Source organism: Algoriphagus antarcticus, assembly GCF_002150685.1.
GTDB lineage: Bacteria > Bacteroidota > Bacteroidia > Cytophagales > Cyclobacteriaceae > Algoriphagus > Algoriphagus antarcticus.
Window position 1 is genome coordinate 1 of sequence record NZ_MSSW01000072.1, and the last position, 54191, is coordinate 54191.

General features: G+C 39.9%; 44 protein-coding genes. 20 read left to right on the forward strand and 24 right to left on the reverse strand.

Annotation, left to right across the window (positions count from 1 at the left end; all coding sequences use genetic code 11):
• A partial coding sequence (locus tag BVH04_RS20800) for a DUF6807 domain-containing protein (RefSeq protein ID WP_317045515.1) occupies positions 1-1173 on the forward strand: 1173 nt, incomplete at its 5' end.
• Between the two features lie 78 nt (positions 1174-1251).
• On the opposite strand, the gene BVH04_RS20805 is transcribed toward BVH04_RS20800, so the two are convergent.
• Positions 1252-2130, reverse strand: a complete 879-nt coding sequence (locus BVH04_RS20805) for an aldose 1-epimerase family protein (protein WP_086543390.1) — start codon at positions 2128-2130, stop codon at positions 1252-1254.
• A 74-nt stretch (positions 2131-2204) separates the two neighbouring features.
• Complete coding sequence (locus BVH04_RS20810) at positions 2205-3461, reverse strand: DUF3472 domain-containing protein (protein WP_086543391.1); 1257 nt, start codon at positions 3459-3461, stop codon at positions 2205-2207.
• A gap of 198 nt (positions 3462-3659) precedes the next feature.
• Here BVH04_RS20810 and BVH04_RS20815 point away from each other — a divergent pair, with 198 nt between their 5' ends.
• The 3 genes from BVH04_RS20815 to BVH04_RS20825 all read left to right on the forward strand — a co-directional run bounded on the left by BVH04_RS20815 (position 3660) and on the right by BVH04_RS20825 (position 6643).
• The gene (locus tag BVH04_RS20815) at positions 3660-4679 is read left to right on the forward strand and encodes an aldo/keto reductase (protein ID WP_086543392.1); all 1020 of its coding nucleotides are present in this window, start codon (positions 3660-3662) and stop codon (positions 4677-4679) included.
• Between the two features lie 690 nt (positions 4680-5369).
• Positions 5370-6236, forward strand: a complete 867-nt coding sequence (locus BVH04_RS20820; RefSeq protein ID WP_086543393.1) for a hypothetical protein — start codon at positions 5370-5372, stop codon at positions 6234-6236.
• 5 nt (positions 6237-6241) lie between these two features.
• Positions 6242-6643, forward strand: coding sequence for a hypothetical protein (locus BVH04_RS20825; protein WP_086543394.1), 402 nt, complete (start codon positions 6242-6244; stop codon positions 6641-6643).
• A 352-nt stretch (positions 6644-6995) separates the two neighbouring features.
• Here the strand turns inward: BVH04_RS20825 and BVH04_RS20830 are convergent, their stop codons facing one another.
• The 7 genes from BVH04_RS20830 to BVH04_RS20860 form a co-directional block, all read right to left on the reverse strand.
• Positions 6996-9698: a DUF7133 domain-containing protein gene (locus BVH04_RS20830; RefSeq protein WP_240511002.1), complete on the reverse strand. Its 2703-nt coding sequence runs from the start codon at positions 9696-9698 to the stop codon at positions 6996-6998.
• Positions 9699-10527: 829 nt separating this feature from the next.
• Complete coding sequence (locus BVH04_RS20835) at positions 10528-11367, reverse strand: glycosyltransferase family A protein (RefSeq protein WP_086543395.1); 840 nt, start codon at positions 11365-11367, stop codon at positions 10528-10530.
• A gap of 27 nt (positions 11368-11394) precedes the next feature.
• Entirely contained in the window at positions 11395-12327 is a 933-nt protein-coding gene (locus tag BVH04_RS20840) for a glycosyltransferase family 2 protein (protein WP_086543396.1), read from the reverse strand.
• A 4-nt stretch (positions 12328-12331) separates the two neighbouring features.
• Entirely contained in the window at positions 12332-13276 is a 945-nt protein-coding gene (locus BVH04_RS20845) for a glycosyltransferase (protein ID WP_086543397.1), read from the reverse strand.
• Complete coding sequence (locus tag BVH04_RS20850) at positions 13273-15090, reverse strand: ABC transporter ATP-binding protein (RefSeq protein WP_086543398.1); 1818 nt, start codon at positions 15088-15090, stop codon at positions 13273-13275. Before BVH04_RS20850 ends, BVH04_RS20845 begins: the two co-directional genes overlap by 4 nt.
• A 7-nt stretch (positions 15091-15097) precedes the next feature.
• Entirely contained in the window at positions 15098-16084 is a 987-nt protein-coding gene (locus BVH04_RS20855) for a glycosyltransferase family 2 protein (RefSeq protein WP_240511003.1), read from the reverse strand.
• A 584-nt stretch (positions 16085-16668) separates the two neighbouring features.
• On the reverse strand, positions 16669-17184 hold the full coding sequence (locus BVH04_RS20860; protein WP_086543400.1) for a DinB family protein: 516 nt from the start codon (positions 17182-17184) through the stop codon (positions 16669-16671).
• A gap of 224 nt (positions 17185-17408) precedes the next feature.
• Between BVH04_RS20860 and BVH04_RS20865 the strand changes: the two genes are divergently transcribed.
• From BVH04_RS20865 to BVH04_RS20885, 5 genes are all read left to right on the forward strand, one after another.
• Positions 17409-17687 (forward strand): hypothetical protein, encoded by a 279-nt coding sequence (locus BVH04_RS20865; protein ID WP_086543427.1) that lies wholly within the window; start codon positions 17409-17411, stop codon positions 17685-17687.
• Positions 17688-18355: 668 nt separating this feature from the next.
• A complete protein-coding gene (locus BVH04_RS20870; protein ID WP_086543401.1) occupies positions 18356-20017 on the forward strand; it encodes an FAD-dependent oxidoreductase in 1662 nt (553 codons plus the stop codon).
• Positions 20018-20314: 297 nt separating this feature from the next.
• Positions 20315-20764: a GNAT family N-acetyltransferase gene (locus BVH04_RS20875; RefSeq protein WP_086543402.1), complete on the forward strand. Its 450-nt coding sequence runs from the start codon at positions 20315-20317 to the stop codon at positions 20762-20764.
• A gap of 327 nt (positions 20765-21091) precedes the next feature.
• Positions 21092-22171, forward strand: coding sequence for a hypothetical protein (locus tag BVH04_RS20880; RefSeq protein WP_086543403.1), 1080 nt, complete (start codon positions 21092-21094; stop codon positions 22169-22171).
• A gap of 468 nt (positions 22172-22639) precedes the next feature.
• Complete coding sequence (locus BVH04_RS20885; protein WP_086543404.1) at positions 22640-23122, forward strand: PAS domain-containing protein; 483 nt, start codon at positions 22640-22642, stop codon at positions 23120-23122.
• A 1742-nt stretch (positions 23123-24864) separates the two neighbouring features.
• Here the strand turns inward: BVH04_RS20885 and BVH04_RS20895 are convergent.
• Genes BVH04_RS20895 through BVH04_RS20910 form a run of 4 tightly spaced genes read right to left on the reverse strand, consistent with a single transcriptional unit; the run spans position 24865 to position 26386 of the window.
• Positions 24865-25047 carry a hypothetical protein gene (locus BVH04_RS20895; protein WP_086543405.1) on the reverse strand — a complete coding sequence of 61 codons (183 nt, stop codon included), beginning with the start codon at positions 25045-25047 and terminating at the stop codon, positions 24865-24867.
• A 24-nt stretch (positions 25048-25071) separates the two neighbouring features.
• On the reverse strand, positions 25072-25326 hold the full coding sequence (locus BVH04_RS20900; protein WP_086543406.1) for a hypothetical protein: 255 nt from the start codon (positions 25324-25326) through the stop codon (positions 25072-25074).
• Positions 25327-25347: 21 nt separating this feature from the next.
• On the reverse strand, positions 25348-25779 hold the full coding sequence (locus tag BVH04_RS20905; RefSeq protein ID WP_086543407.1) for a hypothetical protein: 432 nt from the start codon (positions 25777-25779) through the stop codon (positions 25348-25350).
• Entirely contained in the window at positions 25766-26386 is a 621-nt protein-coding gene (locus BVH04_RS20910) for a hypothetical protein (protein WP_086543408.1), read from the reverse strand. The genes BVH04_RS20905 and BVH04_RS20910 overlap by 14 nt, the downstream gene beginning before the upstream one ends.
• Before the next feature lie 102 nt (positions 26387-26488).
• On the opposite strand from BVH04_RS20910, the gene BVH04_RS20915 reads away from it, so the two are divergent.
• The 4 genes from BVH04_RS20915 (at position 26489) to BVH04_RS20930 (ending at position 29685) form a co-directional block, all read left to right on the forward strand.
• Positions 26489-26695: a helix-turn-helix domain-containing protein gene (locus BVH04_RS20915; protein WP_086543409.1), complete on the forward strand. Its 207-nt coding sequence runs from the start codon at positions 26489-26491 to the stop codon at positions 26693-26695.
• Entirely contained in the window at positions 26685-27152 is a 468-nt protein-coding gene (locus BVH04_RS20920; RefSeq protein ID WP_086543429.1) for a very short patch repair endonuclease, read from the forward strand. Before BVH04_RS20915 ends, BVH04_RS20920 begins: the two co-directional genes overlap by 11 nt.
• 72 nt (positions 27153-27224) lie before the next feature.
• A complete protein-coding gene (dcm, locus tag BVH04_RS20925; RefSeq protein WP_317045516.1) occupies positions 27225-28493 on the forward strand; it encodes a DNA (cytosine-5-)-methyltransferase in 1269 nt (422 codons plus the stop codon).
• Positions 28459-29685, forward strand: a complete 1227-nt coding sequence (locus BVH04_RS20930) for a type II restriction endonuclease (protein WP_169714476.1) — start codon at positions 28459-28461, stop codon at positions 29683-29685. The genes dcm and BVH04_RS20930 overlap by 35 nt, the downstream gene beginning before the upstream one ends.
• A gap of 2 nt (positions 29686-29687) precedes the next feature.
• On the opposite strand, the gene BVH04_RS20935 is transcribed toward BVH04_RS20930, so the two are convergent.
• The 6 genes from BVH04_RS20935 to BVH04_RS20950 all read right to left on the reverse strand — a co-directional run bounded on the left by BVH04_RS20935 (position 29688) and on the right by BVH04_RS20950 (position 35333).
• Positions 29688-30224, reverse strand: coding sequence for a KilA-N domain-containing protein (locus BVH04_RS20935; RefSeq protein WP_205635895.1), 537 nt, complete (start codon positions 30222-30224; stop codon positions 29688-29690).
• A 541-nt stretch (positions 30225-30765) separates the two neighbouring features.
• The gene (locus BVH04_RS26795; RefSeq protein WP_240511004.1) at positions 30766-30951 is read right to left on the reverse strand and encodes a hypothetical protein; all 186 of its coding nucleotides are present in this window, start codon (positions 30949-30951) and stop codon (positions 30766-30768) included.
• Complete coding sequence (locus BVH04_RS26800) at positions 30939-31436, reverse strand: KilA-N domain-containing protein (protein WP_240511005.1); 498 nt, start codon at positions 31434-31436, stop codon at positions 30939-30941. The genes BVH04_RS26795 and BVH04_RS26800 overlap by 13 nt, the downstream gene beginning before the upstream one ends.
• A gap of 384 nt (positions 31437-31820) precedes the next feature.
• A complete protein-coding gene (locus BVH04_RS25230) occupies positions 31821-32036 on the reverse strand; it encodes a hypothetical protein (protein WP_140160631.1) in 216 nt (71 codons plus the stop codon).
• A gap of 3 nt (positions 32037-32039) precedes the next feature.
• Entirely contained in the window at positions 32040-32762 is a 723-nt protein-coding gene (locus tag BVH04_RS20945; protein ID WP_262481379.1) for a KilA-N domain-containing protein, read from the reverse strand.
• Positions 32763-34994: 2232 nt separating this feature from the next.
• Positions 34995-35333: a hypothetical protein gene (locus BVH04_RS20950; RefSeq protein WP_086543412.1), complete on the reverse strand. Its 339-nt coding sequence runs from the start codon at positions 35331-35333 to the stop codon at positions 34995-34997.
• A gap of 758 nt (positions 35334-36091) precedes the next feature.
• On the opposite strand from BVH04_RS20950, the gene BVH04_RS20955 reads away from it, so the two are divergent.
• The 4 genes from BVH04_RS20955 to BVH04_RS20970 all read left to right on the forward strand — a co-directional run bounded on the left by BVH04_RS20955 (position 36092) and on the right by BVH04_RS20970 (position 42800).
• The gene (locus BVH04_RS20955; RefSeq protein WP_086543413.1) at positions 36092-36847 is read left to right on the forward strand and encodes a hypothetical protein; all 756 of its coding nucleotides are present in this window, start codon (positions 36092-36094) and stop codon (positions 36845-36847) included.
• Positions 36848-37238: 391 nt separating this feature from the next.
• Positions 37239-40547, forward strand: coding sequence for an amidohydrolase family protein (locus BVH04_RS20960; protein ID WP_086543414.1), 3309 nt, complete (start codon positions 37239-37241; stop codon positions 40545-40547).
• Positions 40548-40549: 2 nt separating this feature from the next.
• On the forward strand, positions 40550-40873 hold the full coding sequence (locus BVH04_RS20965; protein WP_086543415.1) for a hypothetical protein: 324 nt from the start codon (positions 40550-40552) through the stop codon (positions 40871-40873).
• Between the two features lie 823 nt (positions 40874-41696).
• Positions 41697-42800 carry a glycoside hydrolase family 130 protein gene (locus BVH04_RS20970; RefSeq protein ID WP_086543416.1) on the forward strand — a complete coding sequence of 368 codons (1104 nt, stop codon included), beginning with the start codon at positions 41697-41699 and terminating at the stop codon, positions 42798-42800.
• Between the two features lie 596 nt (positions 42801-43396).
• Here the strand turns inward: BVH04_RS20970 and BVH04_RS20975 are convergent.
• Positions 43397-43708, reverse strand: a complete 312-nt coding sequence (locus BVH04_RS20975; protein ID WP_086543417.1) for an HPF/RaiA family ribosome-associated protein — start codon at positions 43706-43708, stop codon at positions 43397-43399.
• A 107-nt stretch (positions 43709-43815) separates the two neighbouring features.
• Here BVH04_RS20975 and BVH04_RS20980 point away from each other — a divergent pair, with 107 nt between their 5' ends.
• From BVH04_RS20980 to BVH04_RS20990, 3 genes are all read left to right on the forward strand, one after another.
• Complete coding sequence (locus BVH04_RS20980) at positions 43816-44994, forward strand: baeRF7 domain-containing protein (protein ID WP_086543418.1); 1179 nt, start codon at positions 43816-43818, stop codon at positions 44992-44994.
• Positions 44995-45171: 177 nt separating this feature from the next.
• Positions 45172-45798 (forward strand): hypothetical protein, encoded by a 627-nt coding sequence (locus tag BVH04_RS20985; protein ID WP_140160632.1) that lies wholly within the window; start codon positions 45172-45174, stop codon positions 45796-45798.
• A gap of 720 nt (positions 45799-46518) precedes the next feature.
• Positions 46519-47607, forward strand: a complete 1089-nt coding sequence (locus BVH04_RS20990; RefSeq protein ID WP_086543420.1) for an alkaline phosphatase family protein — start codon at positions 46519-46521, stop codon at positions 47605-47607.
• 187 nt (positions 47608-47794) lie between these two features.
• Here BVH04_RS20990 and BVH04_RS21000 read toward each other — a convergent pair whose 3' ends face one another.
• The 4 genes from BVH04_RS21000 to BVH04_RS21020 all read right to left on the reverse strand — a co-directional run bounded on the left by BVH04_RS21000 (position 47795) and on the right by BVH04_RS21020 (position 54056).
• Complete coding sequence (locus tag BVH04_RS21000) at positions 47795-48403, reverse strand: SHOCT domain-containing protein (RefSeq protein ID WP_116116400.1); 609 nt, start codon at positions 48401-48403, stop codon at positions 47795-47797.
• A 1051-nt stretch (positions 48404-49454) separates the two neighbouring features.
• A complete protein-coding gene (locus BVH04_RS21010) occupies positions 49455-52268 on the reverse strand; it encodes a hypothetical protein (RefSeq protein WP_147303430.1) in 2814 nt (937 codons plus the stop codon).
• Between the two features lie 523 nt (positions 52269-52791).
• A complete protein-coding gene (locus tag BVH04_RS21015) occupies positions 52792-53475 on the reverse strand; it encodes a haloacid dehalogenase type II (protein ID WP_086543432.1) in 684 nt (227 codons plus the stop codon).
• A gap of 266 nt (positions 53476-53741) precedes the next feature.
• Entirely contained in the window at positions 53742-54056 is a 315-nt protein-coding gene (locus BVH04_RS21020) for a YtxH domain-containing protein (RefSeq protein WP_086543424.1), read from the reverse strand.
• Positions 54057-54191 lie beyond the last annotated feature (135 nt).

The window sequence follows — 54191 nt, forward strand, 5'->3', positions numbered from 1 at the left end:
CTGCCGGCAGAAAAGCGTACATATAGAATATTTAAATTACTATCATCTTATTACCTAACTACTAACCTTAAATTCAGAAATTTTCCAATGACAAATCATAAACAAAAACTCTTTAAATACACAGCGGTAGTTGCTTTATCAGCAATGAGCTTTGCTTGTGGAGGTACAGAAAAAAATACTGAAACTGACCAAGAATCCGAGGACATGAAAGATAGAATAGAACTGGTTCGCGATGATGCCGCGAAGAAAGTGGATGTGATCATAGACGGTAAGTTTTTCACTTCCTATATCTATCCAGATTCTCTAGAGAAGCCAGTTCTATATCCAATCAATACTGCAAATGAAACGGCAATTACAAGAGGTTGGCCGGTAACGCCTAGACCAGGAGAGCGGGTTGATCATCCGCATCATTTGGGACTTTGGTTCAACTATGGTGATGTAAATGGTCTTGATTTTTGGAACAATTCATCCGCGATCGAAGACAAAACAAACTACGGTCACATCGTGCACAAATCCATCAAGTCAATAAAAAGTGGAAATGAGGAAGGTGTATTGGAAGTGAGTTTGGATTGGATGAATAGCACAGGGGAAGTTCTTTTGACGGAGAATACTACGTTTATTTTCCGAGGAAAAGACGATCAAAGAACCATAGATAGAATTGCGACGCTTACAGCTCCAAATGGTGAAGTGAAGCTGACTGACAATAAGGAAGGAATGCTTGGTCTTCGCACGGCGAGACAGTTGGAGCACCCATCCGACAAACCTGAGATCTTCACAGATGCTTCAGGAAAAGCTACTGATGTGCCGACGATGAATAATGAAGGAATCACAGGAATGTACAAGAGCAGTGAAGGTGTTGAGGGCAATGATGTTTGGGGTACCAGAGGATCTTGGGTTAGTCTGAGCGGAAAGATCAACAATGAGGATATCTCCGTAGCTATCCTTGATTTTCCGTCGAATCCCGGCTATCCAACTTACTGGCATGCACGTGGCTATGGATTATTTGCCGCCAACCCATTGGGTCAAAAAGCACTTAGTAATGGCAAGGATGAACTTAACTTCAAACTGGCAAAAGGTGAATCGGCTACTTTCAAGTATAGAATCATTATTTATTCCAATGAAAGTATCATGGACGGGCAGGTCAATCGGGATTATATCGAATGGGCTAAATAGGGAAATTTGTATAAAGTGAAAAGAGGCTGTCTCATGATTAGGGACAGCCTCTTTTCTACTTTAGACATAAGTACTCTATTATTTTAAAATGGTGATAGAATATTTTTTTGCCTCACTTTCCTTAGCTTCTAGTTTCAGAATTCCATCTTTCTCCTCGAAGTGATGATTGGAATCAGAACTATCTCCAATGCCCAGCCAAGGCTCAATACAAACGAAAGGAGCTCCCGGTTTTGCCCAAATACCAAGATAGTCGAAATCCTCAAAATTGACTGAAAGTATCGCGCCTCGATCTTTATGTTTAAAAGTCACTTCTCGTGATTTAAGTTGCTTGAAAATCAGCGCATCATTGTCGAACAAATGGGTGTGAAGCGGAAGAATAGCGGTGTTGTCTAGCATTAATCTTTGATTCAATCCTATCAGCCCAGTATCCTCCACTATCCAGGTGGAATCAGTTTCTTTCTGCGCGAATTCTAGTAAATAGTCTTCATAAACCTCACCATCTCGCAAAGGACAATTGAACGCTGGATGTCCTCCAAGTGAATAGAGCATGGTTTCTTCACTCAAATTGGAAACATGGTGCTCTATCGTTAGAGTTTTGCCAACAAGGGTGAAAATCATATCCAATTGGAATTTGAAAGGATAGTTTTTTAAAGACTCTTCGTCCCAAGTCAATCGAAAGGTAAGAGAAGTATCTGTTTGCTCAATGAGCCGTGGCTTGTGGGAATTACGAACCAATCCATGTTTTGGCATTTCATACTTGTTGCCATTTATGAGAGAGTAGCCATTTTTTAGAGCTCCAATTATAGGAAATAGAACTGGAGCCTGACTATTCCAAACAGCTGGATCTCCCTGCCAAATATATTCAAGACCTGTGGATTTAGACTTAATGGAGCTAAGCTCCATTCCTATTGGATTGATTTCAACTGTAAGTTCGGCTGATTGAAGTGTTAAATTCATTGTTAAATAAGATGTGGGTAAAACTGAAATTGTGAAAGGTGACCGAGATTTACTTAGTTGAAAACATAGAGTGATTAGGGTAATTTATCGAAGTTCACATTCGGAGAGACTCCATTTGATTTACGCTGATGCATGCTATTCAGCTCAATAATTCCATTGAAAAAACCACCATTCCTCAGGTAGAATTGCCCAGCTTCTTCTCCGCCTTCAAAGTCTTTTCTGTAGCCTCGTTTTGCAATGTCATCTCCAGTAAATTTCGCTTTGGTCAGTTCATGCCAGTTGCCACTAGCATCAGCTGCCCATTGATTGCCATAGTTGGCGGAGCGTTCCATATAACCTGATTCTGGAACGAAGTTTTCCAAAAAGGAATGAGGTCTTTTATACCAGGTATTTGTCTTTGGTCTTAGAAAACTTGCGATCAGTGTCCATTCTCCTACTTCCGGATCCAAGAAATAGGCAGTATAAATGGTATTTCCCTTTCCGTCTGGGGCCACAGAATTGAGAAAGCTGTAGGTCGAGCCAGCTTTCCATGGATATTTAAGAAAGCTTTGGCCACCCGAACCTTCGTTACCAAATTCTCCTGTGTACACATCCTCACCCTTTTTGAGCACTAAAATTTTTTCCGCATCAGGAATTTCTCCTGGATTGTCTGTTTTAAAAGGACTCCAAACAGAGAAAAGTATTCTTCTTTCAGTGTCCGAATTCACTTGGATGCCAAAATATCCTTCTCCAAAACCATTAGCCATAAAGTAGGAGCCTATAGGATCAGATCCTTCGGGAACTGTCACTTCATTATAGAACCACTTGAAGTTTTTATCCTCTGGCAGGGTATAACTTAAGTGAACTGATGGCCCTCTTCGTCCCCAATAATAGCGATTATCGATATTGTCTTTGACAAAATCTAGCACCAATTCGCCTTCAGAATTAATTTGAATATTTTTGATTTTGGCAAAGTCATCACCAAACTTCTCAACCCCACTCAATTTGATCTCATTGTAGCCTTTTATTAGCTTCAGATCACCCACAGCTACGATTCCTGATTTCCCCGCTGAAAGGTTTACGATACGATTTTGGCCATTTACCTCGATGCTGATTGTGCTGTTGCTTTCTTGTGAAAAAATATATAGCTCCAGAAGTATGCTTGCATCTGAAACAGATTTTATAAAAACTGAAAATTCTGAATCCGCATTTTCCCAAGTCGTAATTCCATCCGTATCAATTTTCTCTTTCCTCGATCCCTGAGTTTGAAAAGCATTTCCACCAAGAGGTATTACAAGTGAGCTATTTAAAACCTCAGTCTCCAGCGTATTGGAAAAAGTAACTTGAGAGATAAGTCAGCAGAAAAGGAGAGCAAGTCTAAAATTCATTTTTGGTATTTTAGCATAAAGGTAAGGAGCTAAAAGTAAAAATGTTTCTATTGAGATCGATCTAAAGGCCTTTTGTAAAATAATGCTGGCTTCGCACAACTGTTTTTAAATAGCCTTAGTTTTACTCTCAAATCAATAACCATTAGTAAACCTATTTTAATTATGAAGTACAATCCTATTGGTAAGACTGGCTTGATGGTCTCCGAACTATGCTTTGGTACTATGACTTTTGGCGGGCAGGAAGAAGATATGTGGGCTAAAATCGGCAAACTTCAGCAAAAAGAAGTGAATGAAATGCTAGGTGCTGTGATAGAATCAGGAATCAATTTTATTGATACGGCAAATGTTTATTCCTTTGGACAATCTGAACAGTTGCTTGGCCAAGGACTATTGGATTTGTCTGTGCCTCGAGATGAAGTGGTGATCGCGACCAAGCTTTTGGCGAAGATGAAGGACAAGCCAAACAGCGCCGGACTTTCCAGATACAATGTTTTCAATTCTGTGGAAGCCAGTTTGAAAAGACTTCAAATGGATTATGTGGATATTTTATACGTTCATGGAGTTGATCCTTTGACATCCCTGGAAGAGATAGTCCGCTCGCTAAATGATATCGTGGAATCTGGCAAAGTCAGGTACATCGCTATTTGTAATTGGCCAGCATGGATGGTGGCCAAAGCTCAGGCAATTGCACACTACAGGGGATGGCACAATTTCATTGGTTTGCAATATTATTATTCCGCAGTGAGCCGAGATATTGAGCATGAGTTGGTGCCTATGGCTGAAGATCACGATTTGGCGATTTTCCCTTGGAGTCCGCTTGCAGGAGGCTTTTTGACAGGAAAATTTACCAGAGAAGGAGAGGACGCCGATTCCAGAAGAGCCAAATTTGATTTCCCGCCTATTGATAAGGAAAAAGCTTACGACTTAGTGGATGTGATGGGGAACTTGGCAAAAAATCATGATGCGAGTATTGCGCAGGTTGCTTTGGCTTGGGTACGTCAGCAGAAAGGAATTACCAGTACAATTATTGGTGCGAAAACCCTTGAGCAACTGAACCTTAATATCGAGTCCACTCAACTCCTTTTGACGGAAGTTGATTTGAGCAAAATAGATGCGGTAAGTCCACTTCCTATGCTATACCCAGGTTGGATGGTGGAAAGACAGGGGAATTACAGAAAGTAGGGAAGATAGCCTTTTATCCAGTCCTGACATTTTCATTCGAGATACGGGACTGGATTTTTTTCAAAGTATATCAACCACGGTGGGCAGGGCGTTTTACGCAGAGTGCGCAATTGTTTAGGTTTAAGGGTCTGAAAGCCTTTGCATGTTTTTTGACTTTCAGGTAAAAATACAGCCCGATTTTATCTCCGTTTTTGAAGAACCAATTCATAAATGTTTTTTATGTATGTACGCTTTTCTGCCAGTAAGCGAATTCTCTTTGGTCAATGGGTTGGAAGACCGATGACCTAAGACCGGAGTAATCCAGAATTCAAGGTGTCTTTGAATTTTTGATCCTATAAATTTTCTACTGGCAAGATTTCGGATAACCATAATGTTTTTCATGAGTGTTCGCTTTGTTGCACGTTCCGGAAAAAAGCAAAATCTTGATTCTAAATCGGATCAAATTCCCCCTTTCTCAAAGGGGGTAAGAGCCTGTCCCGAATATCGGGAGGGATTTTAGGAAGCAAATCAGTATTAAATTTGGTGACGTGCTGGACTGCGGATACTCATTATGATTTTTTTGTGGTAGCTGAGAATTGTTCTTAGGCACATTTTTAATTCTTATTTGTATCTTATTAAGCCTAAAGGCACTATCAGTTTTTAAATGGATTACAAAGTGAATCTAAATGACCATTTTTATTAAGGTTTCAAATGAAAAAATACAAGCCTAAAAAGACATTAATTGTAACTCTCTTAGCACTTCCAATAGTGTTTTGTAGTTGTGTCAATCTGAAAACAGTTGGTGATTTTTCTTCTGCATCCACGGAGAGCGTCAAGAATTTTGAGCGGATTGATTACTCATTTGTAAAACACTGTCTAGACAGATGCACTGATGAAGCGATACGAAATTATGAGATCAATCGTACTCAGGATTGTTCCTGTGCCCTTTATCAGGAAGCAGACAGCGTCACTCAGGTAATCTACAATTCTATTGAAGGGTATTTTGAAGGGCTAAACAATCTTTCGAATAATGAGCTAACCAACTACCGCAGCGATGCTGTGGTGAGTGCGTTAAGTGCGGACGAATTAGGGCCGCTGAAGATTGAGGAGCGAACAGTAAATGCATTTTCCAGCCTTTCCAATACGTTGCTGAGAGCTTCCACTGACTTTTACAGACGAAAGAAAATAACCTCCTACATCGAGCAGGCAAACGAACCTATTCAAGTTCTATTAGAAAAGTTTAGGGTGATTATTGGTACAAATCTGAAAGGTGAATTGAGGTTTAAACGAGAACGCCTTTATAACCTCTATGTGGATATAAAGATGAATGGTACTTTGATTTCGGAGTATGAAAAAGTCAAAGCAGCTGCAGACTATTATCAAGCCTTGGAAGCAATACAGCGCAAGGAAATTGAATTGGAGGTTTTATCGAAGAGTTTAGATGAGATTGCAAAGGGGCATCAGGTATTGTATGACAATCGCAAAAAACTTTCAGTAAAAGATCTCACGGGCTTCCTGCTGAGTTACTCCAACAATGTGAACGAGCTGATCTCTGAGTTCAACAAACTTAATGACTAAAAACTATGGCAAATCTGACTTCAGACCAAGCAAATCAATTGTCTGACAACTTTTACAATTTGGCAATAGCATTAGCAGACTTTAGGGTTGCAAACTGGGATAGACTTACACCAGAACAAAGAAAAGATCTCAGTGATACACAATACGCCGTTATTAAATGTGGTGAGGATATTTTGGCGTATTCGACTACTTTAGTAATGGACGAAGTAGCGGATTCTTTGGGGAAAATTAATACCATTACAAAAGATATTAAGGGTACAATAAAGACCTTAAAAGATATCCAAAAAGGGTTAAATGTTGCCGCTGGAATTTTAGTTCTTGGGGTTGCGATCCTCAATCGGGATACGATGGGAATTGGTAATTCTATAAAGGATGTATTTACAACCTGGAAAGCGCCAGTCGACTGAATTCCACCTCCTGATTTATTCCTTCTAGATTTCTGAATTTATCGGGAAATGCTGGTTTCATTTAGTCTTTGGGTTACATATCAAGAATCCATGGAAAATGAGTTAATGAGCTAGATGACAGCAACCGACTTAAGGCTTCGACTTTTTGTCCTAAGGATGGCATCTTCTCAGCCTGACAGAAAACTCTACATTAATATCTCTGAAAAAAAGCTCAATATGTAACCCACGGAATTCTGAGATAATTGCCTTCTCAGCGAAAACCTTTGTGTCCCTCTGTGGTAAAATATGTTACAAAAAAAACGATGAGCTATCAACCCATCGTCTTTTTTCGAACTAGGTCAAGTAGATAAACTTACCTTGCATAAAGCGTCAACTGCTTCATAGCCCAAGGTTCATCGCCTTTTTCAGTGCCTTCAATTCTTAGGAATCTTGCATTTTCACCAGATTTCCACTGAATAGTATTCATTCCTTTCTCGCCTGATCCACTGGCAACTTCTTTCCAGCTTTTTCCATCTGTAGAAAGTGACACTTTGTATTTTTCAGGAAACTCTTTTTCACCAGAGTTAAACTGTATTTCTGATAAGTTTCTTTCTTTCGGAAGCTCTACTTGGAACCACATTCCAGGCGCTTGGGCAGTTTCTGTTTTCCATCCTTTGAAGCTAAAAGCATACGAAGGATCCTTCGTAGACCCTACGCCCTGCAAAGCCGTACTGCTGGCAGTGATTTTCCAATTATCCTGAATGGTAATCGCTTTAGGAATTTCAGAGATAAGTTCGTCAAAATCATAGGTACTTTCTTTGCTTGTCGTTTCCTTTCTTAGTTCAGCCACGAATTCAGGACTTACGAAGCTTCCTGAATTTCCAAACTCATTACGTATATAAGATACAACCGATGCAATCCACTCATCGTCATTGCTGTCCATTGCTATCATTACTCCTTCGTATTCTTTCCCGTCTATAGCCCCTGTCATACCATGCAGAAGTGTTTTTACTGCATATTCCGGATGACCCATCAGTCGTGGAGAACCTGAGAATGCAGGGGCAATCAGCTCGCCTCCGCCAACGGGAGTGCCCAAACCTTTTTCACCATGACAAGTAGAACAGTAGCTATCAAAAATGCTTTTTCCTTTGGTAAACAAGGCTAATTCCTGTGGAGCAAACTGGGTAGCTGCAAGTTCTTTCGCTTTTGCCATGCGCTCCAAAAGCTGCGTTCCAACCACTTGAGTTCCCTCTGCTTTGTTTTCTTTTAGCGTGGATTTAATCAACTCTTCCACTTGGTCAATATGTAGCACATAAGCACTGAGTAAAGCTTGTAGCGCAACATCTTTAGAGGAATCATTGAGCATTTCTCTGTACTCTTTTGCCAAGCTTTTCTCACCATACTTGTACAAACTTTCGCTTGCTCTCAATGCTTGAATCCGCATCTGAGGACTGGAATCTTTCATCAACTTTCTGACCATAGAAAGATTCAGAGAATTCAATCCTTCCAAAGTCCAAAGCGCATGTATTCTAGCCAGTTCATTTTCCGACGTGTTTACCAGCTTTTCCAACTCTTTCACCACAGATTTATCCTGATTTAAGATAATGAGTTGCTGAGCCTGATCACGCCACCAGCCATTTGGATTGCTTAGATGACGGACGAGCTCCGCAGAAGTCTCCTCATACATTCTTGGTTTCTCGGTATTTCTTTCCATTCCCTCATAGGTCAATCTCCAGATTCGGCCATTGCCTGCGATATCATCCATTTGATATTGTTGGATTTTGGTACGCAGGTAGCTGCCGTCCTGAGTCCAATTTCCCTGCTGAATAATCCCGCGATACATATCCACGATATACATGGTGCCATCGGGTGCCGTTGCGATATCCACCGGCCGGAAAAGCGGATCCGTAGATTGGATAAATTCAGACTGGGCTTCTCTATACGGATTTTGGATGTATGAAAGTCCTTCGGATTTTTCTACGCTGACTTGGCGGACGATTCGACCAACAGGCTCTCCGTAGAAGTATTGATTTTGGAGTTCTTTGGGAAGTCTATCTCCTCGGAAAACATCATTTCCAGCAGAACCAGTGACATTGTTCAGAGAATTGTCAGGTTTGCTCTCTCGCATTCCAGGTTGGAAGTCAGCTAGCTTTACTAAGCTAAAAGGCTCTCTGAATCCTTCTTTGAGCTGTTCTTTTACACCAAAATTGCCATAAACTAACGGGAACTGAAAGTTTTGCGGTATGCCACCAGCACCGTCCTGAAACCATGTCTGTCCATAATTGTCTTGAGTCACACCCCACTGACCGTACGGGTTTCCGGTTGGTTCTTGGATCACGCCGTCAGGCGTCCAGCGGATTCTTCGGGAATTGTAGGTGCTGTACATCCAGTTGTCCATGGTCCAAGTCAGGAAACTTGTCTGATGCTCCACGTTGCCAGACCTTCCCAGTCCCGAGGCAAAGAGCTCTTTCTTGTCAGCTTTCCCGTCATTATCTGTATCAGTGTATTTATAGACATTGTCCTCATTTGATTCCATGGATAAAATGGTGTTTTTTCCAAAGGGAACCACATAACGAGGAAATACCAGGCTATCCAAAAAAATCACACTCGTTTCATACACGCCATCGTTGTCGGTGTCTTCCCACCTTGAAATCCTGGAAGTAGGCATCAACTCTCCATTGGCATCGATGTCCTGCATGTAAGTTCTTAGTTCCAGGACGTACATTCGCCCATTTCCGTCAAACTGGATGGCTGCAGGTTCTCTGATCTGAGGTTCGGAAAGAATCGGTTCTAGCTTATAGCCTGGCTGCAGGACAAAAGATTTCAATTGCTCATTGGCAGAGACAGGAACCACTGGCGGATGAGGAGTAAGATCTATACCTTTCCAAACAGGAGATTCCATGTCTGCATCTTCGGGAATACTGATGGCAGGGTAGGGCGCTTCCATCCGTTTTGGATCCAAGGAATCTGAAGGTGATACATCAAAGGGAGACTTTTCAGGCGTGCAACTGGAAAAAATAGCCAGTGAAACAGTATAGAAAAGAAGAAGTTTTTGGGAAATACGCATCTGCTGCATTAGGAGAAAATTAATAGGTTTATCGAGATTACCTTCTATTTGTAGAAGGATTTACAAATTATAGTATTCTTTGCGGAATGGGGTTACCGAAAAAATAATAGTGTGGAGATGGTCATGGGAATAGTAGTTTAAGAATGGCGTGATGCATGGAGGTTAAAAATTTAAATGTATTCTGTTTGTGAGAATAGGGAATTCTGCCACCAGCCAAATTTAATTTCCTAATCACCTCGGCATACTTCGACTAGCTCAGCACAACTGCTCGATGTCCGGAACAAATTATGACTAGTGTGACAGGGAGAAAGAAAACTCCGGTGACCGAGCTTGCCGAGGTCAATTGGAAGTAATACACCTCCTGGAACGAAAAGAATAATCATAAATCTGTATGTAAGCTTTTCTGCCAGTGAGTGAATTCTCTTTGGTCAATGGGTTGGAAGACCGATGACCGAAGATCGGAGTAAACCAGAATTCAATGTGCCTATGGATTTTCGATTCTATAGATTTTCTACTGGCAAGATTCCGTATAATCACATTATAAAAAAGCAGTAAAGCTTTCAGTTCCCAAAGTGCTCTTCAATAATTGGATTGAGAATTTAGGCAACCTGAAAGTCTTTGTTATTTGGTTTTTTTTAAGAATACAGATTAGGAATTGGATATGAAAAATCCTTCAAAGCATGGAACACGATAGATAGGTAATGGATCCAATTTCGAATCTCTGAAATCGTGTAGAAAAAAATTGATCTTAAATTGAGTTTAAACCGGAAGCGATATTTTCTTCCGGTTTTTTGTTTAGTACGACTAACTTTTTTCCTTTTTGACTTCTAATCAACTATCACTTCTTATCAAAGATTAAAGAATGAATATTATCTCTCAAACGGTAATTGGATAAAAGTGAAAAGTAGGGTAGAACTCTATTGATTGTCTTGGACCAACTTCTTGGGTTTCTGATTGGACCATCTAAATATTTTTTTAGAAAAACTGCATGTTTTTCGTTAAGCAAATCAAGGGTCATTTTCTTTGTCTGTTTTGTTACAGATTTACGGCGCGAAATGCTATGGATTCTATAGTAAAAACCAATGCAAGACAACTTTTGAACTTTGCCTCCATTTTTCAGCATACTGATCCAAAACTCCCAATCTTCCCAACCCCATTTCAAGCGCTCGTCAAACCCACCTGCAGCGGCCCAATCTTCTTTTCTAAACATGGCTGAAACGAAGATCATATTATCTTTGGCAAGAGATTCAGGACAAAATGGTCTGAGCTTCCAATGTCCAGTTTTTAATCCGAATTTTTCTGCTTCACAATACACCAACTTGATCTCTCTATCCGATTCCAAAATTCGAATTCCCTCCTCAAGGTATTTTCTACCAATTTTGTCATCTGCATCCAAAGGCAAAATATATTTCCCTCTCGCTAGGTCAATTGCATGATTTCTTGCTACTGAAGGTCCGGCATTTTCTTGTGAAAACACCTTAATTCTATCTGGATATACTTCGGCTAATTCTTTGGCTTTTAGGAATGAACCATCACTTGAACCATCATCCATAATAATGATTTCGGATTCTTGGTAGGTAGATTTTAAAACTGAAATCACAGCATCTTCCAAAAAAGACTCATGATTGAAACAAGGTATAATCACTGACACAAAAGGAATTTGGCTATAGTTTTTCATGGTAGTTGGTATAGACTTATAGTTGGTTTAAAGATTCGCCCCTTGATGAATTCGGGCTTTTTTATGGTATTTGATGAATCTCAGGAAATCACCAAGCTGATACATTTTTTTCAAATGACCTACATCCCAAAGCGGCCCCACTAGCATAGTATGTTCATATAATTTCTCTTCCTGAACCTGATTCAAACTTAAAAGCTGCGCTTTTTCCTTAGGATTAAGTTTCACCTCCTGCAACTTGCTTTTGAGCCAATTTCGGAGTGTAAGCTCTCCGTAGTACATGAGTAACTTTTGCTGGCTCATGCTATCTCCATGAACACGGACTTTAGCAGCGGCAAGGGGATTAGCGAGGTATTGAAAGTGATATCCATTAAGTGCAGCTTTCAGCCAGAAATACCAATCTTCAGAATTCTCTACAGACTCTGGAAATGCTATGTTTTCCTGAATAATAGACCTTCGAATAAGAGGACTAGAAACAGCAGTGAAATTTCCCTTTACTAAGACCTGAAGAATGTCGAATCCCATTCCATCCAAAATAGGATGTTTAGAGCTATTTTGCATGACCAGATCGTGATATAGCTGATCAGGATCGCCATGCTGGAAATACCAAGTCTGGCAGTAAGAAATAGATAAGTCAGGGTTCTGCTCCATATGAGCAACTTGCAAGGATAACTTATCTTCACTGATCAAATCATCAGCATCCAAAAACTGTATTAAATCTCCGTTGCTAAGTTTTAATCCTGTGTTTCTCGCATTGGATAGCCCTCTGTTTTTTTGGAACTGGTACTTTATCCGAGCATCCATATTGAGAAACTTCTGGGCTACCATCTTGGTCTTATCCGTAGAACCATCATCTATAATCCAGACTTCCCAGTCCTGCCAAGTCTGTGCTATGATAGAACCCAAGCACTCAGGAAGGTAGGAAGCGTAGTTATAGCTAGGTATGATTATAGATACTTTCATTGGCCTATTTAAAAATGGTTTTAGTCTTTACGCCCCAGATTTGTCTGATCGCAAACCCCAACCTTCTCTTCGGTTTCTGCTTGGGAATGTGGAGTAACTCTTCTTGATATTTCCATATCGTATATCCAAATCGGAAATTGAAATAGTTGGCATCCCGGTTTTTGCCCTGTGCAAATAGATCGTTGGTAAATCCTTTTCCCTGATGCTGGTTTTCATACTCCGCGCAGATTTCCAACCAATCATTTTCCCTCTGAATTCTAGAAATAGTGGTCTGCAGTTTTGTTTCCTTTCGTTTTGCTCCCAAAATATCTGTCAGGTTTTGCTGATGCTGTCGGTATTTGACCAGACATTGAGTAGTGAAATCTATGCTCCCATAATGCGAAGCCACAAAAACAATCCAATGGTCATAAAACCCTTTTTTTGGAAATGGGAAAATATGCTGAAGCAGTTTTCTACGGAAAAGCATACTATGACCTGAGACACAGTTGAAAAAGAGAAAGCTTATTGGATTTTTTCCCCTCACAAAATTGAGCCTGGTTCCAATACTCAATTTCATGCTTTGATCATTTTCGTCTATCAGTTCCGAATCATGATATACTAGAATATGCACATCCAGAATTTCATATAGCTTCTCCACCTTATCCAAGGCCCAAATATCATCTTGATCACAGGGAGCAATTAGTTCTCCAATGCATGACTGAAAATTGGCCTCAAAGTTCTTTTGGTATCCAAGATTGATACTATTCTGATGCAGTCTTATATGGGGGAATTGAGCTGTATATTCTTGTATGATTGACACTGTGAGATCACTGGAACAATCGTCAAAGATCGATATCTCAATCTCCGGATAGGATTGATTGACCAAGCTATCCAATTGCTTTCGAAGATAATTTTCGCCATTGTAGGTACACATGGCAATGGAGATCAAAGGTAGGTTTGATGTGTTCATGCCTGAGAGAATTGCTGTTTGTCTATTAGTTTGCTATAAAGCCCTTCTTGCACCAAAAGCTCGAAGTGAGTCCCTTGTTCAATGATTTTCCCCTTATCCAAGACCAGAATCAAATCTGCATTTTGAATGGTGCTCAAGCGATGGGCAATGACTAGGGTGGTTCGGTTTTGCATCAGTTTATTCAAGGCATCCTGAACCAAAAATTCTGATTCTGTATCCAAAGCAGAAGTGGCCTCATCCAATAATAGAATGGGAGGATTTTTCAGTACCGCTCGTGCTATACAAAGTCGCTGCTTTTGACCTCCGGAAAGTTTGGTTCCTCTATCCCCAATATTAGATTCATAACCTTTTGTCGTTTGTAAAATAAATTCGTGGGCATTGGCAATCTTAGCCGCTTGCATAATTTGCTGCTCACTCGCAGCGGGATTTCCAAAAGCTATATTATTAGCGATACTATCATGGAAAAGGATTGATTCCTGGTCCACTATTCCGATCATGGAGCGCAAGGAGTCACTTGACACATCTTTGATATCAATGCCATCAAATAAAATACTTCCTTCTTGTGGATCAATAAATCTAGGAATCAGGTCCATCAAGGTGGATTTGCCTCCTCCAGATGGACCTACCAAAGCAACTGTAAACCCTCTTGGGATGACCATCGATACATTCTTAAGGATTTTCTCGTGACCATAGGAAAAACTCACATCATGAAGCGCAATTCCTTTATCGAGTTTTTTAAGTACGAAAGGGTCCTTTTGATCCTGAACCATGGTTTTCTCATCAATTAATTCCAGTACTCGCTCACCTGCTGCAATTCCAGAATGAATAGTACTAAATGACTCGGTAATGGCTTTTGCAGGACGCATGATCTGAGAGAAAATGGCGATGTAAGTGATAAAAGCCGAAGCACTAAGCTCGGATTGATTACTGATCACCAGCGAACCTCCATACAATACGATGATGATAACCATGACCACACCCAGCAGTTCGGATACAGGAGATCCCAATTGCTGTCTATATGACATTTTTCTTCCAAGCTCGGAGAATTTCACATTCTCTTCATGGAATTTGTCTTTGATCCGATTGGTGGCATTAAATGCTTTGATAATTTTGATTCCTGATAAAGCCTCATCCAGATAACTCACCATCAAACCAAATCTTTCCTGGGCTTCGGTGGCTTGAGCTTTTAACTTTTTAACAATTCTGGAAATCACAAAAGCTGAAACTGGAATCACCAATATTGCAAACAAGGTCAGCTTGTAAGAGATGGCAAAAAGTATAAATAAATACGCAATCAACTGGAACGGTTCTTTAAAAAGCACCTGAAGTGTACTAGTCACAGAATACTGGACTACTTGCACATCAGAGGTGATTTTGGCAATGATATTTCCTTTCCTTTGCTCATTGAAGTAGCCCACATGCAGATCCATCACATGATTAAATACTGATTTTCGAAGATTGAGTAGGGTATATATTCTGAGGTTTTCCATGACCCGTTGAGATACATATCGAAAGGTGTTGCTCAGTAATACAGAAAGAAAAATAAATAGACAAACCCATTTAAGAGCTTCATATGCTCCCCATTGGCTCTGAATCTGATAAACGTAATAGTTGAAGTAATCCATGATATCCATCCAGGATTCAGGCTTAATTACTTCAGCGCTTTGCTCTTTAAACAAGGTACTGAGTAAGGGCGCAAGTAAGGCAAGATTCAGCGTGTTGAATACCACTGCCAAAATTGTTAATATCACATAGGGAATTGCGTATTTCTGGATGGGCTTCGCAAATGAAAGTAATCGCCAATAGATCTGCATAGTCGATTTATAAAATATTTAACTCTTTGTTTTCCAACAGGAAATGAATTTCATTTGTCACATCGGCGATGCTTTTCTTTCCCCTTTTCCTCATCATCAGCTTCCTGATTTTTCTTCTCGACTTTTGGATTTGACGTTTATGATCCAGAAGTCCAATATAGGATCTCAAAATCCAGAATTGTCCCAAAAGTAATTTTGGAATTACCTCAAGGAAGAAGAGTTGAAATTGCCAGCGCCTTATGTCTTTGCGATTTAAATGAATAGCATGGAACAGCATTCTGTTTCTGAAATAAATCTCTTTGATTTTAGTTTTTTGGAAATGGCTTTTAGTGGTATGTGAACCCAAATGGATACAGGTAGCCTGATGCTCATAGTAGCATTTCCAGCCTAGTTTCCACGCTCTCATGCTGAGATCCAAATCTTCGGTATAGAAGGGTGAGTAGATCTCATCAAATCCTTCCAAGTCCAATAATTTTTCACGGTCTATCAGGCAATTGGCACCAGAGAGGAATGTGGTGGGAATTTTAGAGGAAAAGAGACTTTTGGGATGTACTTGCTTATCAGATTTTAACTTTAAACATTTGAATCTTGGCACCTTGGCTGCGACTTCTATTTTTTCTCCTGATTTATCCAAGATCTGACCCATCACCCCAAATGTATCAACGTCATCAAAATAGGGGATCAACTTTTCCAAATAATCGACTGATAGCTTCACATCTGAATTCAGCAATAAGACCAACTCATTTTTTGCTGCAAGAATTCCCTGATTACAGGAAAAGGAAAAACCCTTATTTTGTGTATTCTTAATCTGTATAATTTCCGGGTAATTCTCCTCCAAAAAGAGTATGGAATTGTCTTGAGAAACATCATCCACGACGATTATTTCATAGGCACAATTCGCCTGATTTAATGCCATGATGGTGAATGGCAAAAAGCTTTCTAAGAGGTTCTTTCCATTAAAATTGGGAAGAACCACAGAAATGGTTTTGTTCAAAATGGCTGTGGTTTAGTTATTTCTCAAACGTATGGCTTACTTGAAATGCTACAAATTATAGGCGTTTTTATAGCATAGATGTGGAAAAACGAGATAATTCATGCTGATGCATGTGAAAAAAATAGATTAACTAGCTGAATGCTAGGTGTATAATTCAAAAGAGTTGACAGAGATAATTTTTATGCGGAATCGTGCCACTAGCAAAATTAAATTTCATTAGCACCTCGGCATACTTCGACTTGGTCAGTAGAACTGCTCGGTGTCCGGAGATAGTGGTTCTTGACGGGGAGGGAAATGGTGCGGCGCAGCGGCACTTTTTCCCTCCCACTTGACATAATCTTAAACCGGTGGCCGAGCAACTACTAGTTGGCATGCCGATCTAAGCCGAGGCCATGTGCTGTATTACACAACTGTCAGAAAAGCGTATAATTAAATAGAGATTTTCACACAATTTAATCGTGATGCCTTAAAAAGAAATTTAGATCACTTTTTATAGCGTATAAAATATATCGATTGAGATAAAGGATGGAATGGTCAAAAGTTTTGTCGACAAAACCTCGATAAAGTTTGAGTGGTAAATTTTTTCAGCTATTCAATTCTTTCTGCAAAACCCTCACTGTAACCAGCAACTGACCGAAATGTCGCTGGGTATGCTCGGCCGCATGAAATAATAATCCTCCCACGGTAGAAGGCAACTGAGCTCTGCCCACGCCTCGGAAATCTAAAAGAGTGCTTGGATCAATCTTGGAAATGAGATTCAAAAATTCACCAATCTGATGATCTAACCGATCCACTAGACCTTCTGTGCTCAGCTCCTCATTTACTATTCCTTCCTTTTTCAAATAGTCAAATTGAATAGAGGTTAATGATTCAGCTTTGGCGTAAGCACCCATACGATCAAGTACTCCTACTATATGCTGTAGATGGAAAGCAGGGCTGGCCATTCCCGCAGGTTTTTCCCAAAGTAAATCTGAAGGGAAATCTTGCATTAATTGATGGATTTCTTCCTGAGCTTGTAGAATCGCGTGAACCACTGCTTGTAATTCTGCAGGAAAGCCATCTATCGGTCCTCTTAGCCATACTTCGGGTTGATTTTTCATAGAGGTGAATTTACGGGAGATTCAATTTAGGCAATGATTCCGGAATGGTGGAATTTGAATAAATCAGTTCCCTTTCAGGGAGTAGCGCAGGTCAATAAGGAGGGAAATTTGCTTAGACTGGCACTATTAGTTTTCATCAAGTCAGCTAGATGGATTTCGCTGTAACTAATAACTATTGTATATTCTATGCGTTGATAGAATCTATAAACATAAAAAACCAAACCATGGATAAATTAGAAAAAGTAGAAATGATGGATAAAATTCTAAGGGAATTTGAAGATTTGAGGAACAGTCAGCTATCTGTTTTGAAAAAAATATCCAAGATAGAGGCGGATAACATCAATCTAGGTGTGGGTCTTTTGGAGAAGAGATTACCTGAAATGTGGCAGAATGTAGATAGCAATCTCAATCTAGTGTCTACCTTGGAAGAGGAGTTTCAAGCATATCGTGACAAATACTATACGGATAACAACATTGCAGCTTTAGAAGATGCTGAAGAGTAATTAATGAAAATGGGATGTAACAACCTCCCGATGTAAAAATTAGCACTTGGAGATTATGAATTGCAGGTATTAGTCAAAAGAACTGAAAAAGAATGGGAGTTATTAGTCAACCAAAAAGTTAAAGAACTAGAGACAAAATAAATACTTTAGGACCAGTGTCAAAAAAAAATCTCACCCTGAAAGGATGAGATTTTTTAATTTTATAGCAGAATACTTTTAAATCGCAACCAATACTGGACCTGCTACATTTGATTGGAGTAGTGGCCAGACTGATTTGTTCGTCCTACGTCCTGGTGTGACGTTCTAAAAAATGGTTTGTTTTTGCTTTGGTGTTTTTAGGAGTCGTCATTTTGAGGCACGAAGTAATCCAAATAGGTAAAACGAGAGAGACTGCCTCGCCCGCGCAGTGAAATTTCAAAAAATGGTTAGGCCTTACTATGATATTTTTCAGCACTAAAAGAATTTTCATTTCTTATAAAGGTCTTTTAGTAGTAATATGGGTTTGAAATTAAAGGGATTCTAGAGAAACGTCAAATTTCAGAATCCTCTTGATTATACCCAGTCACAATATTTCTACCGAGTGAAAGTCAAAACAGTGATTCTCCCAAATCAAGACTTGCTTTTCATTTAGATAGGAATCTGTACCAATTTTAATTAATAAGAATAAAATGAAAAATATATTACTTCTCTTGAGCCTGTTCATCACTGGAATATTTTCTCCAAATGCATATAGTCAAACCTATGACATAGTCATTTATGGAGGAACTTCAGCAGGTGTAGCTGCCGCTATTCAGGCTTCACGAATGGATAAATCTGTAATCCTTATTGAACCGTCGAATAGAATCGGGGGGCTCACTACCGGAGGACTGGGCCAAACTGATATTGGCAATAAGCAGGCGATTGGAGGGATTTCCAGGGAGTTTTACCAACAGATCAAAGCTTATTATGAGCAGCCAGGCAATTGGAATTGGCAAAAAAGAGACGAGTATATTGATAGCGGCCAATCCAGAACCAAAGAAGGGGAGGATGCGATGTGGACTTTTGAGCCTTCAGCAGCTTTGAAAGTGTATCATCACATGTTAAAAGGAGAGAAGGTTCAAATCATTTATGGCGAACGGCTACTGCGATCTGATGAGGGAATCAAGAAATCAGGTGGTCAAATTCAATCCATTACGATGGAAAGTGGAAAAACTTTTTCCGGCAAGATGTTTATGGATGCTACTTATGAGGGGGACCTGATGGCTATTGCCGGCGTTAGCTACACAGTTGGTAGAGAAAGTAATGCTCAATACAAGGAATCACTGAATGGTGTGCAGGCAAATTATTACAGTGTAAGCTTGAAAAATAAGCCTTCTCACAATGCCTTAAACCATAATTTTGTCCCCGGTGTGGATCCTTACATTGAACAAGGAAATCCTTCCAGTGGACTACTCCCATACATTATTCAAGGAGGACCAGGGATTGATGGTTCTGGGGATAATAAAGTTCAGGCATATTGCTTCCGAATGTGTCTTACAGATCACCCAGACAATAGAATTCCCTTTAAAAAGCCTGAAGAATACAAGGAGATTAACTATGAACTTTTATTTAGGAATTATGAAGCAGGAGAAACCCAATTGCCCTGGATCAATTCTTCTATGCCAAATCGTAAAACAGATACGAATAACAGGCTAGGTTTTTCCACTGATTTTATTGGGCAAAATCATGATTATCCAGAAGCTAGTTATGATGAACGTGAAAAGATCGTTGAAGCACATCGTACCTACCAGCAGGGATTAATGTGGGCGCTTGCAAATCATCCTCGAATTCCGGAGAAAGTCAGAGCGGTATACTCGCAGTGGGGTACTAGTAAGGATGAATTTGAGCGTGAAGACGGATGGCAAAACCAACTCTATATCCGTGAAGCGAGAAGAATGGTCAGTGATTTTGTGATGACCCAGCGTAATAGTGAAGGGATTGAAGTGGTAGAAGATGCAGTTGGATTAGCTGCCTATGGTATGGACTCACACCATATCCAGAGGTATGTGGACCATAATGGTTATGTTCAAAATGAAGGAAATGTAGAAGCACACGTGGATGGACCTTATCCTATTAGCTATCGATCAATAGTGCCTAAGAAGGAAGAAGCTACTAATTTGCTTGTTCCTGTATGCCTGAGCGCTTCTCACATCGCTTTTGGGTCTATTCGAATGGAGCCTGTGTTCATGGTGCTAGGACAATCGGCAGCCATCGCAGCTTCACTAGCCATTGATAATTCCACTAGCGTGCAAGATCTTTCCTATGATAAATTGAAAGCGGCTTTGCTAGAAAATAAGCAGCGTTTAGACTAGGAAATTACACGAATAGCAGAACCTGGTATGAAGAATTATCAAAACATAGTGTTTTGGCGTAGGGGATGCCAATCGAGAATTGGTATGCCGCCAAAACGAGTAGATCTCAATTGATTTTAATTTGGATGGATATTCAGGTCTGTTGGGACCTGCATTTTGGAGGCAGTCACAGGCCGATGTATTATGTATTCCGATCATGCAACAATTCATAATGCTATTTGGACAACCAAGAAATGCTAGTAATATTTGATTTTTAAACCCACTATAAAATCAACTTAATCTTCAAACGCATTTTTAATGAATTACACACCTACCGTCAAAGCTTTCCACGAACTCACTGTAAACGAATTGTATGACTTGCTAAAGCTGAGAAGCGAGGTATTCGTGGTGGAGCAGAACTGTGTATTTCTGGATCAAGACGATAAGGATCAGCAATGTCACCATCTGCTTTTGTATTCAGAGGATCAACTGGTAGGCTATAGTAGGTTAGTTCCTGCTGGTTTGTCCTATCAGGAAATGTCCATTGGAAGAGTAGTCTCTTCACCTTCCGTGCGGGGAAAAGGACTGGGTAGAGTAGTGATGGAGTTATCCATTGAATATTGTCAGAAACTTTTCGGGTCTGGAGACATTCGGATAGGTGCTCAAACTTATGCACTGGGTTTTTATGACTCTTTGGGTTTTGTTTCTGACGGTGAGGTCTATGATGAGGATGGGATTGAGCATATTGAAATGGTGAGAAAGAATTAGCTAGCTAATAGTTGATTATATTTTTTGAATTGCAATTGGATAGGGATTTGGTCATTGGTAGCAAAGAGAAGCAATCGTTATTCTACCATCTATTCCATCTGTCCCCATTTGGACCAAAAAGTGTTCTCCTGAGCCATCTGGATAAATATAGACTTATTCGGTCACACTCGCCTGTCGGCCAATAGGCATCTACGGTACTGAAAATCAAATAAGTAAGGTTATTTACTGGGTGGTGGATTATCGTATTTTACTTCTATTTAAATCATAAATTTTTTAACTTATCAGGTATCTAATATTTTTTCCGCAAACCTTTTCATCGCCACTATTATGAAAGCATTAGTTCAAAATTCAATCCTCGCTTTACTATCTACAGCCTTACTTTTTTCCTGTAGGGAAGATCCCGCTCCGGAATTGCCACCAAGTAACTATTCAGAAGGAATATTAATCCTAAACGAAGGAACTGTGGGAGCCAATGATGGGGAGGTGTTCCACTACAACCCAGACCTGGATGTGTTAACCCCAAATCTTTTTGAAACGGCAAATGGGCGTCCATTTGATGGAATACTGGTCGATATCCTGCAGGTAGGCGATCGAATCTACCTCGTATCCAGTACAGGCAAAGTGGAAATCGTCAATGCCAGTGACTTCACCTCTCGGGGAACTGTAGCCGATGGTTTGGACCGGCCAAGCTCTGTAGCAGTGGAGGGTGAGAAGCTATATATAGCGGATTTCGGTCCAGAAAATGGAAACTCCACCAGCTCTCAAGCCTATGTCGCAGTCATCAATGGGCTAGATGGTGGGCAGGTGGTGAGCAAGATCCCGGTTGCGGTGCTGCCTGAAATACACTTATCCACGGATCTAACCCTAGTCGTAGCCAGTCAAAAGGCCGGCAAATTACAGTTTGTCAATGTAGGATCTGAAGATATTGGATTATCCTATGATCAGTCTCCAACTACCATGGTGGGAGGAGTCTTCGTGGCAGGCTTGGGAGCCAACTTCTATACATTTGATCAGGATGTGATTGGACTGCTTACGACCTTATATCCCAGCTTTGTCATTGATTCTTATAGGGATTATGATCTGCCAAATGCCACCAAGAGCTTTGCTGTACTCAGTAGTTTTGAATTTGCGCTGATCACAAGTTCGGGGGTATCGGGCGAAAAGGATGAAGTGCATATCGTCAATTTTAACGGTCGATCCCCACTAACCTCAGTCCAGTTTATAGAAGGAACTAACCTCAATGGCCTAGGCTATGATGTCTCAGGAGAAGAATTCTATCTCGCGGACACGAAAGGTGGTATAGGCAATGGTGAAGTCCGCATTTACAAAAGAGACGGTTCGCTGGTTAAGACCTTATCGGTGGGGAAAAATCCCTCTGGTTTTTATTCGAAGGAACGGATGCGGTAGATTTCAAAAGTATTTTTAATAGGTAGTAGGAGGCAGCACTTATCTACCTTGGGGGGCTAGCCAACAAAGAGAAGCTAGAGCTCCGATTCCAGAGTTAATTTATAGGATTGGATAAACTGGGATAAGTTGGATTCTGTACTTAAACGGTGGTTCCCACCTGTTGGACGGGCAGGGGTCTTTCTTTGCTATCCTCAAGGCAGGCAACCTTTTTGAACAAAGAAATAAGGCTTCTTGCAGCAGTGTGGATAATCAAACTATTTTCAAACCAATCAGAGACCTCAGGATCATCTCCTGAGGTTTTTTTGAGATGGTAAGTAGGAGTGACATGATTCTTTTCCCTTAAGTGACAGACTCCTACAAATTATTTTCAGCTAACGCTTTATTTCTTTTAACAAATAATCAGTTTACATGTTATACTTAATCAATTGGATAATAAGACGAGGGTTTCGTCCCAAGAAGTAGGTTTTTATGAGAAGTAAAATTGAATTGAAGGGTAGGTGTAGCCCACTTATGAGTTGGGATATTTCCAATCCAATTTTTAATGTGTTAAGCAAAAGGTCTGCGGATCTTGAGGTACTCAAAGACATAGCTGTTTTGAATAATTGGGAAGTAGATTTTGTAAAAGAACTGTCAATCAGTTATCAGACGCTCGTATTGACCGATTTGGAGCAGACTATCCTATGGGTAAATGATGGATTTCAGTCTATGACTGGATATGCTCCTGATTACGCTATCGGGAAGAAACCAGCATTCCTACAGGGACCTAATACCTCAGAAGTGATAAAAGGCAGGATTCGCGAAACGCTGAGCAGTGGCGGTCGGGTTTCTGAAACGATCACCAACTATAAGAAAAACGGCTCGGCGTATGAGTGTCAAATCACCATTATCCCGCTGATCGATTCCAATCAAGTGATTACGCACTATTTGGCTTTAGAAAGAGAGGCAGCGTAAAGGCGGAGGGGAAGGTTACTGAGTGGAGGTTTAGGTTTATGGATTTACCCGAAGGCTTGGGAGTAAACCACAATTTCTCTAAATCAATTTCAAGAAAAATTCTCGGTTCGTAATCTTACTGATGGTGTCTTTTTCCATGTCCCAATCGATTTTGGGTACAACTTCCTGAATTTTTCTATCTCACCAGATAGAATTAGGAAAGCTGGTTTAAGGGCATTATCGACCTTTCTGTTGTTTTCTTTAAGCCTAAACCTCAACACTTATTCTAATTTAACTTCAGCTCTGATTTTTACATCTGGCATTAGTAAATCTGTTAATCAGGATAGTTCTTCAATTAGTAAACTTATTTGTGTTTAGGGCGCGATGGCAGCGGGGTAGGCGTTGGCCTTGCGGATGATAGCTTTTGCACGACTTGACCTTTTGGTCCTTTTGCATCAAGGCAAAAGGAAGAAAGAAACCTAACTAAAGGAATTTAGATAAATAAGGAGATTACGGATAAGCTTCTCAATTATAATATGACTGTTCGTAATGTTGCACCTATGGTCTTGAAATCAATGGTTGAGGTTCAAGTTCGGCTAATCCCTCTTTTTTCAATGGGGGGCTAGGGGGATTTTTTCATTTGAAAACCGTAATTAAATTGGGTATGTGTAAGATCACGGTTACACACAATATACATATCCGCTTCTCTGCCAGTAACAATACAAAAGCATTATTAAGAATGCTCCACTCTAAGATTTAGTGTACTTCGGTCTTCCATCCTTTAAATCAAAGAGAATAATGCTACTGGCATAATTTCGTATAATCAGAATATATAAAATGTAGTTTCCATTCTCCTGCATATCACCTCATTTCCAGAAAGGGTATGTGGACAGAAAGGAATGGTCCAGTTGCGACATATTTTTTTAATTCAGTCAACCACCACAGTTAGTACGCGCCTATGACAGTAGGCAAAATCTCCCCATTTTTAGCAATTTCTTTCTAATAAAAACAAGAAGTCGTTCGGTGAAGGCACAAACCAAGGTTAAGCTAGAACATCAATCATATCCTCGCTTCATATAGGTCTTAACAGACACTGAAAGGCCTATTGAGCAGATATAATGATTCTTGAAAATCTTCAAACAAATACAACCCTCACTTGCACTTACCTAAATATCATTGTAGGGCCAGATTTTGTGTATATTATCTCCAATTCAGCTTCCAACCCAAATTTAATATTCACTACAATTTTTTGTAAAAAAATAAAAACCAAAAATCAATCACGATGAACAACTTCAAAAGATATATTTCCACGGCTTCGATTTTTCTTTTTGCATTCCTCCTGATCCCATGCATATCATATTCCCAAGTGCCACGAGGTATACCAAAACCAACAGGCCCAATTGATTTTTCAGAGACCAGCAACGTGGTCATTTTTGTGGTCATACCCGTTGTTATCATTATTGCCTTTTTAATTTTTAGAAGGAGAATTGTGAAAGTAAAGCAAGAAAAGAGGAAGAATGAGAAATAATAATGAGTAGTGCCATGCTACCTATGGAAAGAGTGGACTTTACCAATTCTTTGACAAACATAGGTTTCACGCTCATTTGATTTGAAATACTGTTGGCAGCATTGATTAGCTACAGTGAAGCTAAAGGTCTAAAATCCGGGAATTCAAACATAGTCTTAAAAAGCCTAAAGTTGGATCAGAGCAGGAAAGTCTTCTAAATCTTGAAAGCCAAAATTTTTAATCACCGATTCCTTTTCTAAGTTCGTAAATACTGCCGAATCGTAGTGATGGTAACTTTTTCCGAATCCCAGTCGATTTTGGGTACATCCACTTGAATTTCTCTATCCCACCAAATAGAATTTGGGAAGCTGGTTTTAGGACCCAAAAGACCCATAAACTTGTTGTTTTTGATCAAAACTGTGATGGTTACATTTTCCATGATTTTAGGATTTAGTGTTGAATGTTATTTTAATCTATCAAGTAAGAATGGAAGACCTATATCATAGATTTCAACGCCTTCCTTTTCGCAAATCTCAAAGCAGGCCTCCATTAGCTTATTTCGTAATTCGGCTTCTTCGGGACTGTAGGAGGGAAGACGAGTTTCCACATTGATGTAGCTTTTGAAATCCTCGTCGGGATGAAAATTGAGGCTTTCCTCGTGAATTAGATATATGAAAAAAGTCTCGACGTCTGAAAGGGTTTGGATTGAGTTTAGCATTTTTTGGTTACAGATAAAACATTAGAAAATTACCGTAAGAAACCCATCGTGGGCATTTCCCGAAGTATCCTGAATAGTCACGCTTACGTTAGTTTCCACTCGATCTCCGATTTTTGAGAGGTCTACCATCTGTTTTGGTTGTACTACCTCAATCACTTTTCCTGAGACTATTGAATGATTGTCTTTTTTTATGGAGGCTCTAAATCCAATCAGGTCAGTTGTTTCCACTTCGGCTAGTTCCAAATCTTCCAATAAGACAGTACTAATTGGGGGGAAACTCAATCCAGTATTTAGAGCCTTTATGTCAGCCTTCGGCTTTAAACTTTCATCATACTCGAAGATCTCCAACAAAACATAAAGCTGATTGGGATTTTCATCAGGATAGGGAGTGTGGAATTTGACGATCTGTCCGACTTTGGTCGGAGTGCTTATTTTCTTTTCAATACTTTTCATAAACAGTTGAATTTAAGCGATTGATAAGTTCAGGTCTTAAGTCGGCTATCAGCTGGTATTTTTCATTGGTAAGCAAACCTCCGGTTATCTCTTCGATCGGTATGTTGTAGCATTTGGCGTAGTGGCAAATCGTTTGAATTGCTGATTCTGCATAGGAGGGGGCATTCTGAAGCAGACTTACTTTATGAAATACCAATCGATCACCTTGATATTCGTGAGTATCCAAATTGCCTTCAAAATACTTTTCAAGTTGGCTGAGTTGATCCGCAGAGCCTAAAGAAACCAGAACCTCCAGCGTCAATGGAAGGAAATTTTTACGATTCTGATTTATCCATTCCATAAGTTGAATAGCTGAATCCACGGCTCCTTCAAGAGTTTCGAACCATTCGGTCCAGTTTAACTTTTCAAATTCATAGCGTTCAAGAATTCCCTTTGTTTGGCTTAGACTAAGGAAATATGGCTTAGCTGGATTATCGTATTCGTGCTTCATCACGGATACCAAGAATTCTTCATCACACCCCAAAAATTCCAGATAACCGTATATCTCGTCGAGTTCACTGATCACCCAATTTTCCGGTAGCGTTTCAGGCAAATAGCTTTTATACATGGTATGTTTGTTAAGATGGTTGACAAATCCGACTATCTTAAGGTAATTAAAAAAATCAAATTGTTCACTATTGTAAACAATTTATTTCAAAAATAAATCTGAATGGATATCAAAAAGGAATTCGGAAAGCGATTGAATCAATTAAGAAAGGACAGAAAAATGTCTCAGGAAAAGCTGGCGGAACTCTCCGAATTAAATCGACCTTATATTTCCGCTATCGAGCAGGGAAAACGAAACGTCTCTTTGGAAGTAATCTCAAAACTTGCCCAAGCCTTGGATATTGAAATCAAACAATTCTTTGAAGCCTAATAAACCATACATAAGACCCAAAGTAGCCGTTGCTCAATTTTCAGAGGAAAATGGATTCTATACCACTGAGCAAAGGTCTTACAACATGTCTCAGATTAAATCCAAAGGGACAAAGCCGGAAAAACTCCTTAAAAAAGCATTGTGGGAATTAGGGGTTCGATACAAAACACCTAAAAAACCGCTATTCGGAAAACCTGATATCAGTCTAAAAAAATACAAGCTGGTTATATTTGTGGATGGTGCCTTTTGGCATGGCTACGACTGGGAAAACCGAAAGCAAGCCATCAAATCCAATCGAGAATTCTGGATTGCCAAAATCGAACGGAATATGGAACGAGATCTAGAAGTCAACAATTTCTATAAATCCAAAGGCTGGATTGTCTTGAGGTTCTGGGATTTTGAAGTGAAGGGGAAGTTGTGGGTTTGTATTAACATGGTTTTTGATTTTTTCAAATAAGATTTTTTAGAATTTCTAAGAATGACATTGGAATTCCATGTCGACTATAGTCTACATTTTTTTACATTTGGAATGTCCAGAAAAATAATATCTGGAATAGCATTCTCAAAAGATCACAAAATGTCTATAAAGTACTCTGAGCTAAAAAAGAAGCTTAAGATCGAAGTAAAAAAACCTGAGCAAACTGAATTAGCAAACCTGACCCATTTTTTACACTCTATTACAGAAGAACAAAGAGGATACTACAAAAATGCTGCACTTGATTACTTAGAATCGTTCGTTGATGGAGTTGAAGAACCCATTTATCAAACTAAGATTCCTTTAGAATGGGATATTCCCTTTCCGGCACCCCAAAAACCGAAGTTTACATTTATCGATCTTTTTGCGGGTATTGGAGGGTTTAGATTAGGATTCCAAGAGATTGGCGGAAAATGTGTATTCACAAGTGAATGGAACCACTATGCTCAAAAAACTTATGAGGCCAATTTTGGAGAGGTTCCATTCGGAGATATAACTAAGATCAATGAATCTGACATTCCAGATCATGATATTTTGGTAGGAGGATTTCCATGTCAACCTTTTTCAATTGCAGGTGTGTCGAAAAAAAATTCGCTTGGAAGAACTCATGGGTTTTTAGATGAAACCCAAGGAACTCTATTTTTTGACATTGTTAGAATTATTCAGAAAAAGAGACCTAAAGCTTTTCTTCTAGAAAATGTAAAAAATCTTGTTTCTCATGATATGGGTAACACTTTTCGGGTGATTTCTAATGCAATAGATGAATTGAGATATACTTTTTACCCTATGGTTTTGGATGGAAAATATTTTGTTCCCCAACATAGAGAGCGGATTATTATGGTAGGTTTTGATAGGGATCATTTCAAAGGAAAAGAAGAGTTTATATTCCCTAAGATGCCTCAATTTCCTCCAATGGTTGTAGAAGATATTCTTGAAAAGGTGGTAGACGAAAAATATACTTTAAGTGATAAATTATGGGACTATCTTCAGAGATATGCAGCGAAACACAAAGCAGCTGGTAATGGATTTGGATTTGGTTTAGTCAATTTCGACGGCATTTCTAGGACGTTAAGTGCAAGATATTATAAAGATGGTTCCGAAATACTAATTCCTCAAGAAGGGAAAAATCCAAGAAGACTCACACCAAGGGAATGTGCAAGATTGCAGGGCTATCCAGAAAATTTTATAATCCCAGTTTCAGACACACAAGCATATAAGCAGTTTGGTAATTCTGTAGTAATGCCTCTAATGAAAGAGGTTGGGATATCAATATTTAAAACTTTAAAATTTGAAGAAAAAAAACATGTCAAATCCTCTGTCTAAATTCTTCGTCGTAGCCGGAGCTAAAAGGTTAAGCGCAGTTGAAGCCGATCCTAATAAATCTAATCAACATGAGTTTAATGGCGTGGTTGGCTTCAGGAATGTTTTTGGTTCTGAAAGAATAACCTTTGATACGGATTTTTTGTATTTGACTGATGAAGAAGCTGAAGAGATATCTGAGTCAGGTTTTTTAACTTGGTATGATTCAAGGGTTAATAACCCAAAAAGATCAGCAGAATTCCGAATTTATTATAAAACAAATATTGCAATGCAACTGGCTCAGGAAGGCGATTTGTTGATTATTGCCAAAACCACAAATGATAAATTGCTTGTAATTATTTGTCCAAAAGGATCAACTCATGAGAGTCAATTGTTATGGTTGTTTGGTTTGGAAGAATCTGAAAGTCGGTTTGTAATTAAAGAGTATTTTGAAGAAAAATCTGATTTAGGGTATTCTGGAAAAGTAATTGTTTCATCATTAGGATTAGAGATTGATGAGGAAGAACCAGATTATCTCGAAGATATGTTAGCAAAGTTTGGCCAAAAACTTCCTTCAACATTTATTTTCAGCGAATACGCAAGGAACACCTTAAAGGATAAAGTTTCAGCAATTGATGCCCCTGATGAGACTTTAATTTCTTGGATGATGTGGGAAGAAAAATTGTTTAGAACTTTTGAGAAGCGTTCAGTTCAGGAAAAATTAAGAACTGGTTTTGGGAAAGATGGTTTGGATGTAGACGATTTTATTAGCTTTTCTTTAAGTATTCAGAATAAAAGAAAAGCTAGAGCAGGGTATGCTTTTGAAAATCATATGGCCGTGATATTTGATTTTAATAAAATCACCTATGCTAGAGGAGTGAAAACCGAGCGAAATAATAAACCTGATTTTCTTTTTCCAGGAGCAGTTGAATATTTTGACAGTGGTTTCCAAATTAATAAACTAACAATGTTGGGACTTAAAACTACTGCAAAGGATCGCTGGAGACAAATAATTCCTGAAGCCGATCGAATAAACCCAAAACACTTGATAACACTTGAACCAGCAATAAGTAAGAACCAAACTGATGAAATGCGTATTCAATCGGTGCAATTGGTAATCCCTAAATCAATTTCACCAACTTATTCTTTGGATCAGCAGAAAGAGTTAATGTGTTTAGAAGATTTTATAGATCTAGTAAGAAAGAAACAATCTTAAAATCATAGGCTTACTTTTTCTGGGATCAGATTTTCCTTGATGGCATCAGTGTGGATGTGGTAGTTGACATTGGAGAGCGTTCTTTGGAAGTCCCAATTGAGTTTTAGACGACTGTTTTCATCTTCTTTGAGGCGTTGAAATTCGTTTACTAGATAAATTTGAAATTCTGGACTTAGCCACATCGCAAAGTGGAAGGCTATGTCTTTATGAGCATAAGTGCCTCCGTATCTTCCAGCTTTTACAATCATTCCTTTTGCTTGAGTTCTTGTGATCCATTGCCCTACAGACATTATAAATCTGTTAACTCCTGCATCTTGTTCAATTACCCCGAATTCGGGGTAATTGAAATTTGGATTGTTTATTTTTTCCCAAGTTCCCAAATACTCAAGGGTATTTTTATTTGTAATCCATTTTCCAATCAAACTGCTCCCTTCCTTAAAACCTCCAGACTTATCTGTAAGACTAATAAAGTCGATTTCATTCTGCGCAAAAACAGAAATCTCAGATCCTTTTACAGTTATTTTCTGATTCTTTGGCATAGCTGGAATGATTAAATTAAAACGAGACGAGTTTAAATTCAGGAGGAATCATCTGTCCTAATATAAGAGCTCTAAAGTATTTCGATTTCGCTATCATCTTAACACTACTTATCAATCTACTCCTTAACACAAATACTCAACACCACAGATCGCAATGCAGCTAAGCCAACTCCCTCAAATCCTCCGTCACCACTCGGCTGATTCCGGGTCCGATCATCGTAATGCCAAAGCTAATTTCGCACTGATCCTAGCGCTTTTGCTTTGGGCGAAGATAATCAATCGATTCAAAAAGTCACTTATTCAGCTGACTAATCGCTTTTTTATGCTGAACCAGCGATTTCATCTGCGTAATCGCCAACTGATTCAACTGGATCAATCGTTCAGATTGGTTGATTTCTTGATGGATCAGTAGGGCATTGGTACTTTTACCTATTTGATAAAACTACCAATTGCTCGATAGTAGCATAATCTCTTACATTTCCTTTCAGACTTGGGTTGGCTTCCCGCCACTGTTTAGCTGTCATCCCAAATAGCGTCCTATTCAAAACTCTGCTTCAGTGGCATAGATGATTGAGCTCTGTTTCGCACTTACTTTTTCTGGGATTAGGTTTTCCTTGATTGCATCGGTGTGGATGTGGTAGTTGACTTTGGCAAGCGTTCTCTGGAAGTCCCAGTTCAGTTTTAGACCGTTGTTTTCATGTGTATATAATTGTTTTAATTGCCACATGGAATCTCGCACGCAAAATATTCATTGCTCAGCCTGATACTTGCATCTTGCTCGATTTCATCTTCTTTGAGGCGTTGAAATTCTTTGATTAAGTAAAATTTAAACTCTGCACTAATCCAAGATGCAAATTCAAAGGCAATATCTCTATGGGCAAAAGTTCCTCCGTACCTCCCAGACTTTGATTGGATTCCAATTGCCTTGGTTGCTTCAATCCATTTTTGTGGGGTAAGGGCAAAACTATTTGATCCTGATTGATTTTTAAAAGCATCGAATTCGATGCTTTTAAAATTTGGATTGTTCAATTGCTCCCAAAGTCCACAGAATTCAATGGCACTCCGTGTTCTCATCCAATTTTGAATAATATAATTTGTACGTTCAGATTTACGATAGCGTGCCATATCTGTAAGAGATATGAAATCTTCTGAATTGGTTGAGTAAAGTGCTATTTCTCTTCCATTGACCTCAATTTTTTTTGTCTTTGCCATAAAAAGTCTTGTATGTGTTCCACTTAAAAATTTGACTGCAACTTTCTAAAACTCAATCCAAATCCCAGAATTTGTTTCTTCTTCTCATTGGGATGCGCTATGAACAAAAGATGGAAGTCCTACCTGAGTTTTAAGTGGTCAAATTCGACCACTTTAAAATTTGGATTGTAGGTTTTTCAAAACGCCCCAAGAACTTTAATGTGGTTCTTGCTCTAATCTAGTTTTGAATATCACCAGCTTAGAACACATTTTATCTTCAATTCCTCAATTTAAATCTCTCAAACCAAAAACAAATAACCGACAACCATTAACAGAATGCTTCAGTCGTCCCTCCCTACCAATGACAGAGTGTATTATATTTTGAGATTTGAAATATTTCAGCATTTAATTCTGAAAACCACAGCTAAAACGGCAAACCCTGTTATCTCCTTTTTGTATATTTTCTGAATTTTCAAGACTCGCAATGACGACTTTAGCCAACTCCCTTAAATCCCCCGTCACCACTCGGCTGATTCCAGCTTCGATCATCGTAATGCCAAAGCTACTATCCGTGCTGGTCCCAGCGCTTTTGCTTTGGGTGAAGATAATCAATCGATCCAAAAGTTATTTTTTAAGTTGATTGAGGGCTTTTTTATGTTGAACCAGTGATTTCATCTGCGTGATAGCAAACTGATTCAACTGGATCAGACGTTCAGATTGGTTGGTTTCTTGGTGGATCAGTAAGGCATTGGTACTCTCCATATTTGACAGAACTACAAGTTGCTCGATAGTAGCGTAATCTCTTACATTACCTTTAAGACTCGGGTTATCTTCTAGCCATTGCTTAGCTGCGATACCAAAGAGTGCGATGTTTAAAACATCTGCTTCGCTGGCATAAATTATAGAGCTTTGCTTACTGCTTATTTTCTCAGGGATTAGGTTTTCCTTGATTGCATCGGTGTGGATGTGATAATTGACTTTGGAGAGCGATCTTTGGAAGTCCCAGTTCAGTTTTAGACGGTTGTTTTCATCTTCTTTGAGGCGTTGAAATTCGTTTACTAGATAAATTTGAAATTCTGGACTTAGCCACATCGCAAAGTGAAAGGCTATGTCTTTATGAGCATAAGTGCCTCCGTATCTTCCAGCTTTTACAATCATTCCTTTTGCTTGAGTTCTTGTGATCCATTGCCCTACAGACATTATAAATCTGTTAACTCCTGCATCTTGTTCAATTACCCCGAATTCGGGGGAATTGAAATTTGGATTGTTTACGGTTTCCCAGATTCCAAGAAATTCCACAGTATTTCGATTCCTTAGCCAATCTGATATGAAAAAATCCCCATCCAAAGCATGTGTAATATTTGGTGATTATAAATATTTCAAATTATAATTTATGAGTGTTCGCTTTGTTGCACGTTCCGGAAAAAAGCTAAATCTTGATTCTAAATCGGATCAAATTCCCCCTTTCGCAAAGGGGGCAAGAGCCTGTCCCGAATATCGGGAGGGATTTTAGGAAGCAATTCAGTTTTAAATTTGGCTACGTGTAACAAAGCGGATACACATAAAAATTATTTTCTCAATTGACCAATCGCTTTTTTATGCTGTTCCAATAATTTCATCTGAGGTTAATAATTTGAGGCTTTCAATCTTGTCGCAAAGTTTTATTAGATTTTCCACTGGTAAAATATTTGAATTTTTTCCAAAAGGTGAGTTTTCACAAAATCGTATGCTTTTGATCTAGGGAATTGCAATTCCAAGAAAATCAACAATTATTCGTTTTGGCGAACGCTCCTTTTCTCGATTGACCTCAATCCTGCCAAAACAAAAAAACCAATGCCTTTCTTTTACCCGGGGTTGAAACCCAGGGCTACCAATTTAGCGTCCCTACAGGACGCCTAAACCCATGGTTAAAACCTGTACTAGGAGCAATTTTAGCTGTTCGAGAATTGTAATCTCGAACCATCATCTGGGGATTTGCAACCCCAGAACTATCAACCATTAATAGTTTTGGCGAAACCACTTTATCTCGATTGACCTCAATCCTGCCAAAACAAAAAAAAATGTCATACTTTTACCCTACCAATCCAGCGTCCCTACAGGACGCTAAACCCATGGTTAAAACCTGTACTAGGAGCAATTTTAGCTGTTCAAGATTTGTAATCGCGAACCTTGATCTAGGGATTTGAAATCCAAACACGATCAACAATTAATAGTTTTGGCGAACCCTCCTTTTCTCGATTGACCTCAATCCTGCCAAAACAAAAAACAAATGTCATTCCTTTCACCGGCGGTTAAACTTTGGTCTACCAATTTAGCGTCCCTACAGGACGCTAAACCCATGGTTAAAACCTGTACTAGGAGCAATTTTAGCTGTTCGAGAATTGTAATCTCGAACCATCATCTAGGGAATTGCAATTCCAAGAAAATCAACAATTATTCGTTTTGGCGAACGCTCCTTTTCTCGATTGAGCTCAATCCTGCCAAAACAAAAAACCAATGCCTTTCTTTTGCCCGGGGTTGAAACCCCGGGCTACCAATTTAGCGTCCCTACAGGACGCTAAACCCATGGTTAAAACCTGTACTAGGAGCAATTTTAGCTGTTCGAGAATTGTAATCTCGAACCTTGATCTAGGGATTTGCAATTCCAATACAATCAATAATTATTCGTTTTGGCGAAACCACTTTTTCTCGATTGACCTCAATCCTGCCAAAACAAAAAAACCAATGCCTTTCTTTTACCCGGGGTTGAAACCCCGGGCTACCAATCCAGCGTCCCTACAGGACGCTAAACCCATGGTTAAAACCTGTACTAGGAGCAATTTTAGCTGTTCGAGAATTGTAATCTCGAACCATCATCTAGGGAATTGCAATTCCAAGAAAATCAACAATTATTCGTTTTGGCGAACGCTCCTTTTCTCGATTGACCTCAATCTTGCCAAAACAAAAAAACCAATGCCTTTCTTTTACCCGGGGTTGAAACCCCGGGCTACCAATATAGCGTCCCTACAGGACGCCTAAACCCATGGTTAAAACCTGTACTAGGAGCAATTTTAGCTGTTCGAGATTTGTAATCTCGAACCTTGATCGAAGGATTTACAATCCCAAGAAAATCAACAATTATTCGTTTTGGCGAACCCTCCTTTTCTCGATTGACCTCAATCCTGCCAAAATAAAAAACAAATGTCATTCCTTTCACCGGCGGTGAAACTTTGGTCTACCAATCTAGTGTCCCCACAAGACGCCTAAACCCTTGACTTGGAGCAGATCTAGCTATTCGAGATTTGTAACTCCGCATGAGTGTTGAATAGGCGTAGAGCGAGACAATAATCGGGAACAATTCCGCCTTCTATCAAATTGAATTTTCATTCTAGATAGAATAATCGGTATTTAACCAATTAAAAATATGAAAGGTGCAATTGCTCGTTTTCAGCTGTCGGGAATACACCTAGCCCCAGCTGATAGGATTCAGGTTTTAGCAGATATTTTTCAACTCTGAGATCAGACATTTCAGCTTTTTGCTTGTATTACTCCTTTTAGCTCTGATATATCAGCTAAGAGTAGAGAAGAAAAAGTAAAAGACTAGCTGAGATCCACCTTTCTCTTTTCCTCAAAATTTTCAGTTAATAAGGTATATACAGAATTAAAGGTTTCTCGGTTGAATCGTGAATCAACGTGATGCCACTTGCCGCTTTGAAGTTCCAGGTTTATAGCATGGGTTTTCCCAATCCATAGGCGATTGATCTCCTGCAATTTCCAGCTTTTGAGTTCTGTGTCTAAATTGATTTCTTTTTTGCGCAGGGGGTACCGAATCACCAGATTTTTTCCGTTAACCCGAATATCTGAGCTTCCTCTCGTAAAATATATCAACGGTAAAAAAGCAAGAATCACAATAATTGCAGCTATGACAGCAGTTTCCATAAGCTTCTGGTTTTTTGGCAAAAAGGCTCAAAGTCGATACCAGAATAACCGATTGACAAAAAAATCAAACCCTTCAAATTCATTTTAAACTTTATGATCCGGTATTCTAATGTTAAATAAGAAAGGGTGTAGCTAGTAAAGGACTTTTATAAGCTTCCAACCCCATTTTTAGAGGGATGTTATATTTTTTCGAACATGCCTTACCCTAATTTAATTCGCGTAGCAGACTCTCCCTAACTTGAGGATCATAATTCCCCGTATAGGTGTAGAATGCTAGCTGTACCGTAATCCGTACAGCTCTTCAGCTGGATCCATGGATTTTTAATCCCGAGTCCAAGCTTATGAAGAATCAGAACCACCGTACCCAATGTCCGCCAGCACATCTGGTTGGTAGAATTAGGTAAGGCCATTCTGGAGCACCTTCCATCGGTGCGCAGGGTGAAAACTAGCTCTTCGAGGTTTGTAACCTCGAAGTCAGATCAAGGGATTTGTAATTCCATTTCTCAAAAGTACAACCCCGCCATCAGTGAGAATTAGGGCTACAAAAAGTAGAAAAAGGGATAAAATTCTCTTCTTCAGCGAAACATTGACAACTTTAAGTATTTAAAATCTAATTTTTTGTATTTTAAAATATATTTCGAGAAGAATAATCGATAATTGGGACACTAATTTGAGGGTTTCGTCCCTCTTTGCTTTTTATTTTTTAGCATTTGGTGAAAATTGAACTCAGTCAATCTTTTTAACCAAATAATAAAAAAATGAAAACGCTACTAAAGTATATTCTCGCAATTATCCTTTTAGGCACAATTATACCATTGGCAAATGGTCAAAATGCACCTTTGGGACCATTGATGTCAGTCACAGAATTTACCGTCAAGCCAGGACATGAGATGCAGTTCCGAGAGGGTATCAAAGCGTGGAAGGCTTGCTACATCGAAAACGAAGGGGAATGGACTTGGAGACTATGGAGTCGACAACAAGGGGAAGGAACCGTCTATGTGCTTGCCTCAGATATGCCCAATTGGGCAGAAATGGACAAAACCGATGAAAAAGCTGAAGATTGTCGGATGCTTGCTATGAACATGATCAATCCACATGTGGAAAAGGCTACTAACCATATGACTCGTCTCCTACCGGAAAACAGCAAAACCAGTCCAAGTACAGATGAAATCATTATGGTTTATTTCTACAAACTCAACGCTACAAATGCTGCTAAGATGATGGAAGTAGTGAAAGAGGTAGAAGGAATCCGCAAAAAAGCTGGTCTAGAAAGCACAGGCTATTGGTATCAATGGCAAACAGCTGGTCCTGAAAGCCCTAATTACCATTATGTATTGCCATACAAGGATTTTGCTGCGATGGATATCATGCAAGAAGGCGTATGGGAGACAGTTGAAAAAAATGAAGGAAAAGCCAAAAAAGATGAACTTCAAGCTGCTTTTCGTTCATCTCTCGATAATAGATGGAGCTACATCTATAAGCTGGACAAAGAAATCAGCCGCCCAACGAAATAGCTGGGGGTTTAATGTCAAGTAGTTTGATTTATAAAATAGCTGGGGATTAGCAATGATTTATTGCTAAAATCCAGCTGTTTTTTTTTGAAAATTTATCCAGCTATTCCAGCCCAGCTGTTCGAGGTTTGTAACCTCGAACCCTGATTCAGGGATTTGCAATCCGCGACTAGGTGTAATTAATGAATAAGTGTAATCCGTACAGTCGTCGGATGCAACTACTCTTTTATATTCTTATCCAAGCTGCTCGAAATGACATCCTAAATCATTTCGTGTCATTGGCTGATTACCATTTGCTAAAACCGACCACTCGCTCACCTCTTATCCCAAACTCTTTTGCCCTCAAGCATAATCGTCTTAGATTGACTTTTTTAAAATAACCTACCGAACAATTATGAAAAAGATACTCCTAGCTGCGCTGGCCTTGACCTTCTCTTTTAACGCAATGGCTCAAGATGACCCTGCCAAGCCAGAAAAGAAAGAAAGCAAAGGCTTATCGCTCGAACCCGGAAGAACCTTTGATTTTGAGCTATCTGAAGGTTCTTGGATAGCCTTGGACGTCAGTCCTGATGGAAAGACCATCGTATTTGACTTCTTGGGCGATATCTACAGCATCCCTATCTCAGGTGGCATTGCAACTCAGCTCACCACCGGGATGCAGTTTGATGCACAGCCTCGGTATAGTCCTGATGGTACGGAAATCATTTTCATCTCAGATGAATCAGGAGGAGAAAACATCTGGACGCTCAACCTTGCAGACGACGAGAAAAAGCAAATCACGAAAGGCAACGACAATAGATACCAAGGTCCGGAGTGGACTCCTGACGGAAAATACATGATTGCATCCCGTCAAGGGGGTGATGGAGCACACAAAATATGGCTTTATCATGTCGATGGAGGTTCTGGTACAGCGTTAGTCAAAGAGCCAAATGCCCTACGGATGCTCGAAGGTGCCTTTAGCAAGGATGATCAATATGTCTGGTTTTCTGAAAGAAACGGATCTTGGACCTACAACGCTCCAATGCCACAATACCAGATTTCAACCTATGATCGCGTGACTGGTGAAATGATCACGCAAACGTCTCGATACGGTTCGGCATTTCGTCCTACACCAAGTAGTGATGGCAAATGGTTGGTATATGCCACACGACATGATACCCATACCGGATTAATTCTACGGGATCTCGCCACAGGAGATGAGAGTTGGTTGGCCTATCCGATCCAGCATGACGATCAAGAATCGAGAGCTTCAAGAGATGTACTTCCGGGATTTTCTTGGACACCGGATGACAAAAGCATTGTAATCACTTATGGAGGCAAAATTCACCAAATCGATGTAGCCAGCAAAAAGGCGACAGAAATACCTTTTAATGTAAAGAGTAGCATCGCACTGGGGCCAGAACTTGATTTTGACTATCCTATTTCTGATGATGCACAATTCACCATTACACAAATCAGAGATGTAGCGCCATCGCCTGACGGAAAGCAATTGGCTTTTACAGCATTGAACGAATTATACCTGATGGACTTGCCGAATGGTACCCCAAAGAAGCTGTTGGACTTAGATGAAACGCAGGCCGAGCCTGCTTGGTCTCCCGGTGGTCAATGGCTCGCGTTTGTCACTTGGCAAGCTGAAGGTGGCAAAGTGTATAAAGTAAGACCTAATGGCAGCAACCTAACCCAACTCAACAAAGCAGATGGTGTCTTTCAAAGCCCTGTTTGGAATAATGATGGCAGCAGAATCGTGCTGATCAAAGGACAAGCTGAAGACTTCAGAAATGCGCTCCAACGCACTGCTTTTAGAGGTACAAGTGACCTTATTTGGCTTTCGGCTGATGGTTCTGGCAACAACTTTATCTCTTACACGGATGGCAGATCCAATCCACATTTTACCAAGAACTCGGATCGAATCTATTTATCGGGTAGGGGAGGTTTAGTCTCCATCCGTTGGGATGGTACAGATGAGAAAGCACATATTCAGGTAACTGGAAAAGCCACCCCTGGTTCTTCCGATCCGCCAAAAGCGGATTGGATAAAAATGGCTAGAGAAGGTGATCAAGCACTAGCGGCTATCGGCATGGATTTGTTTGTGGTTACAGTACCTCAAGTGAGTGATAAAGCTCCAACCATTTCTGTAGCTGATGCAAAAAATGCAGCCTTTCCCTCTCGGAAACTAACAGATATCGGTGGGCAGTTCCCTGCTTGGGGCTGGGACAATAACGTAGTGCACTGGGCTGTAGGAAATGCGCATGTCGCTTTTAACCTCAGCGATGCCAAAGCTTTCGAAGTGCAAAAAGCCGCTGATGCAAAAGCGAAGAAAGAAGCCGACAAAGTGGAAAGTGATGATCCGGAAGAAGGCGCTGAAAAGAAAGGAGAAAAGGACGACATCCCGAAAGAATACGAACCAACGGAACGTAGAATCGAAGTAAAAGCATCCCGTGATATTCCGCAAGGAACTATACTCCTTAAAAATGCACGTTTGCTGACCATGAAGAATAATGAGGTGCTGGAAGGCACTGATATTCTGATCGAGAACAACCGGATCAAAGAAATTGGTAATAACATCCAAGTGGGTAATCGAGTGAAAATCATTGACGCAACTGGCAAAACGATTTTGCCGGGTTTTGTAGATACACACTCCCACTTCCGTCATCCGGTGAACTTACACCGTGGGGAGTTTTGGCCTTATTTGACCAACCTGGCTTTTGGTGTAACCACCACACGTGATCCACAGACCGCAACTACTGATGTATTGACTTATGGTGACTTGGTAGATGCCGGCAAACTTATCGGCCCTAGAATTTACTCTACAGGCCCAGGTATTTTCGGGAGTGAAAACGTCAGCAGTTTAGACCATGCGCGTAAAGTAATGACGCGATACAGTTCCTATTACAATACCAAAACTATCAAAATGTATGGCGCAGGAAACCGTCAACAGAGACAGTGGATCATTCAGGCAGCTCGCGAGCAAAATATTATGCCTACCACAGAGGGTGGGCTTGATTTCAAGAATAACCTGACCCAAGTGATTGACGGTTATCCCGGTCATGAGCATTCCTTTCCTATTTTTCCGCTATTCAAAGATGTGATTGACATGGTGGCCTTTTCGAGAACGGTTTACACCCCTACGCTTTTGGTAGCCTATGGCGGACCTTGGACAGAGAACTATTTTTATGCGACTGAAAATCCACATGCGGATCCAAAGTTGACTCACTTTATGCCACATTGGAACTTGGATTCCAGAACCAGAAGACGTGATGCAGGCTGGTTCATGGAAGATGAGTATGTGCATGTAGAGCAAGCTACTTTTGCCAAGGACTTGATAGAAGCTGGCGGGCGTGCAGGTATTGGTAGCCATGGTCAGCTGCAAGGCTTGGGCTATCACTGGGAGCTTTGGGCGGTACAGTCTGGCGGCATGACCGAGTATGACGCGCTACGAGTGGCGACTATTATCGGTGCCGAAGCAATTGGTTTGGATCAAGACTTAGGATCGCTGGAAGTAGGGAAACTTGGAGACTTGGTCATCCTAAATAGCAATCCATTGGATAACATTAGGAACTCCAAAGACATCAGCCATGTGATGATGAATGGTCGCTTATACGAAGGGAATACCTTGGATGAAGTTCATCCTCAGCAGAAGAAAATGCAGCAATTTTGGTGGCAAGATTACGCACCAAAAGATGTTCCGGGGATAAAGCAATAAATATGATCTCAAGACAGTGGACCTGCATTTTAAAAGAAGAGTCGAGCGACCAGTACGTCAACTTCTTAAATAAAGTAGTCTTTACAGAAGCAAGGGTGCTACCTGGCTTTATTGAGGCCAGTATTTTAAAGAGAAATACAGAAAGTGGCTTAGAGTTTATGATTATGACACTTTGGGAAGATTTAAACTCTATTAAAGCATTTGCTGGTGAGGACATCTCTATTGCTATGGTTCCCGAAGAAGCACAACATATGATGGTGTCTTTTGACAAAACAGTGAAGCATTATGAGGTAGTTTCTAACAGCCGATCACAATCACTATTCTAGCTGTTCGAGGTTTGTAACCTCGAACAGCGGGAGGAAGAAACTAACAACTAGTTGTAGTGCATATTTCATATTTTTAGTTATTCCAACTTAAAAATATTCGTTAAAAAATCTACCAACAAATAATAATATCATTCCTATGAAAGCATAAAAGCCCATCCTATCAGTTGCCAAACCAATTATGGCGAAAACGACTCCAGTCATAATTATTATCGAGCCAATTATTTTGCCTTTTTCACTTGCCATAAATTTAAATTTGGTCAACGCTCTCCTAAATAATTTCTAATCTTATTCTTTTAATTTGTTTACGTCTAATTTGTGGGATTTTAAGTGGGGAAGTAGCATATTTTGTAGTCTCGCCCATTGTTTTTTTAACCGCCGAGACCACGAAGAACTCGCAGAGGGCGCAAGTTTTTGGCTTAAACCTTTCGTGGGACACGAACGGTGGCGGTGCAATATTTTGGCGCTGTTCCTGACGGCACAGCAACCAATTTGAACACCTCTTTTTTTACCTCACCGTGAGGAATATTTTTGAATTTCGTCAGCAGATCAGAAGATCAGACAAAGCGCTTCACACGGGTGAGATTCTCGGGAAATTTTCCAAACTCCTATGATTTTTGGCTTGCGCAATAGCGACCGCTCTTCCGATTAACTGACCTTGATCTGTCGGAACAAGCATGAGAAATAACCTTCATACTGGAACCAAAAGTAGGAGAGAAACTGAGATGGCATAAGGTCGAGGTTTTGAATCTTTAGGCTTGGGACTTCAATTTACTTTTTTCCCAGCTTTCAAGAGTCTAACTTGAAGGTCATAAACACAACCCAAATGAAGAAGTCGATTTCATTCATCCTCCTTTTATTTTCTTTTTTGTCTCTTCAAGCTCAGGAAAAATCCTGGATGCTCGGACCATTCCTAAGACCAGAAGCGGCAATGCCCATAATTGCTCCGCAGGGCACAACCACTTTTGCAGATCCAATGAGTGGCAGAACTGTCGCTTGGGAGTCCATGGCTACTTTTAATCCTGCTGCTATCGCTAGAGACGGTGAAGTGTATGTACTCTATCGTGCGGAGGAAAAACTGGGAGAAAAGGAAATAGGTGGTCATACCTCTAGAATAGGTTTGGCTACATCATCAAACGGTTTTTCTTTTGAGCGAGATAGTGAACCGATTTTTTATCCAAAAGATGATAATCAAAAAGAGTTTGAGTGGACTGGCGGTACGGAAGACCCTCGAATTGTAGAAACCGAGGATGGCCTTTATGTCCTGACCTATACTCAATGGAATCGGGATGTTCCAAGACTTGCCGTTGCCACTTCAAAAGATCTCCGAAATTGGGAAAAACATGGGCCGATATTCAAAGATTGGAAGGATGGGAAATACCACAACACAGAATCAAAATCTGGTGCAATCGTCACAGAACTGAAAGAGGGAAAGTTAACAGCGGCTAAAATCGATGGGAAATATTGGATGTATTATGGAGTACCACACATTTGGCTGGCAACTTCAGAAGATTTGATTCATTGGCAGCCAGTGGAAAATCATGAGGGAAATCGAGTGCCTGTTCTTAGTCCACGACCGGGATATTTTGATTCTTGGTTGGTAGAAGCAGGTCCTCCCCCAGTTTTGACTAAAGATGGGATCGTTGTTCTTTATAATGCCGGAAACTCTCAGCAAGTAGGAGTTAAAAACTTGGGGAATCGCGTTTACACAGGCGGGCAGGCCCTTTTTTCTGCTACTGAACCTTGGAAGCTTTTAGATAGAGTAGAAACTCCTTTTATCCAGCCGACTTTGCAATTTGAGAAGTCTGGTCAATACCCAGAGGGAACGACATTTTTGGAAGGCTTGGTCTATTTCGAAGGCAAATGGTTGCTGTATTATGGGACGGCTGATAGTATGGTTGGTGTGGTATCAGCCGAAGGGGGGAAATGATTCAATAAGTTCGAACAAAATCAAATTGACATTAAAAAGGAATTTCGTTAAATCCATTCTAAACCTTCAGAACTAGTTTTTAATCCTTATAACTTGAAATTCATCCTTAAATACAGTGCCTTTTTTCTATTCGTTGTTTGTAGAAGGAAAAATCCAAAAAGGGGGTCTCTTTACCTCAATCTGTGGTAGTCGAGTCTGAAGGGACCATTTAAGTTTTGGCAATTCACGTGAAACTCAAAACCGTTTTTCTTTAGGGAAAATAGAAGTTCGAACAAGGGAAATTGGGAATGGAAAAATTGAGATTCACATGGATTCCGAGCTTCCAAAAGCTAACCAAATATTGGTGATGGGTGGATTTAATTTGATTTAATCAGACCTTTAAATTTCCGGAATCAACAGGTGAAATAGCGTCTAAAGAATTCATATTAGAAGGTTAATCGAAGCCAACATTTTTTGATTTATGAATGCCGCTTTAAGACAATTTGTAAATAATCTCGCTCGATTTAAAATTGGGACTAATCAATTAACCCGTTATAGAATTATTCCTTAAAAGTAATGAGTTAGCTTTCAGTTGGTTTTAAACAGTATTTCCGAAGCTAATCATTGGTTTTCTTCAACTGTGCGATGATTTTTTCAGTCACGGATTTGAGCAACGGAATCCAATTTTCTCCTTTGTCGTCTGCGAATGTGTCTGAACCGGGTATTGCCACGCGCATGCCGACTATACTGACCATGGTGCTTCCTGTTCCTTCGGATTTGAAGTAAACATCTATGAAATTGATGTCATTGGTATGGCGCGTAATCTTATCGATGTTGTTTCTGATTTCCTGCTGTACATCATCGCTCACATCCACGTGGTGGGTTTGAACATCGATCTTGATTCCTCTATAATTTTCTGTGTAGTTCATAGTGTATGTTTTAATGAATAGAAGAAAAATTCGTGCTAGGTAAGATTTTTGCATCTATTATATCATTATTAGTTCATATACATTCTTAAAACCTAAATTTTTAATTTATGAAAATATTTGATCAAAAGCAGTTTCTGGAACTTTCCCAAAAAAGAGGAGAGCCTTTCATATCGATATATACGCCCGTTTCAAGAATCAGCACCGACGGCTACCAAGCTGACAAGACACACCTGAAGAATCAGCTGTCTAAGGCGGAAAAAGACCTACGGGAAGAATACAATATGCAGGATCGTGATATTGACAAAATACTTTCCCCAGCTAAGTCACTTTTGGATGATTTGGACTTCTGGAAATTTAATTCCGACATGCTGGCTTGCTTCCTTCACGATGGAGAAATGGAAGTTTTACAGCTTCCCGTTCATGTCGATGAAAGCATTTGCTTTATCAGTCACAAGCCCTATTTGTTGCCACTGATTCCTGAGCTGAATGACAATGGTCACTATTACCTGCTATTGCTCAACCTTGAGCAAATCAGACTCTATGGCGTCACCCGTAATATCATTCAGGAAATCGAGCTTGATTCGGAAGAAGTAGCGCTTTCTTTTACCGAAGAAGAAGAGCAGGATGAGAATCAGCAAAGCCTTCAAGGTCAGGGAAATGTCGGGTCAGGCCAAGCCATGTATCATGGTCATGGGGCAGGATCCGACGAAGAGAAGAAAGTAACCATTCAAAATTATTTCCATAGGATGACCAATATGTTGGAGCCCATTCTTTACCAGAATCCGCTACCGCTTTACATTGCAGGAGTGGAATACTTGGGGCCACTTTTCAGGAAAGCCAGTAAATACAACCACCTAATGGATGGACAAGTGATCGGAGCATTCACGGAGAACGATATGGAGGAACTTCACCAAAAATCCTGGGATATCGCAGAGCCTTTACTTCTACAGGAAAGGATCAAAAGAAATGAAAACTTCAGCAACAAAGAGGCTCACAACCTGGCTATTGGAAATGATCGAAAGAAACTGCTCAAGGCAGCCATGACAGGTGGAGTGGAAACGCTGATGATCAATAATGAACATGAACATATTTGGGGAAAGTATGACGCAGACACCCACCAAATCCATTTTTCTGACAAAAAGGAAAAAGATAACCATTGCCTCGTAGATGAGGCTGCAGTCAAAGTCAAGGCAGATGGAGGCAAGGTATATCTTGTCGAATCACCCTATATGCCTGGGACGGATGGCGTCTTAGTTGGGACACTTCGATATGAGCTTCCTGATTAAAAAACGAAGAGCCGGTTTGATAGAGCCGGCTTTTTTATGGCCAAATACAAGCCATCGTTCTGCGAATGAAGTAGGAAGCTTTGATTAATGAAATTGACTTCAAGCATTAGGAGCTTATCTTTTCAACTTAGATCGATTTACCTGTTTGGTTCGCCTTGGTTTATTACTTTTGGAACCATGAAGCGTATCCTGATTCTATTTTTGTTCACTCAGTTTCTTGTTGGAGTCCAAGTTTCTTTTGCCCAAAAAGTATATCGAAATGAGATGGGCGGAATCATCACAAGGGCGCAATATGAGAAGCAGATTTTGGAGGGTCCATATTTTGGAGTTCCCGGAAAAGATAGTGATGAACAGGTATTGGTATACCGAATGCCTTTTGGGCAAGTGGATAATCCTACTTTATTTTATACCGCTCTTGAACTGGAGGAAGTGCAAAAATTAGGGAAGCCGATCGTAGTGATTTTTTATTCTGGAAAAGATGAATGTAATTCAACGGGCTTAACTGCCACCAATAAAATATTTCATAAGAAAGATCACGGATGGCTTCAAAAGAATATTGATTCTAAAGGAGGGTATGGACCTATTTACCTTTATAAAAATCCTGCTGGGCTAGAAAAATATGCTGGCATTATGACTTGGCATCCAGATCCGGAAGGATTATTCGAGCAGACTTTTTTCAAATTCCCATATCCCTGCCGGAGTTTTGTAGTCATCGATCCCTCAGGAAACTACCGCGCGATTTTAGGGGAATTTCCGAATACCCAGATTATAGCAGCCTTGAAAACCCTTTCAAAATCCAGATAACCATAAGTTATCATATTTTAGAATCTGGAGTTTCAGATTTACCGAGATTACTTCAAATAACTCCGAAAGCATTTACTCAAGCTTATACTAATAATAAACCTGAACATGTGAGTGCGTATTTGAACGAAGCTTTTTAGCCAGATCAGTTTCGGAAGGAATATCAAAAGTGTACTCACACCTTTCTATGGTCGTAAATTGAGGTGAAATCTTTGTCTACTCTAAAGTGAATTTAGCTCCAGAGCAAACAGGCCTTTAATTCCCAAAAGTTTGGAGATCGCTCCGCTCTATTTATCAGAAGAGTTTATCGATTTGGGCTTAGGGGAAATATTGTGAGTGAAAGCGATTAACTTTGGTAAGGAAAAGTGCTTCTGGCTGGGTAAATGGGAGCGTAATCACCGAACGATCAGATTAAACGAGCGGAATAGTGTCGAGAAATTAGAATGCTATTCATTTCCTTTTAAGTGGGATTCAGTGGACCGGTTGATGCGGTAATTGATTTAAATGATTATACGGAATCTTGCCAGTAGAAAACTTATAGGATCGAAAATCCAAATTCACATTGAATTCTGGTTTACTCCGGTGGCCTGCCTCGCCTTGGCGGGTCTTCCAACCCATTGACCAAAGAGAATTCGCGTACTGGCAGAAAAGCGTACATACAGATTGATTTAAATCGAAAAAAGGATAGAAAAAGAGTTTTTGATTATTTTCACAAAAAACAGGATGAACTATAAAAATCTAGCACTCAAAGTTGTCTTATTATTTGTTTTTGGGACAGTTAAAGCCCAAGATTATAAAACCGAAAATGTGGTACTCATCACCTTGGATGGTATGCGATGGCAAGAAGTCTTCAAAGGCGCTGATTCCTTGATGGTGGATGATTCCGGGATGATCAAAGAGCCAGGATCACTTTTGGAAGATTTTTGGAACGAAGACCCGCTTCAGCGAAGAGAAATGCTGATGCCGTTCTTTTGGAATACTCTTGCAAAAGAAGGTCAGATCTACGGAAATCGCGCCTATGGCAATAAGGTGGACAACAGCAATAAGATGTGGTTTTCTTATCCTGGCTACAACGAAGTGTTGAGCGGGTTTGCAGATGACAAGCGCATCACCAGTAATGATAAAACCAACAATCCGAATGTGACTTTGCTGGAGTATCTGAACCAGAAACCTGAGTTCAAAGGCAAAGTGATGGCTTTCGGCTCATGGGATGTGTTTCCTTACATTGTGAATGAAGAACGCAGCGGAGTGCCAGTAAATGCAGGTTTTGATATCGCTGAGGGCGCTGATCTTTCTCCTGAAGAAATCCTGACAAACAAAATGCAATCCGAAATCCGTGGTCCATGGGGTGGCGTGAGACTGGATGTATTCACCCAAAACTATGCGATGGCAGCTTTGAAAAATAAGAAGCCAAGAATACTTTATATTTCCTACGGAGAGACCGATGACTGGGCACACGAAAATCACTACGATCAGTACATCTGGTCTGCCAAGCAAACGGATGCTTACATCAAAGAAATCTGGGATTTTGTACAATCAGATCCTCAATACAAGGACAAGACTACGATGATCATCACTACCGATCACGGTCGTGGAATAACCAAGACTTCTTGGAGAGGTCACGGATCTTCTATACCTAAAGCTGGAGAAATATGGATGGCTGCAATCGGCCCCGATTCACCAGTTACCGGTGAAATGAAATCACAAGGTCAATGGCATTCTGCCATGATTGCCCGCACCATTTTCCAGTTGCTGGGAATGGAATACCCTGATGCGAAGGCTGGAAAAGTGATTGAGGAGATGGTGAAGTAAGCTGATACTACGGTGATTGACTTGGTTCGACAAGCTTACCAAAGGTGTAATTAAAATCACATTCATTCCAACGCCTTTTCTTTGGTCAGTCTGGGATTACACGCTGTCCATCACAAAGAATACAATCAGGAAGGGTTTTATTGTTCATACTGCTCAGGCAAAGAAAAAAGTTAATGTGGATGAGTCTTTATTTTCCATTCACTAATTTATTCTTTTGAGAGTTATATTCTTCGTTCGTTAGCAAATTGGAATCCAAAAGTCCTTTCAATTTGATAAGCTGGTCAGCGACGCTATTGCTGTATTCATATTCACTATTCAGAATTTTTACCTTTAAGATGGTGAAGTCGTCAGTTGTGATTGCTCCTTGATCAAGTAGATTTTTCAATTTAACCAATTCATTGGTCGAGTTAGAATTTTGAGTTGTTCCATTTGCTTCCTCCGTATTTTGGTTTGATCCGGGAATTAATTCATAATTATGAGTCGGATTGTACTGCATTGTCCAAAGAAAAGGAACAAGAACTAAGAAACCTCCAATTATAGCTCCAACGTCAGCACGTTCATTACGTATTAGCATCACATTTAAGTCTTGATGACCTTCCTTTTTCAAGGTAATAGCTGTAGATGAGCCCACAATTTTCGTGTCACTGTAGTTATATGGTGTCACTCCTTTATTCTGACTGTCAATATAAACTTGAGCACCAGATGGATTACTTTGAATAAGGGTTGTACTCGCACAACTTGTCAAAAAGATAGTTGCTGCCAGAAAAATTAAACCTGATTTTAACATTGCTTTCATTTTTTAGATCTTTGTTTTAGAACTGATTTTTACCTACAATTTTTTTTAGCCCCCGTTTTCGGTCAAAATTACCTTTAAAAGTCTGGCGAAGAGCTAAAGTGTCTCTGATTATACCGTTGCTTACAGATTTAGTGGATGCTTTGAATGGTGAATATAGATTAAAAGATGGTGGTTACAATGTGTGAAATGCCAAGCATTCATGAGCACCATTGAAATCAGCTACTGTTTAATAAAGTCTTTTGTTTGAGAGGTTATCATAAAATAGCCAAGCATTTCGCAGAATGGTTTCCACTGAAGCAACCCCACTAAAAAAACTCTCGGTCTTTCTGCTTCAAGGATTAGTCTTAGAATATGAGGTAGTTTACTGGATATGATGTTTCAACTCTTTCACGAAGCACCTTAGAGATAGCAATTGTCACTTCATAACCAGCTGCTGATAGCAAAGATCCCATTTCGAGGTACGGGTATAAATCACCTAATGAACCAAATGTGCTGATTACGATTTTCATATTTGTTAATTGATTTATCCAATGAATATCAACTGGCGATATGCTGAAGTTTTCACTAAGAGACCAGCAAAGCTTACCGTGAAACACTTTAGAAGTCTGATGTGGCGATTCACTCTTCTTGATTTTTTCATTTACCAAAATAAGTTTTCATGTACCTATAGACTTCATCACCAATATATTTTTAAAAATTAGTGTCCTCTAGTTCTCCTGCGAGAGTTACACTCTGATCTTAACTTGAGGATCGATTCTTAAAGTATCGACTTTTAAAAACATGAAGTTTTAGTAATACCCATCGGTTTCTCTGGATTATACCCAGTCCAACGTACTAATGAAACCAAGCGGGGAAATGGTTATTCCAACCACCTTAAGATTTACTGATTTGGATGGACTTTATATTATTTGGACTGCTAAGGAAATGTAAGCTAAACTGCACATCCACTTTTCCAAAAGCTGCCAATTCTATCTACCAGCAGTCTCAATTCAATATTTAGCACCGTCGTTTATGTTGCCTAGACGTTAAAATCTGCGAAGAAGCCAGCTGATCAATAGCTCACAGAGATAATATACTTACTCTCGTTCGGTTCGGGAATTTTAATTGTTTCCTTTTTTACATCAAAAGTGTCCCATGGTCGACCATTCACCATTACAGAACGAATGGGTTTTTCATCAGGATGACGCAATCTTACCCATAATTCTTTTGGTGGATCCCGATCCGAGAGTTCAATAGTTGCCACGATTTCATGCTCGTTGGATTCGCCTTGAATAGAAAATGAAATTTCCCCGAAATAGGTGGGCGCATTTTTCACCTTGATTTCTTTACCATTTTCCAACCATGCCCGTGGTATCGCCTGACCGATCATAAGGGTTTCATCTCCAATTTCATCAATCAACATCTTACGGTATAGTTCAAACCAGGCACCATCGGTACTGGGAGGTCCGTAATATTGTCCATGTGCCCAGCGATGCTCAAGCGGACTAAACTGGCCATTGGAAAATGCACTTGCCATCAAACTATAAAAGCTTCGGATTACTGCTTTTGGCTCGTCGCGCAATAGATAGGCAGCTGACTGCTGTACATAGATCGGTTCATTTGCCGCCCCTTTATTTTGGAGGAAAAGGTTGTCTTCATGGTCATTTAGCATAGCCGTGGTAAGCCAGCTGTCAGCTTCAAAAACTCCCAATCTCGACAAATGCAAAGGGCCGGTGTCAACATCCGTGGGGTACCACTCGTCCAACATTCTACGAGGAGTCAAGGCATCTGTTGGAACATAATTAATCCAAGTGCCGTCAGCCAACTGGACAACGGGAGATTTAACACTGCTTCGGGCAAATGCCATGACCACATCCTTTTTCATTTTGGCACTGATTTGTTTTACCTCGGCTGCACGGGGATGATTATATCGAGCTAGTGCTTTTCCAAAAAGTTCAAGACCGGCCACGTAATAAGCTTGTGTAAATGCCCAGGCCCTTTCCACGGTGGTCAAATCGTTGAGCGGGTTCAGAATCAAACCGGAACCCTCTTTTCCGGTAGTTGATTCAGCAATTTTAGCCAAAGTCCAATCCAGAGTTTTGAGAGAGGAGGGGAGCAATTGTTCAAAGTGATCCCGATTTCCAGAAAGAAGATAATTCTGAGCTATGGTGTATAAATGTCCTGGCGAATAAACGCCCCATTCAGCATAACCTCCAATTCTGCCATCCGGTCGTTGTTGTGTTTGAAAAATGGACTTGATTTCATTTTGCGCCACTTCCTCATATCCCCGTAAACCATAAATCATATAGTCAACATACACGCCTTGATTTATAGGCCAGTCCGAGTTTTCTTGACCGTAGGCAACATTTGAATAAGGAAGATCCATGTGGTCTTTTCCAGTGCTATCTATCGTGTGGCGAGGCAAAATAAGTGAATGCCATACATTGGCCCGGAATAATTCATTGACAGCTTCTTCGGGAACTTCAAATAGCGCACCTTGATCAATCCAATCATTCCAGTATTTTACGGTTTGATTTTTTGCAGATGAAAAAGTTAGCGCTTCCAAAGTTGTTCGCTGTGAAATCTCGACGGAAGGGGAAGGAAGCTTCACTAATAATTGTAGCGATTGACCGTCATTTAGCTGCCCGCTAATAGTTAGGATATATTCTTGTCCATATTCTTCGGTTAGGCCTTCATCCATCCCAACCGTTAAGTTATTTCCAGATTCGATCGTCAAAAGAATATTACCTGTCGCTTTCTCAGAAACCATCCAGCCATAAGTGGACTTTTTCAACTCAAGTTCCTGATCCTTTACTTCACTATTCAGGCTGACTTTATAAGTTACCGGTCCGGGTTTGCCGGTAATTTTTACTTTGGTAAAAAAAACGCTTGGAATATAACCGCGATTAGATGCATCTATTTTCTCCAAGGGGCTAGCAAATTGTTCCATTTCCAACCTCTGTCCATCCTTTTCCAAGTGAGTGATTAGAATCGGCAAGCCATTTTCAATCACCTGACTAATCCATTTGCTTCCTTCCCAAATAGGATCCATCCTAAACTCGTAAGGTGAAGCATAGTCGGGTCTCACATTTCCCCATCGGTCAATCGCGAATTTGTAAATGGATCCATGAGCTGCAGCCGTTACCGTTAAATGCCCGGTTGTCCCCTTATATTTTGTCTGCCAGGGGAAATTATAGACGTTGGGATTCCCAAAGTCCTTCCATTGAGTTTTGAAAAATTCGTAGGATGCATCTGGTTCTTTATTAACACGTTTCAGTGTGCGCATCCCCGTTAATGAAGTGAGGTATTGATCAAAATCAAGGGGCTTGTCAGCAATACTTAGGTAAATATCCTGTTCGGGTAACCACATGGCTCCCTCACTAAGTAATTGCTGGAGGGAAAATGAAAAGCCTTCTATTCCAGCTTTGTCCAATTGAACCGTCAGAATTGGAGCGTCCGGCATATTCCAAGGGTCTTTACTCAGCCGTTCAATCTGTCCCTGAGATCCATTTTCCATTAAATAGGGCCACATTTTCATCTCGCCCATTTTCAACAATTCAGCCACTGGTTTTTGCCAGCTGATCGTTGCAATCAATTCATCTACATCGCCGGCGCCGTAGTTTAGCAGGATTCCATTACTAAGCTGATCATCTGATTCGAGCAAATTGCCCGATAAATTGGAAATGGTCATTCCGGGTACAGAACTTATCAATACTATTTTCTTTATAGTCTTAATTGCTCCCAGGTGTCCAAAAGATATTTTAAGAGCAAGGCTTTGAACTTGCTCCTTTTGCTTCTGAGCGTTGCTGGTTTGATTAGCCAAAAAAATCATTACTAAAGAAAAAGCTATGATCACACACGGTTTTCCAGTTGGTTGAAACTTCATAATGACTAATATATCTTTTTTCTTGTCTTACACGGTGGTTTATCTCACAGATCACTTAACTATAATAACTTCCGTTTGATGGCTACAGTCCGGGGTGTTGGTTTGACGAGGGTAGTATTCTTGAATTATAAATTCGAAAAAATAAAATGATGTAGCTAATCCTGACTATTGAACAGGATTATATCTAGCCCAACGCTTTTACTATTTGGAATAAAGTTTATCTAAGAAGATAATCGGGTGGATTCGGAGGAATAGAAATGATAGGAGGTGAGGAGTGTGGTAAAAATGCAGGAGCCATTGCAACTTTGAATTTTCAGCCAGGCGTACATATTACCTACGTCTTCGCTATCGATTTACCAATCATCAGGCAACATCTCCGCTATCTTTGAATTAAGCCTCTTGCTCTTTCTCAGACAAACTGATAATTTGTTTATTTTTACCGGATCATGGAATTATTATTATCGTGAAAGGCCATTTTTCTATCGATAGTTTTGCAAAATCATAGTTTGTCTTCAAGCTTTTTTTAACTGTAATGAGCAATGATACTCTTGGAAACTTCAATCAAATTCTTTCCTATGAATTGGGGCTTCGGGGCAAGCGGATAAAGTGATTGACCTTCACGTTCAATAAAAGCTGCCTGCATGCCAGCTCGTAAAGCACCAGCAATATCCCAACCGTGAGCAGCAACCAGTATGGCATCAGAAACATTTACTGACAATTGTTCGGTTGCCCATGTATATGTTTCTAATGCTGGTTTATATTTTTTAATTGTATCTATACTAAGTGTTGCTTCAAAATATTCGGTGAGTTTTGCATGTTGCATTTGTGCAGTAAGCGTAGCTGAAGGCGAATTAGTAAGCGTAACAAGACGAAATCCATTCTCTTTTAAAAGCTGCAAGCCTTTTGGCACATCATCGTAAGTAGATAATTCCTTGATAGTTTGTAATGCTTCTTTTCTTTCTTTAGGAGTGACATCTGCCTTTAGATCTTTGACAGCCATCTCTAAAGTAGCATCTGCAAGTTCAGTAAAGTTGTGATAATTACTTGTGCAGTTATCCACTAAAGAATAATGCAGGAGCATTTCAAACCAGACACCAAAGCCTTTATTGCTACCTAAAAGGCTATTTATTTTACTTTTCAGGGTTGCCATATCCAATAGTGTTTCATTAACATCGAATACCATCAGGGGAAGTTTATTATCGGTCATTGCTAAGGTCTTAACTAGTTTATTTGTACAATGTATTTCCTTGCTGCCCATTGTGCCAACTTGACATATTTTGAAGGAGTACAAAATTAATTTATTCTATTTGGATTTTCTCATACGCAGAACGAAATATATAATTATAGCAACAACAAATACAACTAAAAATATGCCTACTCCTATTCCGGCTTTGAATATATCTCCAATTACTGAACAACTTGAAAATATTGTCATGATGGAAATTAGCAATGCGGTGATGAATGATTGTTTTTTCATAGCTGTATATCAGTTTTGGGTAAACTCGAATCATGATGGCCATCATTTTTAAGCTCGTTGTGTCCATCATACATTTTTGATTTGCTTTTTATTATTAATGAATCAGCGTCTTCCATAACAGCTTTATACTTTGCTGCTATATTTTCCATTAGTTGATCGAATTGCACCTGAATTTCTCCAAACGAATCTTCGCCTTTTTTAGAGATTTTTCTACGGGTTTCCGAACCCTTTTCAGGAGCCAATAAGATCCCTAAAGCTGCACCAGCGGCTGCGCCTACCATGATTCCTAATAATAATTTTCCTGAGCTCATAATTTTTGTATTTAAATTTTGTGAAATGTTAATGATAATTTTTTATTGTGATTATACGGAATCTTGCCAGTAGAAAATTTATAGGATCAAAAATTCAAAGACACCTTGAATTCTGGTTTACTTCGGTCTTCGGTC

Excerpts from the sequence above, each read along its gene's own strand:
- BVH04_RS20805 (WP_086543390.1), bottom strand. The coding sequence starts at position 2,130 with ATGAATTTAACACTTCAATCAGCCGAACTTACAGTTGAAATCAATCCA.
- BVH04_RS20815 (WP_086543392.1), top strand. The coding sequence starts at position 3,660 with ATGAAGTACAATCCTATTGGTAAGACTGGCTTGATGGTCTCCGAACTA.
- BVH04_RS20820 (WP_086543393.1), top strand. The coding sequence starts at position 5,370 with ATGAAAAAATACAAGCCTAAAAAGACATTAATTGTAACTCTCTTAGCA.
- BVH04_RS20825 (WP_086543394.1), top strand. The coding sequence starts at position 6,242 with ATGGCAAATCTGACTTCAGACCAAGCAAATCAATTGTCTGACAACTTT.
- BVH04_RS20830 (WP_240511002.1), bottom strand. The coding sequence starts at position 9,698 with ATGCAGCAGATGCGTATTTCCCAAAAACTTCTTCTTTTCTATACTGTT.
- BVH04_RS20835 (WP_086543395.1), bottom strand. The coding sequence starts at position 11,367 with ATGAAAAACTATAGCCAAATTCCTTTTGTGTCAGTGATTATACCTTGT.
- BVH04_RS20840 (WP_086543396.1), bottom strand. The coding sequence starts at position 12,327 with ATGAAAGTATCTATAATCATACCTAGCTATAACTACGCTTCCTACCTT.
- BVH04_RS20845 (WP_086543397.1), bottom strand. The coding sequence starts at position 13,276 with ATGAACACATCAAACCTACCTTTGATCTCCATTGCCATGTGTACCTAC.
- BVH04_RS20850 (WP_086543398.1), bottom strand. The coding sequence starts at position 15,090 with ATGCAGATCTATTGGCGATTACTTTCATTTGCGAAGCCCATCCAGAAA.
- BVH04_RS20860 (WP_086543400.1), bottom strand. The coding sequence starts at position 17,184 with ATGAAAAATCAACCCGAAGTATGGCTAAGAGGACCGATAGATGGCTTT.
- BVH04_RS20865 (WP_086543427.1), top strand. The coding sequence starts at position 17,409 with ATGGATAAATTAGAAAAAGTAGAAATGATGGATAAAATTCTAAGGGAA.
- BVH04_RS20870 (WP_086543401.1), top strand. The coding sequence starts at position 18,356 with ATGAAAAATATATTACTTCTCTTGAGCCTGTTCATCACTGGAATATTT.
- BVH04_RS20875 (WP_086543402.1), top strand. The coding sequence starts at position 20,315 with ATGAATTACACACCTACCGTCAAAGCTTTCCACGAACTCACTGTAAAC.
- BVH04_RS20880 (WP_086543403.1), top strand. The coding sequence starts at position 21,092 with ATGAAAGCATTAGTTCAAAATTCAATCCTCGCTTTACTATCTACAGCC.
- BVH04_RS20885 (WP_086543404.1), top strand. The coding sequence starts at position 22,640 with ATGAGAAGTAAAATTGAATTGAAGGGTAGGTGTAGCCCACTTATGAGT.
- BVH04_RS20895 (WP_086543405.1), bottom strand. The coding sequence starts at position 25,047 with ATGGAAAATGTAACCATCACAGTTTTGATCAAAAACAACAAGTTTATG.
- BVH04_RS20900 (WP_086543406.1), bottom strand. The coding sequence starts at position 25,326 with ATGCTAAACTCAATCCAAACCCTTTCAGACGTCGAGACTTTTTTCATA.
- BVH04_RS20905 (WP_086543407.1), bottom strand. The coding sequence starts at position 25,779 with ATGAAAAGTATTGAAAAGAAAATAAGCACTCCGACCAAAGTCGGACAG.
- BVH04_RS20910 (WP_086543408.1), bottom strand. The coding sequence starts at position 26,386 with ATGTATAAAAGCTATTTGCCTGAAACGCTACCGGAAAATTGGGTGATC.
- BVH04_RS20915 (WP_086543409.1), top strand. The coding sequence starts at position 26,489 with ATGGATATCAAAAAGGAATTCGGAAAGCGATTGAATCAATTAAGAAAG.
- dcm (WP_317045516.1), top strand. The coding sequence starts at position 27,225 with ATGTCCAGAAAAATAATATCTGGAATAGCATTCTCAAAAGATCACAAA.
- BVH04_RS20935 (WP_205635895.1), bottom strand. The coding sequence starts at position 30,224 with ATGCCAAAGAATCAGAAAATAACTGTAAAAGGATCTGAGATTTCTGTT.
- BVH04_RS26795 (WP_240511004.1), bottom strand. The coding sequence starts at position 30,951 with ATGTGGCAATTAAAACAATTATATACACATGAAAACAACGGTCTAAAA.
- BVH04_RS26800 (WP_240511005.1), bottom strand. The coding sequence starts at position 31,436 with ATGGCAAAGACAAAAAAAATTGAGGTCAATGGAAGAGAAATAGCACTT.
- BVH04_RS20950 (WP_086543412.1), bottom strand. The coding sequence starts at position 35,333 with ATGGAAACTGCTGTCATAGCTGCAATTATTGTGATTCTTGCTTTTTTA.
- BVH04_RS20955 (WP_086543413.1), top strand. The coding sequence starts at position 36,092 with ATGAAAACGCTACTAAAGTATATTCTCGCAATTATCCTTTTAGGCACA.
- BVH04_RS20960 (WP_086543414.1), top strand. The coding sequence starts at position 37,239 with ATGAAAAAGATACTCCTAGCTGCGCTGGCCTTGACCTTCTCTTTTAAC.
- BVH04_RS20965 (WP_086543415.1), top strand. The coding sequence starts at position 40,550 with ATGATCTCAAGACAGTGGACCTGCATTTTAAAAGAAGAGTCGAGCGAC.
- BVH04_RS20970 (WP_086543416.1), top strand. The coding sequence starts at position 41,697 with ATGAAGAAGTCGATTTCATTCATCCTCCTTTTATTTTCTTTTTTGTCT.
- BVH04_RS20975 (WP_086543417.1), bottom strand. The coding sequence starts at position 43,708 with ATGAACTACACAGAAAATTATAGAGGAATCAAGATCGATGTTCAAACC.
- BVH04_RS20980 (WP_086543418.1), top strand. The coding sequence starts at position 43,816 with ATGAAAATATTTGATCAAAAGCAGTTTCTGGAACTTTCCCAAAAAAGA.
- BVH04_RS20985 (WP_140160632.1), top strand. The coding sequence starts at position 45,172 with ATGAAGCGTATCCTGATTCTATTTTTGTTCACTCAGTTTCTTGTTGGA.
- BVH04_RS20990 (WP_086543420.1), top strand. The coding sequence starts at position 46,519 with ATGAACTATAAAAATCTAGCACTCAAAGTTGTCTTATTATTTGTTTTT.
- BVH04_RS21000 (WP_116116400.1), bottom strand. The coding sequence starts at position 48,403 with ATGAAAGCAATGTTAAAATCAGGTTTAATTTTTCTGGCAGCAACTATC.
- BVH04_RS21010 (WP_147303430.1), bottom strand. The coding sequence starts at position 52,268 with ATGAAGTTTCAACCAACTGGAAAACCGTGTGTGATCATAGCTTTTTCT.
- BVH04_RS21015 (WP_086543432.1), bottom strand. The coding sequence starts at position 53,475 with ATGACCGATAATAAACTTCCCCTGATGGTATTCGATGTTAATGAAACA.
- BVH04_RS21020 (WP_086543424.1), bottom strand. The coding sequence starts at position 54,056 with ATGAGCTCAGGAAAATTATTATTAGGAATCATGGTAGGCGCAGCCGCT.